Annotated in this window: 49 protein-coding genes (1 of these 49 running past the window's edge); 30 read left to right on the forward strand and 19 right to left on the reverse strand. The window is 42.8% G+C overall.

Translation table 11 applies throughout. The annotated features are described in order from the left end of the window. Window positions 1-1116: histidine--tRNA ligase (gene hisS / locus JWQ54_RS23065; RefSeq protein ID WP_299589891.1), on the forward strand; the 1116-nt coding region annotated here is incomplete at its 5' end. Between the two features lie 166 nt (window positions 1117-1282). Continuing rightward, window positions 1283-2080 carry a DJ-1/PfpI family protein gene (locus JWQ54_RS23070; protein WP_299589893.1) on the forward strand — a complete coding sequence of 266 codons (798 nt, stop codon included), beginning with the start codon at window positions 1283-1285 and terminating at the stop codon, window positions 2078-2080. A gap of 115 nt (window positions 2081-2195) precedes the next feature. On the opposite strand, the gene JWQ54_RS23075 is transcribed toward JWQ54_RS23070, so the two are convergent. Next, window positions 2196-2912 carry a hypothetical protein gene (locus tag JWQ54_RS23075; protein ID WP_299589894.1) on the reverse strand — a complete coding sequence of 239 codons (717 nt, stop codon included), beginning with the start codon at window positions 2910-2912 and terminating at the stop codon, window positions 2196-2198. Between the two features lie 207 nt (window positions 2913-3119). On the opposite strand from JWQ54_RS23075, the gene JWQ54_RS23080 reads away from it, so the two are divergent. Together JWQ54_RS23080 and JWQ54_RS23085 are read left to right on the forward strand one after the other, a co-directional pair. Beyond that, window positions 3120-3833: an SAM-dependent methyltransferase gene (locus JWQ54_RS23080; protein WP_299589896.1), complete on the forward strand. Its 714-nt coding sequence runs from the start codon at window positions 3120-3122 to the stop codon at window positions 3831-3833. After that, on the forward strand, window positions 3834-5441 hold the full coding sequence (locus tag JWQ54_RS23085; protein ID WP_299589897.1) for an FAD-dependent monooxygenase: 1608 nt from the start codon (window positions 3834-3836) through the stop codon (window positions 5439-5441). A 42-nt stretch (window positions 5442-5483) separates the two neighbouring features. On the opposite strand, the gene JWQ54_RS23090 is transcribed toward JWQ54_RS23085, so the two are convergent. Then, window positions 5484-6083: a tRNA-(ms[2]io[6]A)-hydroxylase gene (locus JWQ54_RS23090; RefSeq protein WP_299589899.1), complete on the reverse strand. Its 600-nt coding sequence runs from the start codon at window positions 6081-6083 to the stop codon at window positions 5484-5486. Window positions 6084-6187: 104 nt separating this feature from the next. Here JWQ54_RS23090 and JWQ54_RS23095 point away from each other — a divergent pair, with 104 nt between their 5' ends. After that, a complete protein-coding gene (locus tag JWQ54_RS23095; protein ID WP_299589901.1) occupies window positions 6188-6661 on the forward strand; it encodes a DUF6252 family protein in 474 nt (157 codons plus the stop codon). Between the two features lie 116 nt (window positions 6662-6777). Here the strand turns inward: JWQ54_RS23095 and JWQ54_RS23100 are convergent, their stop codons facing one another. Further along, window positions 6778-7653, reverse strand: a complete 876-nt coding sequence (locus tag JWQ54_RS23100; RefSeq protein WP_299589903.1) for a DMT family transporter — start codon at window positions 7651-7653, stop codon at window positions 6778-6780. Between the two features lie 178 nt (window positions 7654-7831). On the opposite strand from JWQ54_RS23100, the gene asnS reads away from it, so the two are divergent. Then, window positions 7832-9280: an asparagine--tRNA ligase gene (asnS, locus tag JWQ54_RS23105; RefSeq protein ID WP_299589905.1), complete on the forward strand. Its 1449-nt coding sequence runs from the start codon at window positions 7832-7834 to the stop codon at window positions 9278-9280. Window positions 9281-9419: 139 nt separating this feature from the next. Further along, on the forward strand, window positions 9420-9965 hold the full coding sequence (locus JWQ54_RS23110) for an SRPBCC family protein (RefSeq protein ID WP_299589907.1): 546 nt from the start codon (window positions 9420-9422) through the stop codon (window positions 9963-9965). A 55-nt stretch (window positions 9966-10020) separates the two neighbouring features. On the opposite strand, the gene JWQ54_RS23115 is transcribed toward JWQ54_RS23110, so the two are convergent. The 6 genes from JWQ54_RS23115 to secA all read right to left on the reverse strand — a co-directional run bounded on the left by JWQ54_RS23115 (window position 10021) and on the right by secA (window position 17189). After that, on the reverse strand, window positions 10021-10512 hold the full coding sequence (locus tag JWQ54_RS23115) for an SRPBCC domain-containing protein (protein WP_299589909.1): 492 nt from the start codon (window positions 10510-10512) through the stop codon (window positions 10021-10023). A gap of 11 nt (window positions 10513-10523) precedes the next feature. Then, entirely contained in the window at window positions 10524-10829 is a 306-nt protein-coding gene (locus JWQ54_RS23120) for a helix-turn-helix transcriptional regulator (protein WP_299589911.1), read from the reverse strand. A 130-nt stretch (window positions 10830-10959) separates the two neighbouring features. After that, window positions 10960-11883 (reverse strand): hypothetical protein, encoded by a 924-nt coding sequence (locus tag JWQ54_RS23125; protein ID WP_299589913.1) that lies wholly within the window; start codon window positions 11881-11883, stop codon window positions 10960-10962. A 180-nt stretch (window positions 11884-12063) separates the two neighbouring features. Then, on the reverse strand, window positions 12064-13248 hold the full coding sequence (locus JWQ54_RS23130) for a M20 family metallopeptidase (RefSeq protein WP_299589915.1): 1185 nt from the start codon (window positions 13246-13248) through the stop codon (window positions 12064-12066). After that, window positions 13241-13705 carry an SPOR domain-containing protein gene (locus JWQ54_RS23135; protein WP_299589916.1) on the reverse strand — a complete coding sequence of 155 codons (465 nt, stop codon included), beginning with the start codon at window positions 13703-13705 and terminating at the stop codon, window positions 13241-13243. Before JWQ54_RS23135 ends, JWQ54_RS23130 begins: the two co-directional genes overlap by 8 nt. Before the next feature lie 175 nt (window positions 13706-13880). Further along, the gene (gene secA / locus JWQ54_RS23140) at window positions 13881-17189 is read right to left on the reverse strand and encodes a preprotein translocase subunit SecA (protein WP_299589918.1); all 3309 of its coding nucleotides are present in this window, start codon (window positions 17187-17189) and stop codon (window positions 13881-13883) included. A gap of 841 nt (window positions 17190-18030) precedes the next feature. Between secA and ilvD the strand changes: the two genes are divergently transcribed. The 14 genes from ilvD (at window position 18031) to JWQ54_RS23210 (ending at window position 35884) form a co-directional block, all read left to right on the forward strand. Continuing rightward, window positions 18031-19731 (forward strand): dihydroxy-acid dehydratase, encoded by a 1701-nt coding sequence (gene ilvD / locus JWQ54_RS23145; RefSeq protein WP_299589920.1) that lies wholly within the window; start codon window positions 18031-18033, stop codon window positions 19729-19731. Between the two features lie 126 nt (window positions 19732-19857). Next, a complete protein-coding gene (gene ilvB, locus JWQ54_RS23150; RefSeq protein WP_299589921.1) occupies window positions 19858-21594 on the forward strand; it encodes a biosynthetic-type acetolactate synthase large subunit in 1737 nt (578 codons plus the stop codon). Between the two features lie 39 nt (window positions 21595-21633). After that, on the forward strand, window positions 21634-22236 hold the full coding sequence (ilvN, locus tag JWQ54_RS23155; RefSeq protein ID WP_299589923.1) for an acetolactate synthase small subunit: 603 nt from the start codon (window positions 21634-21636) through the stop codon (window positions 22234-22236). A gap of 129 nt (window positions 22237-22365) precedes the next feature. Then, window positions 22366-22944, forward strand: coding sequence for an O-methyltransferase (locus JWQ54_RS23160; protein ID WP_299589925.1), 579 nt, complete (start codon window positions 22366-22368; stop codon window positions 22942-22944). 116 nt (window positions 22945-23060) lie between these two features. Continuing rightward, on the forward strand, window positions 23061-24119 hold the full coding sequence (ilvC, locus tag JWQ54_RS23165) for a ketol-acid reductoisomerase (protein WP_299589926.1): 1059 nt from the start codon (window positions 23061-23063) through the stop codon (window positions 24117-24119). A 119-nt stretch (window positions 24120-24238) separates the two neighbouring features. Further along, complete coding sequence (locus tag JWQ54_RS23170; protein ID WP_299589927.1) at window positions 24239-24994, forward strand: class I SAM-dependent methyltransferase; 756 nt, start codon at window positions 24239-24241, stop codon at window positions 24992-24994. A gap of 19 nt (window positions 24995-25013) precedes the next feature. Next, the gene (locus tag JWQ54_RS23175) at window positions 25014-25403 is read left to right on the forward strand and encodes a hypothetical protein (protein ID WP_299589929.1); all 390 of its coding nucleotides are present in this window, start codon (window positions 25014-25016) and stop codon (window positions 25401-25403) included. 85 nt (window positions 25404-25488) lie between these two features. Continuing rightward, entirely contained in the window at window positions 25489-26649 is a 1161-nt protein-coding gene (locus JWQ54_RS23180) for a 2-isopropylmalate synthase (RefSeq protein ID WP_299589931.1), read from the forward strand. Between the two features lie 43 nt (window positions 26650-26692). Beyond that, window positions 26693-28099 (forward strand): 3-isopropylmalate dehydratase large subunit, encoded by a 1407-nt coding sequence (gene leuC / locus JWQ54_RS23185; protein ID WP_299589933.1) that lies wholly within the window; start codon window positions 26693-26695, stop codon window positions 28097-28099. A gap of 75 nt (window positions 28100-28174) precedes the next feature. After that, window positions 28175-28771 (forward strand): 3-isopropylmalate dehydratase small subunit, encoded by a 597-nt coding sequence (gene leuD, locus JWQ54_RS23190; RefSeq protein ID WP_299589935.1) that lies wholly within the window; start codon window positions 28175-28177, stop codon window positions 28769-28771. 258 nt (window positions 28772-29029) lie between these two features. After that, the gene (locus JWQ54_RS23195; protein WP_299589937.1) at window positions 29030-30547 is read left to right on the forward strand and encodes an alpha-isopropylmalate synthase regulatory domain-containing protein; all 1518 of its coding nucleotides are present in this window, start codon (window positions 29030-29032) and stop codon (window positions 30545-30547) included. 171 nt (window positions 30548-30718) lie between these two features. Beyond that, complete coding sequence (gene leuB / locus JWQ54_RS23200; protein WP_299589938.1) at window positions 30719-31777, forward strand: 3-isopropylmalate dehydrogenase; 1059 nt, start codon at window positions 30719-30721, stop codon at window positions 31775-31777. A gap of 128 nt (window positions 31778-31905) precedes the next feature. Then, complete coding sequence (gene ilvA, locus JWQ54_RS23205; RefSeq protein WP_299589940.1) at window positions 31906-33147, forward strand: threonine ammonia-lyase IlvA; 1242 nt, start codon at window positions 31906-31908, stop codon at window positions 33145-33147. A 772-nt stretch (window positions 33148-33919) separates the two neighbouring features. After that, window positions 33920-35884: a glycoside hydrolase family 97 protein gene (locus JWQ54_RS23210; protein ID WP_299589942.1), complete on the forward strand. Its 1965-nt coding sequence runs from the start codon at window positions 33920-33922 to the stop codon at window positions 35882-35884. 466 nt (window positions 35885-36350) lie between these two features. On the opposite strand, the gene JWQ54_RS23215 is transcribed toward JWQ54_RS23210, so the two are convergent. Continuing rightward, on the reverse strand, window positions 36351-37865 hold the full coding sequence (locus tag JWQ54_RS23215; protein WP_299589943.1) for a Gfo/Idh/MocA family oxidoreductase: 1515 nt from the start codon (window positions 37863-37865) through the stop codon (window positions 36351-36353). A 6-nt stretch (window positions 37866-37871) separates the two neighbouring features. Continuing rightward, window positions 37872-38561 carry a DUF1080 domain-containing protein gene (locus tag JWQ54_RS23220; protein ID WP_299589944.1) on the reverse strand — a complete coding sequence of 230 codons (690 nt, stop codon included), beginning with the start codon at window positions 38559-38561 and terminating at the stop codon, window positions 37872-37874. A 343-nt stretch (window positions 38562-38904) separates the two neighbouring features. Here JWQ54_RS23220 and ffh point away from each other — a divergent pair, with 343 nt between their 5' ends. From ffh to JWQ54_RS23255, 7 genes are all read left to right on the forward strand, one after another. After that, on the forward strand, window positions 38905-40230 hold the full coding sequence (ffh, locus tag JWQ54_RS23225; protein ID WP_299589945.1) for a signal recognition particle protein: 1326 nt from the start codon (window positions 38905-38907) through the stop codon (window positions 40228-40230). Between the two features lie 212 nt (window positions 40231-40442). Beyond that, window positions 40443-42374, forward strand: a complete 1932-nt coding sequence (locus JWQ54_RS23230) for a DUF3857 domain-containing protein (protein ID WP_299589946.1) — start codon at window positions 40443-40445, stop codon at window positions 42372-42374. Between the two features lie 85 nt (window positions 42375-42459). Continuing rightward, window positions 42460-44445, forward strand: a complete 1986-nt coding sequence (locus JWQ54_RS23235) for a DUF3857 domain-containing protein (protein ID WP_299589947.1) — start codon at window positions 42460-42462, stop codon at window positions 44443-44445. A gap of 2 nt (window positions 44446-44447) precedes the next feature. Beyond that, the gene (locus JWQ54_RS23240) at window positions 44448-46388 is read left to right on the forward strand and encodes a DUF3857 domain-containing protein (RefSeq protein WP_299589948.1); all 1941 of its coding nucleotides are present in this window, start codon (window positions 44448-44450) and stop codon (window positions 46386-46388) included. Window positions 46389-46398: 10 nt separating this feature from the next. Next, on the forward strand, window positions 46399-47037 hold the full coding sequence (aat, locus tag JWQ54_RS23245) for a leucyl/phenylalanyl-tRNA--protein transferase (RefSeq protein ID WP_299589949.1): 639 nt from the start codon (window positions 46399-46401) through the stop codon (window positions 47035-47037). A 134-nt stretch (window positions 47038-47171) separates the two neighbouring features. Further along, entirely contained in the window at window positions 47172-47762 is a 591-nt protein-coding gene (gene ruvC / locus JWQ54_RS23250; protein ID WP_299589950.1) for a crossover junction endodeoxyribonuclease RuvC, read from the forward strand. Between the two features lie 200 nt (window positions 47763-47962). Beyond that, entirely contained in the window at window positions 47963-48499 is a 537-nt protein-coding gene (locus JWQ54_RS23255) for a hypothetical protein (RefSeq protein WP_299589952.1), read from the forward strand. Window positions 48500-48579: 80 nt separating this feature from the next. On the opposite strand, the gene JWQ54_RS23260 is transcribed toward JWQ54_RS23255, so the two are convergent. The 3 genes from JWQ54_RS23260 to JWQ54_RS23270 form a co-directional block, all read right to left on the reverse strand. Further along, window positions 48580-49365, reverse strand: a complete 786-nt coding sequence (locus tag JWQ54_RS23260; protein ID WP_299589953.1) for a GDSL-type esterase/lipase family protein — start codon at window positions 49363-49365, stop codon at window positions 48580-48582. 534 nt (window positions 49366-49899) lie between these two features. Beyond that, window positions 49900-51951, reverse strand: coding sequence for a prolyl oligopeptidase family serine peptidase (locus tag JWQ54_RS23265; protein ID WP_299590011.1), 2052 nt, complete (start codon window positions 51949-51951; stop codon window positions 49900-49902). A 573-nt stretch (window positions 51952-52524) separates the two neighbouring features. Next, window positions 52525-52923: a hypothetical protein gene (locus JWQ54_RS23270; protein WP_299589954.1), complete on the reverse strand. Its 399-nt coding sequence runs from the start codon at window positions 52921-52923 to the stop codon at window positions 52525-52527. 165 nt (window positions 52924-53088) lie between these two features. Here JWQ54_RS23270 and JWQ54_RS23275 point away from each other — a divergent pair, with 165 nt between their 5' ends. Continuing rightward, window positions 53089-53517 (forward strand): PepSY-like domain-containing protein, encoded by a 429-nt coding sequence (locus JWQ54_RS23275; RefSeq protein ID WP_299589955.1) that lies wholly within the window; start codon window positions 53089-53091, stop codon window positions 53515-53517. A gap of 32 nt (window positions 53518-53549) precedes the next feature. Here the strand turns inward: JWQ54_RS23275 and JWQ54_RS23280 are convergent, their stop codons facing one another. Both JWQ54_RS23280 and JWQ54_RS23285 read right to left on the reverse strand, forming a co-directional pair. Next, a complete protein-coding gene (locus JWQ54_RS23280; protein ID WP_299589956.1) occupies window positions 53550-53705 on the reverse strand; it encodes a hypothetical protein in 156 nt (51 codons plus the stop codon). 139 nt (window positions 53706-53844) lie between these two features. Then, the gene (locus tag JWQ54_RS23285) at window positions 53845-54897 is read right to left on the reverse strand and encodes a DUF6515 family protein (RefSeq protein WP_299589958.1); all 1053 of its coding nucleotides are present in this window, start codon (window positions 54895-54897) and stop codon (window positions 53845-53847) included. Window positions 54898-55268: 371 nt separating this feature from the next. Between JWQ54_RS23285 and JWQ54_RS23290 the strand changes: the two genes are divergently transcribed. After that, entirely contained in the window at window positions 55269-56072 is an 804-nt protein-coding gene (locus JWQ54_RS23290; RefSeq protein ID WP_299589959.1) for an SDR family oxidoreductase, read from the forward strand. A gap of 72 nt (window positions 56073-56144) precedes the next feature. Here JWQ54_RS23290 and JWQ54_RS23295 read toward each other — a convergent pair whose 3' ends face one another. From JWQ54_RS23295 to pafA, 3 genes are all read right to left on the reverse strand, one after another. Further along, window positions 56145-56714, reverse strand: a complete 570-nt coding sequence (locus JWQ54_RS23295; RefSeq protein WP_299589961.1) for a thiamine diphosphokinase — start codon at window positions 56712-56714, stop codon at window positions 56145-56147. Window positions 56715-56850: 136 nt separating this feature from the next. Then, on the reverse strand, window positions 56851-57477 hold the full coding sequence (locus JWQ54_RS23300; protein ID WP_299589962.1) for a thiamine phosphate synthase: 627 nt from the start codon (window positions 57475-57477) through the stop codon (window positions 56851-56853). A gap of 80 nt (window positions 57478-57557) precedes the next feature. Then, window positions 57558-57671, reverse strand: the final stretch of a protein-coding gene (pafA, locus tag JWQ54_RS23305; RefSeq protein WP_299589963.1) for an alkaline phosphatase PafA. Its footprint extends 1584 nt past the window's final position; only the last 114 of its 1698 coding nucleotides appear in the window; the start codon falls outside the window, past its right edge; it ends in the stop codon at window positions 57558-57560.

Genomic DNA, 57671 nt, shown 5'->3' on the forward strand with positions numbered 1-57671 from the left:
CTTTCCAACGGGATAACACCACATATTTCTGAAAAAGCCTTGCGCTATGATCTAACTGTGCCATTTGCACGGTATGTGGTAATGCATCAAAACGAGATCACCTTCCCTTTCAAGCGATTCCAGGTGCAGCCGGTTTGGCGTGCAGACAGGCCGCAGAAGGGTCGCTACCGCGAGTTCTATCAGTGCGACGCAGATGTGGTTGGCTCCGATAGTTTGCTTAACGAGGCCGAATTTGTATTGATCTATGACGAAGCTTTAAGCAAGTTGGGATTAAAAGATTTCACCATAAAAATCAATAATAGAAAAATACTATCAGGCATTGCCGAAATTATAGATAAAGCTGATAACATCATTGATCTGACTGTAGCCATTGATAAGCTGGATAAAATAGGCCTTGATGGTGTGATAAAAGAACTCATGGATCGCGGCTTTACTGCAGATGATATTGAAAAAATAAAACCGGTTGTCTTGCTCGAAGGATCAAACAGGAAAAAGCTGGAAAGCCTGCGCAGCGCATTAGCAAGTTCAGTCACCGGCTTAAAGGGCTGCGATGAGCTTGAAACAGTTTTAAACTATGTTGACCTATGCCAACTGCAAACCGCCACCCTGGAATTGGATATAACTTTAGCAAGGGGACTGAACTACTACACCGGCGCCATCTTCGAGGTAAAAACCAACGAGGTAGCCATGGGCAGCATAGGCGGAGGCGGAAGGTATGATGACCTTACCGGAATGTTTGGTTTAAAGGGATTAACAGGGGTGGGCATCTCGTTTGGTGCCGACAGGATCTATGATGTGATGGATGAGCTTAACCTGTTCCCTGAAACAACAAGCGAATCCACCCAATTATTGATCTGTTGCTTTGATAAGGACGGCGAAAAATTTGCCATGCCGATATTGCAGCAACTGCGCAAAAAGGATATCAATGCCGAGCTATATCCCGCAGGCGCCAAACTGAAAAAGCAGCTGGATTATGCCAATAATAAAAACATACCGTTTACCATAATCATCGGCAGCGACGAAATTGAAAGCGGCTTGTTAACCATTAAAAACATGGCTACCGGCCTGCAGGAAAAATGCAGTGCAGATCAGATCCTGGAGGTTATCAATAAATAATATTCCTGGCGATCAATTTCAAACCCAACATTATTGGGGCTGACTGAGAACTTTTGTTTCAATTGTTTCACCATGTTTTACACCAAAATAATCGAGAGACTTGTAACAATTGAAACAGTTTATAATCTGATGGTTAGTACATTTACTAGTAACCCAGATCTCTCATATGAAAAGAGCCTGCCTCATTATATTCCTGGTAATATTCAGCTCAAGCCTGATAAAAGCCCAGCCGTCAGTTGCTGACGATAAAATAATTTATGTATGCGGGCCATGTAATGGCAGTTGTGATGAACTGCAGTTTGATAAGCCAGGTGTTTGTCCGCATTGTAAAATGGAGCTGATTAAAATGAAGCTGGGTGATTTTAAAAAGCAGTTAGTCTTAAAGCGTGTAACCATATGTTTTTACCTGCAGGATGGCGTTGAGGTATTGGATTTCGCCGGCCCTATGGAAGTATTTATAGCTGCCGGATTTAACGTGTTTACTGTATCAAAAAGTTATAAGCCGCTCCGTGCACAAACCGTATTGTTTATAACGCCTGATTACACTATTAATGATGCTCCTCCAGCCGATATCCTTGCTGTTTTTGGTGGAGATACCGGTCCGGGAGTTATTGATGATTCGGTGATGACATGGGTCAAGGCACAAAAAGTGAAGTCTTATTTTTCCGTTTGTACGGGTGCTTTTATATTGGGCAAAGCAGGGTTATTAGATAATCTTACTGCTACTACTTACCATTTACAAATTGATAACCTGCAAAAAGCGTATCCTAAAACAAAAGTTTTAGCCAATACCCGTTTTGTTGATAATGGCAATGTGATTACCACGGCGGGGATCTCTGCCGGGATAGACGGCGCCCTGCACCTGGTTGAAAAACTCCGAGGACGAGCCTATGCAGAAGGTGTTGCCAAAACTATTGAGTATGATAAATGGGTGCCGGAAAATGGGTTGGTGTTAGTGAAGTAGTTGATGGCTGAAAGGGGGATAGTTGGCAGTTTTGAGTTGGCAGTGTGCAGTAAATGAAAGGATTATTAATTACGTAAACCAATCCGAAATAGAACATCCGACCTCCGAAATCAAATCACGCGGCACTTGAAATATACTTCACAAGGCTTCTTTTGGCTACTGGTAATAACGTTTGCTCTAACGGAAAGGTAATATCGCTTTGCACATAATAAACTGCCGGATTGGGCAGATATTTGTTTCTGCGGATCAAATCAAGTTTTACCGTTTCGGGCGTGTTGGAGATGCTTTGCTCCCAGGTATCAATAAAGTTGATATTGATACCGCGGTATTTATCATCCTTGCTTTCAAATATAGTGATCTGGTATTCATAGATAAAGTTCATGCGTTCCCGGCCATTGCGAAGGGAGAAATAGCCATGATAAGGCAATAGCGGCACAATCCCAACGGGATCAATATTCAGCCTGCTCTCTACAAAATCATAGATCTCTTTACCGGTTTGGATGGCGGGATCCATTTTTTGAAGGGCATAGGCTATTATCTGCTCAATCTCGCGCATGGAGCTGTCATCATCCACAATTTTCTGATAGGTAAGCTTCACGGCATCCAGGTCAGCCTGGGTTAAACGTTGCGGAAAGGCCTGCTGCAGCATGCTTTTATTCTTTTTAAAATACAGCAGGTTGTTAAAATGGAATATCAGGTCGGTAAGATTTGGATATAGTTTGCTCTTATCAAAATGGCGGTTTATCTCCTGCAGGTAGTCGAGCAGGATGTATTTTTTATACTCAAAATCTATCGATCCCTCTATAAACCAGTTAATGCCTAATTCCTTCATTATTTCAAACTCCTTTCGATTAATATAAAACCTGGCAAAAAATTCACACCAAATGCATTTTTTCTGCCTCACCTAATCCTCTCCAAAGGAGAGGACTCGAACTTCGTGCTTCTTTTAGAACCTTCTCCTTTGGAGAGAGCAGGGTGAGGCGAATAATTCCAAAATCAAACTCACGTTAAATTAAACAAAAAACAGCAATTTTGCAATATGCCTTTAGGAACCCTTTATTTAATCCCGGTACCGCTTGCCGACGAAGCCGCGGCCAAATCATTCACGCCTTACCTGGTTGATACCGTTAACAGTATTAAGGAATATATTGTAGAGAACGAGAAAACCGCCCGCAGGTTTTTAAAAGAAGCGGGACTGAAAACGCCGCAAAGCGAACTGCTGATCCATGATTACGGCAAACACAACCGCAGCGATGGTACAGGCGAGTTTTTTAAAGGCCTGCAAGCCGGTAACGATGTTGGCCTGATGAGCGAAGCCGGTTGTCCCGGCATTGCAGACCCGGGAGCGGAAATTGTTGAGAAAGCGCACCGCATGGGTATAAAGGTGGTGCCGCTGGTTGGCCCAAGCTCCATTTTGCTGGCGCTGATGGCCTCGGGCTTTAGCGGACAAAGCTTTACCTTTTATGGTTATTTGCCTATTGATAAACTATTGCGCAGCAAAAAGATAAAAGAGCTGGAAAGCTTGTCGGAGCGAAACGACCAAACACAGATTTTTATCGAAACGCCTTTTCGCAATAATCCGATGCTGGAGGAGATTTTGAAAACAGCAAATCCAAAAACACGGTTATGTATAGCATGCGATATAACAGCTGCAACGGAATTAATTCAAACAAAGACCATCGCCGAATGGCAGAAAAAAGTACCCGAGCTGCATAAACGCCCAACCATATTTTTAATATTTCATAAATTATAAGTGGTAATTACTGAGGCACATACCAAAGTACTGATAGTTGGCGCCGGTCCATCCGGGCTGATGATGGCTGCCCAATTGCTTAGGAATGGTGTTCAGCCTGTAATTATTGATATTAGACAAGGGCCTACCGATGAATCAAAAGCACTGGCTGTGCAGGCACGTTCATTGGAGATCTACCGGCAAATGGGCGTTATTGACCGCGTGATTGAAAACGGCAAACAGGCTCAAGGAGTAGTATTTAATGAAGATGGAATGCAGGTTGCGGCTTTAGCATTAGATTATGTTGGCGAAGGGCAAACACCTTTTCCTTATATCCTTTTATACCAGCAAAGTAAAAACGAACGCCTGCTGCTTGATTATTTAACGCTGAACTGCTGCCCGGTTTATTGGGAAACCACCTTAATTACACTAAAACAAGCAGACGCACAGGTTGAAGTTCAACTGCAAAACGGCGATGAGCCTACCGCACTTACCTGCGATTGGGTTGTTGGGGCCGATGGCGCACATAGTGCTGTACGTAAGCAATTACAGATCCCATTTAACGGTGAAACTTACGGGCATAACTTTTATTTAGCTGATGTTGAGCTGGGTAATGCTGAACTGAATGACAGTAAGGTACACCTGTTCCTGGCTAAAAAAGGCTTTTCTGCATTTTTCCCGATGCCGGAGGCAAACCGTTTCCGCGCCCTCGGTAACCTGCCAGATGAGCTGAGCGATAAAGAAGACTTAAAGGTTGAAGATATATTGCCGGGGCTTGATAAAACAAGCGGATTGTCAATAAAAATCACAGAAACTTACTGGTTTACTACCTACCGCCTGCATCACCGTATGGCAGATAATTTTAGGGCACAACGATGTTTTTTAGTGGGTGATGCTGCACATATCCATTCGCCGGTTGGCGGACAGGGAATGAACACCGGTTTGCAGGATGCCTATAACCTGGGCTGGAAACTGGCAGGCGTGGCTAATGGCCAGTTTAACCAGAAAATCTTAAATAGCTATGCCGCAGAGCGGATACCGGTTGCCAAAAGGCTGCTAAGAACAACCGACAAGGCATTTACCATGATAATGTCTGACAGCTGGTTTACCGGTTTAGTTAAACGTTGGGTAATGCCTGCCTTATTAAAGCTGGCTTGGGGTAATAAAACCATAAGGGCAGGCTTTTTTAAACAGGTATCGCAAATCGCAATTAGTTACCGGGATAGTGCCATCAGCCTGCACATCAGCCAATCAACCCAAATAAAAGCGGGCGACAGGTTGCCCTATTTAAAAGTATTCGACGAAAAAAAGCAGGAAGAAACTGACCTGCACGAGTGGTGCAGCAAGCCAGGCTTTACCCTGATAGTTTTAGGTAGAGTGGCCGAGATAGACCTTTTCGCCCTTGCCAAATGGATTACCCAAAAATACCCGGGCATGCTCAATTTCTTCTATCTGCCGCAATCAGCAAAAAATCAGCCTGTTTTTGATGCTTTTGAAGTAAACGGAAAGCAAGGGAAATCCCTTATTGTAAGGCCCGATATGCATATCGGTTTTTTAAATGATAAGGTGGATATGGTGTTGATGGATAATTATTTACAAAATGTTGTAGGTATTAAAGATTTTAGCTAATTTCTCATCTGGACATCCGCACATCCAAAATTCGCACATCAACTACCCGTGTATGGCCTCCGACTTACCATAGTTTTTTACCACTTTAGCTTCGTAAGCCAAGAATTCGGTCCATCGCTTTTCTACATCAATGCCATCGGCATATTTTTTAGCAAGGCGGATGAACATAGCATAATGGGTTGCCTCGCTAATCATCAGCTCATGATAAAATGCAGATAACTGCTCGTCGTTTATATTTTCAGACAGTACTTTAAACCGTTCACAGCTGCGTGCCTCAATCATAGCCGAAAACAGCAAACGGTCGATCAATTGTACGGTACGGCCACCGCCTATGATGATAAATTTACGCAGCTCATTTACATAATTATCTTTACGCTCACGACCTAAAACAAAGCCGCGTTGCAAAATTATATCATGCACACGTTTAAAGTGATCCATTTCTTCCTGTACCAGCATGGTCATTTCCTGCACTAGGTCAGACAGGTTGGGGTTTTGAACAATGAGTGTGATACCATTACTGGCAGCCTTCTGTTCACAAAAAGCATGATCGGTTAAAAGCTCCTCAATATTGCTTTCAACAACGTTTTTTACCCAAAGGGGATCAGTAGGTAATTGCAGCTTAAGAATGGTTTTTTCACTCACAGCTGCAAAGATAGTTATTGATTGAGTAAATTGGATTAATTGGCTGTAGCGTTGTTTATTAATTTATCGTATTGGTATTTAAATAGCGTTTAACCAATTATATCATGAAAAAAATATTTCTGACAGGCCTTGCTTTTTTCTGTGTATTAATCACTGCCTGCAAAAAAGACAATCAAAATGTTGTTAACGATCTTTTTATAGGAGCCATGAAAAACGGCAGCAACTGGGTGGCTAAGCCCGAGGCTAACTATATTTCTGGTAAAGACTCGCTGCAGATACGCGGATTTAAGGCAGCCGGAGAAGAAAGTTTATATTTCAATTTGAAATTCAGGGGAAAAGGCGCCTATCCTATAAAGTCAGGTCAGTCCCAATATTATACCACTATTGGCCTGGATGTGTTTACAAGTCACTATAAGCTTGATACCACCTTAACAAATAAGGTTACAATAAGGGATTTTGATATTTATACAAATATTGCAAACGGCACTTTTCAGTTAAATTTTATAAAAACCAGCGGGAATGGTGCTGATAAGTTAAGCTTTGCAGGTGGCAAGTTTTATGTTTATGTGCCGGAATGATGGGCATATGCAAATTAGTATCGTTACTTACCACCTGCGATATAGGCAACCGTTGCCGCATCAATTTTATCATATTTCTTATGAGTACCAAACCAAATTACATATGCCGATTGTCTTTAACTTTGCTTAACTTTTAGACTTGTTATTTTGGAGGGCTTCAAAAACGTTATTGCAATTCCACCCAAAACAATCACGCTGCCAATAATTTCTTTTAGCTCCAGCGTTTCATTTAACAGCAATATGGCTAAGAATCCGGCTATTACTGTTTGACTTAGCAGGGCGATAGACACCTTTGTAGATTCCAAAAAACGCAGAGTATGATTAATGGTTAACCACCCGGCCAGCTGGCACAGCAGTCCCATACCTAAAAAACACAGCCAGGCCGTTGAAGAGAAATTAACAAGCTCATTGTGCCGGAACAGATTGATGACGAACAAAAAAGCACTCCCGGCAAGCATGTTATAAAACATAAAAGTGATAGTGCTTATTTTTTGGAGGATGCCGCGGGTAATAACAATATAAATAGCATAAAATAAGCTGGCTAAAAGTGCAAGCGGGATGCCGATGTTAAATTGAAGCGAAAGTATATTTTGGTAGCCAACTAATATAACCATACCAAAAATGGCAACCCAGGTACCGATCCAAAACATCTTGCCCGATTTCCTTTTAAATACCAGGTAGCTTATTAAGCCTACCCAAACCGGGGCAAGGTTGGCAATTAGCGTTGACACAGTGGCTGAGATTTTCACAAGCGATAAGTTCCAAACGGCAATATCGACACCAAAAACCACGCCGCCTATTAAGGCTATTATTAAATCTTTGCGGCTGATTTTTAAATAGCCTTTTATTATGCAATAGGGCAACAGGCAAAGCCAGGCTATAAAGATGCGGTAAAAGCCAGAAGCTAAAGGATCGGCCCCGGCAAGCTTTACAAAAATTGGCGAAAAAGAAATACAGAGGATGCCTATGATAAGACTTGCTTTGGGATTCATTATTGGCAAACTTACTAATTGTATGAACCGGAATTTGTTGAATTAAATAATTTTTCGGTTTTTTTATCTTTTCTACACCTAATATAAAGGCGCTCATTCTGTTAATTCTGAAAATTCCGCTAATTCCGGTTCAGACAAACATCAAATAATCGTATTTTTGCCCCTCAAAATATTTTATATGAGCCAGCGGATCAAGATCAAATCATTATTAGAAAGTGAACAGACAGGTATTGATGTAACAGTTAAGGGATGGGTACGTGCATTCCGTCAAAATCGTTTTATTGCTTTAAATGATGGCTCAACCAATAACAACATCCAAATTGTTGTTGATTTTGAAAATACTGATCCGGCGTTGCTTAAGCGCATCACTTTTGGTGCAGCAATCAGCGTTACCGGCGAGCTGATCCCCTCCTTAGGGCAAGGACAAAAAGTTGAAGTTATTGCAAAGGATATTGAGATATTGGGCGACTGTGACCCGGAAGAATATCCTTTACAGCCCAAAAGGCAAACTTTGGAATTTTTGCGCGAAAAGGCACACCTGCGTTTCCGCACCAATACTTTTGGGGCCATATTCCGTGTGCGCAACAGCCTTTCTTTTGCAGTGCACCAGTTTTTCCAGGAACGCGGGTTTGTTTACCTGCACACGCCTATCATCACAGCATCTGACGCGGAAGGTGCCGGTGAAACTTTCCATGTAACCAACTTCGATTTGGCAAACCCGCCTAAAACAGAGAGTGGCGAAGTTGATTTTTCGCAGGACTTTTTTGCTAAAGCTACCAACTTAACTGTTTCCGGTCAGTTGGAAGGTGAACTGGGTGCAATGGCTTTGAGCGATATTTATACTTTCGGTCCAACATTCCGGGCCGAAAACTCAAACACGACCCGCCATTTGGCCGAGTTTTGGATGATTGAGCCGGAGGTTGCTTTTAACGACCTTAACGACAACATGGACCTTGCCGAGGACATGCTGAAATACGTGATAAAATATGCGCTTGATAAAAACGCGGATGATATTGAATTTTTAACTCAGCGGTTAACCGAAGAAGAAAAGCAAAAGCCACAAAATGAACGTTCAGAAATGACACTGACCGATAAGCTGCAGTTTTGTTTGGATAATGATTTTGAGCGCCTTACTTATACCGAGGCCATCGACATCTTAAAAGAATCGACCCCGAATAAGAAAAAAAAATTCCAATATCCGGTGGAGGGCTGGGGTACCGACCTGCAATCAGAACATGAGCGCTATTTGGTTGAAAAACATTTTAAAAAGCCGGTGATCCTTACCGATTATCCCAAAGAGATAAAAGCATTTTACATGCGCCAGAACGAGCCGGATGCCAATGGCCGCGAAACTGTACGCGCCATGGACATCCTGTTCCCGGGCATCGGCGAAATTGTAGGTGGCTCGCAGCGTGAGGAGCGTTTGGATAAGCTGGAACAACGTATGGACGAAATGGGCATCCCTAAAGATGAGCTTTGGTGGTATTTGGATACGCGCAGGTTTGGCGCTTGTCCGCATGCTGGTTTTGGGCTTGGCTTTGAACGCCTGGTGCTTTTTGTTACCGGCATGGGCAACATCAGGGATGTGATCCCTTTCCCAAGGTATCCGAAGAATGCGGAATTTTAATGAATAATTACACCGATCTTTAAACGCGGATTGCACTGATTTTACTCGGATATGATCCTATATTTTAATGAATTTGGCTGATAAAACGACCAGGGGCAGGCTTGCGAAGTTTTTGAACGGGGAATCCCTTTACAGAGCAATGAAAAGGAAATTCTTTTGGATTAAGCTGCGCAGGTCTGTGCTCATTAAGGCCATTGATGTTAAAAGGATCATTTTCAATCAGCTGTCTATGACGCAAATAGAGCTCTGTACCCATATTAATGCGCCTGTTGAACGCTGTTTTGACATGGCCCGGAGCATTGACCTGCACCTGGAATCGACCAAACAAACCGGCGAAAGGGTTATTGCCGGGCGTGCAAGCGGACTGATAGAGCTGGGTGAAACCGTTACATGGCGGGCAAAACATTTCGGTATTTGGCAAAACCTTACCTCAAAGATCACCGAATTTGATTCTCCTAATTCATTTACTGACGAAATGGTGAGCGGCGCATTTAAAAGCTTCAGGCATGAGCATCTTTTTTATGCAGTGAACAATCAAACGGTAATGAAGGATATTTTCCTGTTTGAATCCCCTTTCGGCTGGTTGGGCAAGGTGGCTAATTTTCTTTTTTTAGGATGGTATATGGAAAAGCTTTTAGTAGAGCGGAATAGGGTGATAAAAGAAACGGCAGAGACCACGCAATAAAAAACAGACAGCCGCCCTTTTGGAGCGGTCATCTGCGCATTCAATGTAATATAAATTAAGATTCCAATAATACTTCGTCCAGGTTGCCAAGTGCCATGGTAAAACCTCCCTCGAAGCCCATTTCGATAATTTTTTCCAGGTCAGCTTCCTTGTCAAATGTAATGGTTACTTCAACTTTTGTTCCTGTTTCAGTTGCTTTAAATTCAATAAGCCAATACATTAGAGGCATACTGTCATCCACATTGCCGTTCTCATCGCAAAAGCAGTCCACAATTGTAAGGCTTTGCTCCGGATCTATCGTTTTAAAATCTACCCGGCACCAATGCCTTTCGCCTTCCGGCCCAACCATGCTGTAGAGCCATAAGCCGCCCTCTTTAAAGTCCATCGTTTTGGTCTCTGTGCGCCATGGCTTAGGCGCCCACCATTTATCCAATATACTGCTTTCTGTCCATGCTTTCCATATCCTGCTGACCGGCGCATTAAATTCCCGGGTAACATGGAGTTTCCTGTTAACCAGATCTTTTGAAATTACTGTGTTGTTTATCATAACTAATGGTTTTATAAGTTCTTTAATACATCATCTAACTGGGTAAAACGATCGTCCCATAGCTTGCGGAAGCTTTCAAGCCATTTGTCTATTTCTTTCATTTTCTGCGGATTAAAATGGTAATGGATTTCGCGGCCGGTGTGTTGTGAATTAACTACCCCACATTCTACCAGGATTTGAATGTGTTTGGATACGGACTGCCGGGTGTTGCCAAAGTGCCCGGCAATTGCATTGGGCGTCATGGCACTGATTGCCAGCAGGCTCAATATGGCCCGTCGGGTAGGATCGGCAATAGCCTGATAAATATCTCGTCTCATATATTTGCAACCGTTTAGTTGCAAATATATGTGCAACCCATCAATTGCGCAAATATTTTTTTATTTATTTACGTAGTTTCCTGGCTCTGTCGCTTTTTCAAATCAGCGAAAGCATAAAAATCAATATAAATCAACGGTTATACTCCTTCTGCACTATCAAAAAACTTGCCCTCTCTATTTTGTGAAAAGGCACATCCCAGTTGCCCTGGTAGGTTATTTTTGCGGGTAAAAGCTCGCCGTTAATATTATTTAGCTCAATATTCATCTGCACATCAAAGCTGAACAGCATATTGTGGTATTTAAGGTCGACGTACCTCCCAAGGATCTGGAAGTTACGCATATCAAAAATGGTGGTCAGCTCGTTTATCACCACATCATTGTCAGCAATGCTTGGCTTTCTTATCACCCTGAACCGATACACCGGGATGGTATCGAGGTATTTGCCGCGGGCAAACTGGTAAAAGTAATAGCCCCTCATATCCTTCCCGAAGATCTCGGTTTTGCTGCTTAGGAACGGCAGCCCTTTTACTTTATGACCGGGAGCAAAAATCAGGGTCTTTAGTTTGTCTTTGTACGATGCATTCTTACCTTCTGCGCCCTGCTTCATTGGGCCGGGCACAAAGTTTGATTTATAGGCATTGGTGAAAATATAATCAAACATTTCAACCGTGTAAAGCTGCGGCTTGCCATTACTTTTATAAAGAGAACCGCTATCGCTTTTTGCCAGGTATTCAGCCTTGGGTTTCCCATCAATATAGCTATGCTTTATTTTACGATAGCTTTTACCCTCTACTTTGTTTTTGCTGTTATAAGTATAAATGCGGTTCTCGGCAGTAAAGCCATAATGCTTCATGTTTTGGAATGCCTGGTAAAAGCCGGTATCAGCCAGTACGGCATCAATAAAATCCTGTGCGTTTAATCTATGTGAATGGATATTTATAGCAGAATCAATAACAATGGTACGAATGGAATCGGGGTTAAAACGTTTGATCTGCTGGGCGTGGGAGCTGAAAGCGAAAAGGAGAAAGCCGAAAGCGGGGAGTAGTTTTTTCATTCTTGTCCTCGCAGGGTCTCTCATAGAGGACCCTGCGCAATGTTTGTGGTTTACTTAATTTTTCATTTGTGCAAGCGGCCGCATTCTCCTCAGAAAGCTAATCCAGCGCAGGGTCCTCTGCGAGAGACCCTGCGGAAACGAGCTACCACGATCTATGAACCATCAACCATGAACCTTTCCCTAATTACCTAACTGCTTAACCGCCAAATAAGCCATTAATCCTGTAGAAATCTTGAACGCATCTTCTTCCACATCAAAGGTTGGCGTATGTACAGAGGATGTAATACCACGGCTTTCATTGCGGGTTCCCAAGCGGTAAAAGCAGGAATCAGCTACCTGTGAGTAATAGGCAAAATCTTCAGCTGCCATCCAGATGTCAAGGTCAAGCACGTTTTCTTTTCCTAAATAATCTTCGGCATGGCCACGGGTTGCTGCAGTTAGCTTTTCTTCATTGATCAGGAACGGGTACCCACGCATAATATTGAACTCGCAGCTGCCGCCCATGCTTTCGCAAATGCCTTCAGCCATTTTTTTCATTTTGATGTGGGCCTCATTGCGCCATTTTTCATCCATGGTGCGGAAGGTGCCTTCCAGGTAAACCTCGTTAGGGATCACATTGGTTGCACCATTTGCTATTACCTTACCAAAGGAAAGAACAGATGGGCTTTTAGGGTCGGCAAAGCGGCTTACTATCTGCTGTAATGCGGTTAGCATGTGCGCCATGATAATAACAGGGTCTACATTTTGCTGGGGTTGCGCACCATGACCGCCCTTGCCTCTTACAGTAACATAGATCTCGTCTGTTGAGGCCATATACTTGCCCGCACGGAAACCTACCTTACCTGCCTCTATTAAAGGCATTACATGCTGCCCTAAAACCGCCTGTGGCTTTGGGTTTTCCAGTACGCCTTCTTTTATCATTATGCTGGCGCCGCCGGGCAGCTTTTCTTCTGCCGGCTGAAAGATCAGCTTTACGGTTCCGCCAAACTGGCTTTTTAAATCTGTTAATATTTTTGCTGTACCTAACAGCGATGAAGTGTGTGCATCATGTCCGCAGGCATGCATTACACCAATATTTTGTGATTTATAGGAAACCTCGTTAACCTCGGTAATAGGCAGGGCATCCATATCAGCCCTTAAGGCTACTACTTTATCCGATGGTTTATCACCTTTTATCAAGGCAACAAGCCCATTGTCGGCCATTCTTTCATATTTCAATCCCAGCTCATCCAGTTTCCCGGCCACAAATGCAGAGGTTTCCACTTCCTGAAAGGAAAGTTCCGGATGCGAATGCAAATGGCGGCGGTTAGCCACAACATCATTAAAAATATTTTTCGACAGCTGTTGAATTTGCTCTTTAATCATTTGAGGGGTCTGTTTTTGGAGGATTTATCTTCTCGGGAATAATAAACAGGCTGCTAAACATCGGCCTTATTTCCTGTACTAATTTCTGCGCTTCCAGGCGCGTTCTGAAATCACCGGCGCGTACTTTAAAGTTTGGCTCATTGTAGATAATGTAAGTACGCAGCTCCGGATATTCTTCGTTAAACTTTGCCTGTGCATCATAGGCAGCCTGCCTGCTTGAGCCGAAAAAGATCTGAACACGATAGCCATTGGACGTTTCTTCTCCCCCGGTTATAGCGCCACCTTTATTAAGAGAGGGGCGCCGGGCCATCAGGGTATCTATCAGCGGATCTTTTATTACCTGAACGGTGCCTCGGGTTTGAGCGCTTGCTAATGCCGGCAAAAATATCGACATAAAAAAAATGCAGCACCTTATTTTACTAAGCTTAGCTGTGTAATAAGATAGTGCATTTTTCATAATATTTTATTCTTCATCGTCTTTGCGAGGAACGAAGCAATCTCTGCACAGGACAATCAACGGACCTTATGTATTGTGGTGACCTAAAAGCGGCTCATGGGTTACCAAAATGCATAAGGTTCATGATTTGTATAGCTCAAAGTTTGCTTCGTTCCTCGCAATGACGCCTTTATTTTTACGCCTGGCCCACGCCATGGCAGTTTTTATATTTTTTACCGCTGCCGCAAGGACAAGGGTCATTTCTGCCTATTTTGTGCTCAACCCTAACTGGTGTTGCTTTTTGAACTTCGCGCATATCCATCATTGGTACGCCGTTTGATTCACTCACCAGTTCAGGTTTTGAGGTACGCATCTTCTTCAGATCAAGCTTTGGTTGTGGCTTTGCTTCGCGAATATCTTCTGCCTCCTGTTGCACCGGGATCCCGCCCCTGAAAAGGAAGCTTACCAGGTCCTTGTTCACACTGGCCAGCATCTGGCGAAACAATTCAAAAGCCTCAAACTTATAAACCAATAATGGGTCCTTTTGTTCGTAAACGGCATTCTGAACAGATTGTTTCAGTTCATCCATTTCACGCAGGTGCTCTTTCCATGCATCATCAATAAGGTAAAGCGTAACATTCTTTTCGAACGATTTAAACACTTCCTGCCCCTTATTGGCAATTGCCTTTTTAAGCGGTACTGATACCTGGATGCCATTTATGCCATCGGTAAAAGGCACTACAATGTTTTCAACATACTCGCCACGGGTATCATATACATCTTTTAAAACCGGGTATGCCTGCTGGGCAATGGCTTCCTGTTTACGTTTGTAAAAATCATTTACCTCCTGGAAAGCCCTGTCAACTAACCCATTTATGTTTTTTGATGCAAATTCATCATGTGAGATCTCAACATCTACAGAGAACAGACGGATCATCTCCAGGGAGAACCCTTCGTAATTGTTTGTTTCTTTATATTCGGTTACCACATCCTCAACCACATCAAAAATGGTGTTGTTAATATCAACTTCCAGTCGTTCGCCAAACAGTGCATTTTTACGTTTTGAGTAAATAACCGTACGCTGTGAGTTCATCACATCATCATACTCCAGCAAGCGCTTACGAATCCCGAAGTTGTTTTCTTCAACCTTTTTCTGAGCGCGTTCAATTGAGTTGGAGATCATGGAGTGCTGGATCACTTCGCCTTCTTCTATCCCCATCCGCACCATCAGGTTACTGATCCTTTCAGAACCGAACAGGCGCATCAGGTTATCTTCAAGCGATACAAAGAACTGTGATGATCCCGGGTCACCCTGGCGTCCTGCACGACCACGCAGCTGGCGGTCAACACGGCGCGACTCATGGCGCTCAGTACCTACAATGGCCAAACCACCGGCATCTTTCACGCCTGCACCAAGTTTTATATCTGTACCACGACCAGCCATATTGGTGGCAATAGTTACAGTGCCTGCCTGACCGGCTTCGGCCACAATGTCGGCCTCCTTCTGGTGCATTTTGGCGTTCAGTACATTATGTTTAATACCGCGCAGCTTAAGCATACGGCTTAATAATTCCGAAATTTCAACCGAGGTAGTACCTACCAGTACCGGGCGGCCAGCAGTTGTCAGGGCAACAATTTCTTCGGCTACTGCATTGTATTTTTCACGTACGGTACGGTAAACCAAATCCTGCCTGTCATCACGGCTGATAGTTGTATTGGTTGGAATTTCAACCACATCCAGCTTGTAGATCTCCCAAAACTCACCTGCTTCGGTAACGGCAGTACCCGTCATACCGCAAAGCTTGTGGTACATACGGAAATAGTTTTGCAGAGTAATAGTTGCAAAGGTTTGGGTAGCATCTTCAACCTTAACATTTTCTTTAGCCTCAATTGCCTGGTGCAAGCCATCAGAGTAGCGACGGCCATCAAGCACACGGCCGGTTTGCTCATCAACTATCTTTACCTTGCCTTCATCTAAAATGTATTCTGTATCTTTTTCAAACAGGGTATATGCCTTTAACAGCTGGTTAACAGAGTGGATCCGTTCAGATTTTATAGAGAAATCGCGCATCAGCTCATCTTTACGGCCAATTTTTTCTTCTGCCGGTAATTCTGATTTTTCAATATCCGAGATCTCGGTACCTACATCAGGCATCACAAAAAAGCTGGGATCTTCGCCTGACGCTGTGATCAGCTCAATCCCTTTTTCTGCCAATTCAACCTGGTTGTTTTTTTCATCAATTACAAAAAACAGTTCGGCATCTACCTTATGCATTTCCTTGCTTTGGTCCTGCATGTAAAAGTTTTCGGTTTTTTGTAAAAGATTCCTGTTGCCGCCTTCGCTTAAGTATTTAATTAAGGCTTTACTTTTTGGCAAGCCTCTAAATGCACGCAATAATGCTAAACCACCTTCGTCGGGTCCGCTTTTGCCTTCGGCAATTAATTTTTTAGCTTCATTTAAAACACCGTTCACATAGTTTTTTTGTGCATTAACCAGGCGCTCAATGCGCGGTTTCAACTCATAAAACTCATGTTCATCACCGCGGGGAATAGGGCCTGAGATGATCAGCGGTGTACGGGCATCATCAATTAATACAGAGTCAACCTCATCCACCATGGCATAATGCAGTTTTCCCTGCACTAATTCTTCAGGACTGCGTGTCATATTGTCACGCAGGTAGTCAAAACCAAACTCATTGTTGGTGCCAAAAATAATATCCGACTGGTATGCGTGGCGTCGTTCTTCAGAATTTGGCTCATGTTTATCAATACAATCAACCGATAAACCGTGAAACTCATAAAGCGGGCCCATCCATTCAGAGTCACGGCGTGCCAGATAGTCATTCACGGTTACAATATGTACACCCTGGCCGGCAAGTGCGTTCAGATATGCGGGCAGAGTAGCTACCAGCGTTTTACCTTCACCTGTGGCCATTTCAGCAATTTTACCCTGGTGCAATACAATACCGCCTATCAGCTGTACATCGTAATGTACCATGTCCCAGGTAACTTCATTGCCTGCAGCCAACCAGGTATTATGGTGAATGGCGTTGTCGCCTTTTATAATTACGTTTTGTTTACGGGCAGCCAGGTCGCGGTCAAACTGTGTTGCTGTAACCTCAATAGTTTTATTTTCTTTAAACCTTAAGGCTGTTTCTTTCACCACGGCAAAACCTTCAGGAAGAATGCGCATTAGTATTTCTTCCAGTTCCTTGTTTCGATCTTTTTCAAGCTTATCAAGCTGGGTATATAGTTCAACCTTTTCATTTACATCAAGGTTGGGGTTCTCTTCAATCCGCTCTTTAATTGCGCCTATCTCGCCGTCAATAGCGGCAAGGCCTTCAGCAATAGTTTCCTTAAAGCTTATGGTTTTAGCTCTAAGCTCATCGTTACTTAAGCTGCCAAGTTTGGCAAATTCAGCCTTTACCTTTTCAACTATAGGCAAAATGCTTTTTACGTCCCGATCTGATTTGCTTCCGAAAAGCTTACTTATAAAATTTAACATGCTATTTTTTATCTGTTGCAACAAACTCAACAATTGCGCCACAGCAATTTATGAGCCATTATGACAGACAAAGTTACAGTTTTTGATTTGGATTACACCGATTTTACGATGATTTCACCAATTATTGGAGATGATTATATTGATTTGAAATTGATTTCACCGATTATCAAAAAGATGATTTGTCCCGATTTATCAATCATTCAACAATAAAAAAACAATTAATCTTGGTTAAATTAATGCGGCTCTGGAGTTATTTAATTTAAATCATCTCTCCCCCTGGCGCGGGTATGCAGCGCCGGCCTAAAGAGGTGGCGTACTCGTGCCCCGCGTGCCCGGCAGCAAAATATTATTGTAATATTTATCAACCCTTAATTATAAGTAGAGAAACATTTTTTTCCTACTTGTCCCACTCCCTATAAACCGGGACAAACAATACAACCGGGACCAAAAGCCTCCCTGGTAAACACACATTCCAACGCCAGAAAAGCCTGTCAATTTCTCTTCAATCCGCACATCAAAAATCCGCACATTTGCGCATCCTCAACCCCTTTTCAGGCAGAAATTTGCCCCTTTACTATGCATGCATAAAAAACGTACCAAATACCGTTTTGAACTTTGGTATATTTTGTTAAATATATTGTATCTTTATATTTTAATAATGCAAACTTTTATATCGTAAATATTGTATAACACAAAATTAAATACTAATTGCAAATTTATTTTTAATCACTTGGCATTCCTTTTAACTATCTCTACCTTACAAATATCAATTTGCAATACCAGGGCAAACCTTAACTGTAATTAAAATTTTAGTACCAAAAGCTGGCAACAGCAACAAAGTATGAGTGCACAAACTGAAACGATAGAGCTAAATAAATATAGCAAAAACTTAACGCAAGACCCTACCCAACCGGCAGCGCAGGCCATGCTTTACGGCATTGGCTTAACCGACGATGATATGAAAAAGGCGCAGGTAGGCGTAGCAAGTATGGGCTATGACGGCAATACCTGTAACATGCACCTGAATGATTTGGCTAAAATTGTTAAAAAAGGTATCTGGACTGAAGATTTGGTTGGACTAATATTTCACACCATTGGCGTTAGCGATGGCATGAGCATGGGTACCGAAGGAATGCGCTACTCGTTGGTTAGCAGGGATGTTATTGCTGATTCTATTGAAGCGGTTTGTGGTGCACAGTATTATGATGGGTTGATAACCCTGCCGGGCTGTGATAAAAACATGCCGGGTTCAGTAATTGCCATGGGCAGGCTTAACCGCCCGTCGATAATGGTATATGGCGGTACTATTAAACCGGGCCATTATAAAGGGGAAGATTTAAACATTGTATCGGCATTTGAGGCTTTGGGCCAAAAAATAGCCGGTAATATAACGCCCGAGGATTTTATGGGCGTGGTGAAAAATGCTTGTCCGAGTGCCGGTGCCTGTGGTGGCATCTATACGGCCAATACAATGGCTTCGGCTATTGAAGCATTGGGCATGAGCTTGCCTTACTCGTCATCAAACCCGGCTTTAAGCCAGGAAAAGAAGGACGAGTGTTTAGCAGCAGGCAAAGCAATAAAGATCTTGCTTGAACGCGATATAAAACCATCAGACATTATGACCCGTGCGGCATTTGAAAATGCTATTGTTACGATTATGGTGTTAGGTGGAAGTACCAATGCGGTGCTGCATCTGATAGCGATGGCTAAAAGTATTGACGTAAAATTAACGCAGGATGATTTCCAGTCGGTAAGTAACCGCATTCCGGTACTGGCTGATATGAAGCCGAGCGGTAAATACATGATGGAGGACCTGCACAAAGTTGGCGGTGTTCCGGCTGTAATGAAATACTTGTTGAAATTGGGCTGGATAGATGGCAGTTGTTTAACCGTAACCGGTAAAACCATTGCCGAAAACCTGGCTGATGTTCCTGAAATGGAGTTTGAAAACCAAAAAATAATATTCCCGGCTGAAAACCCGATAAAAGCGACCGGTCACTTACAGATCCTATATGGAAACCTTGCCGAAGGCGGCAGCGTAGCCAAAATAAGTGGAAAGGAAGGCGAGCGTTTTGAAGGCCCTGCCCGTGTTTTTGATGGTGAGTTTGAGCTGATCCACGGTATTACCAGCGGTCGCGTAAGAGCGGGTGATGTAGTGGTGATCCGCAACATCGGCCCTAAAGGCGCACCCGGTATGCCCGAAATGCTGAAACCTACAGGCGCCATATTTGGTGCAGGCTTAGGTGCTTCGGTAGCTTTAATTACCGATGGAAGATTCAGCGGTGGTACACATGGTTTTGTGGTTGGTCACATTACTCCCGAAGCGTACGACGGCGGTTTAATTGCCTTTGTACAGGACAACGACACCATTGAAATTGACGCTACCACCAATACCATGACGCTGAAGGTATCCGCGGAAGAAATCGCGGCACGCCGAGTCAACTGGGTACAGCCAGCGCTTAAAGCTAAAAAAGGACTGCTGTACAAATACGCAAAAACAGTTAGCACAGCTGCAGAAGGTTGTGTTACGGATGAAATGTAGCCCCCGGCCCCTAAAGGGGTGCAGGAGGTGTAATTAAAATAGAGAGTAAAAAATAAATAATAACAATCGCTTATCCATTAAGGATGGGCTTAAAAAAACTCCCCCTTTAGGGGGTTGGGGGGCATTATGGAAGTAGCACAAGAAACATTAACACCGCCGGAGCAAAAGCATTCGGTTGAGTTTTCAGGATCAGAGGCCTTGCTGGAGGCTTTGATGATTGAAGGTGTGGATACCATTTTTGGCTATCCGGGTGGCGCAATTATGCCCATTTATGATGCCTTGTATGATTATAAAGAGAAATTAAATCACATATTAGTTCGCCACGAGCAGGGTGGCATTCATGCCGGACAGGGTTATGCACGTACCTCAGGCAAGGTGGGTGTGGTATTTGCAACCAGCGGTCCGGGTGCTACAAATCTAGTGACCGGGTTGGCTGATGCGCAGATTGACAGTACACCATTGGTATGCATCACCGGGCAAGTGTTTGCTCACCTTTTAGGTACCGATGCTTTCCAGGAAACAGATGTGATAAACATTACAACCCCTGTTACCAAATGGAACTACCAGGTAACTGATGCTACAGAGATCCCCGAGGTTATTGCAAAGGCTTTTTACATAGCCAAAAGCGGCAGACCGGGACCTGTTTTGATCGACATAACAAAAAATGCACAGATCCAGAAGTTCGATTATAAGGGATATACCAAGTGCGATCATATCCGCAGCTACAGGCCAAAGCCAATTGTTAGGCCGCAATATATTAAGGAAGCTGCAGAATTGATCAATCAAGCTAAAAAGCCGTTCATTATTTGGGGGCAGGGTGTAATATTAGGCAGTGCTGAACAGGAGTTTAAAGCTTTTGTTGAAAAGAGCGGCATCCCATCTGCATGGACAATTTTAGGCGCTGGTGCTATCCCTACAGATCACCCGCTTAACGTGGGGATGCTGGGGATGCATGGAAACTACGGCCCGAATGTATTAACCAATGAGTGTGATGTATTAATTGCCATAGGCATGCGTTTTGACGACCGTGTAACAGGCCGCCTTGATAAATATGCAAAACAGGCAAAGGTGATCCATTTGGATATTGACCCTGCCGAGATAGATAAAAACGTAAAATCAACCGTACCTGTTTGGGGCGATTGTAAAGAAACACTGCCATTGCTTACCGCATTGGTTGAGCAAAAAGCACATACCGAATGGGTAAAGTTATTTAATGAGTACACCCAAAAGGAATATGATGCGGTAATTCATGAGGAGCTAAACCCAACGTCGCCTGAAATGACGATGGGCGAGGTTATAAAACAGCTTAATGAATTAACTAAAGGCGATGCTGTTATTGTTACCGATGTTGGCCAGCACCAAATGGTGGCTTGCCGTTATGCTACTTTAAATAAAACCCGCAGCAATGTTACCAGCGGGGGCTTAGGCACCATGGGCTTTGCCCTGCCTGCAGCAATAGGCGCCAAGTTTGGTGCGCAGGAACGCGATGTAATTGCCATAATTGGCGATGGCGGCTTCCAGATGACCTTGCAGGAGTTGGGTACTATTATGCAAACCGGTATTGATGTAAAGATCATTATCCTGAATAACAAATTCCTGGGCATGGTGCGTCAGTGGCAGGAGCTGTTTAATGAGCGCAGGTATTCGTTTGTGGATATCCAGAGCCCGGATTTTGTGGCTGTTGCAGCTGCTTACGGCATTGCAGGTAAAATGATTGACGACCGCAAGGATCTTCCGTCAGCATTAAAACAAATGATGGAGAACAAAGGCTCGTTCCTTTTAGAAGTAATGGTAACCAAAGAAAACAACGTGTTCCCCATGGTACCGCAGGGATGCAGTGTTGCCGAGATCAGGTTGAAGTAGGCCCCTAACCCCTAAAGGGGAGCTTAAAAAAAGATTAAAATGGAAACTCAAATAGACAAACAGGAATTTAACATCACGGTTTATACCGAAAACCAGATTGGTTTACTAAACCGGATAGCTATAATATTTACCCGCAGAAAGATCAATATAGATAGTTTGAATACTTCTCCATCAGAAATTGAGAGCATTCACCGTTTTAATATTGTGATCAATGAATCGGAAGATGTGGTACGTAAACTTTGCCGCCAGATAGAAAAACAGGTAGAGGTTTTAAAGGTGTATTATCATACCAACGAGGACGTGATCTGGCAGGAACTGGCGCTGTACAAAGTATCAACCGATGTTATTGCTGAAAAGGTAAGCGTTGAGCGTTTGTTGCGCGAGAATGGCGCACGTGTAGTAACGCTTCGCAAGGATTATACGGTATTTGAAACAACAGGTCACCGCGAGGAAACGGATAACCTGATCAGTATTTTGCAGCCTTACGGACTGATTGAGTTTGTACGCAGTGCGCGTGTAGCCATTATTAAGGACAGCGAAGGCTTTAACTCGAAAATAAGAGAATTTGAAAGGCTTGAACCGGGTGAGGAAGTGATAGAGAATGAATATTTAAACCAGGGAGAAAAAGTATTTACCATGTAATTTGTCTGAATCAGAATTTTCAGAATTAAAGAATTAACGAGATAAAATCGGTGATATCACAACAATCAGTGAAGTCATCAAATAAAAAATCGGTGTAATCGTCCGAAATCGGTGTAATCACCAATTAATATGTTAGAAGAAATAAGACAAAAATATCCATCGGCTTACAATGCTATAAAAGTTGCTACGGAAGCGAGTGGTTTTACCATGCCGTCGGAAGTACTGACCTGCTCATTGCTTAAAACGCTGGCGGCATCAAAACCGGGAGGAAAGTTTTTAGAGCTGGGCACAGGCACGGGTTTATCAACCACATGGATCTTAGATGGCATGGATGGTTCATCAACAATGATCTCAATTGATAATGATGAAACTGTTTTAAGCATCGCCAAAGAGAATTTGGGAGTTGATAAAAGGTTAAAGTTGATCTGTGCCGATGGTGCAGACTGGATAAAACAAAACGCCGGACAAAAGTTCAGTTTTATTTTTGCTGATGCATGGCCCGGTAAATATTTATTGCTGGATGAAGTGCTGGAGATGATTGAAAAAGGAGGCATTTATGTTATTGATGATATGCTGCCACAGGCTAACTGGCCAACAGGTCATGCTGAAAAAGCAACCAGCCTGATCAGCTATTTAGATAGTCGTGACGACCTTATTTTAACAAAAATGGGCTGGGCAACCGGCATTGTGATCATAACGAAGAAGTGAGTGGTGAAGGGTGAATAGTGAGTGGTAAAAGAATAAAAAGATTATAAACTATAATAAGTAAAACCAATCATCGGTGAAATCAAAACAAAATCGGTGATATCAAAACAAAAATAACGATGGCAAAATTAAATTTCGGCGGCACTGAAGAAAATGTAGTAACCCGCGAGGAGTTCCCTTTATCAAAGGCACAGGAAGTATTAAAAGACGAAGTTGTAGCGGTAATTGGCTATGGCGTTCAGGGTCCTGGTCAGGCGCTTAATCAAAAAGACAACGGCATTAATGTGATTGTTGGTCAGCGTAAAGGCACAAAAACATGGGATAAAGCTGTAAGTGACGGCTTTGTACCCGGCGAAACACTTTTTGAAATTGAAGAAGCTCTTGAAAAAGGAACGGTTATTTGCTACCTGCTTAGCGATGCCGCCCAGATTGCATTATGGCCAACCGTTAAAAAACACTTAACTCCGGGTAAAGCACTATACTTTTCTCACGGTTTCGGGATTACTTTTAACGAGCAAACAGGAATTATTCCTCCTGCTGATGTTGACGTATTTTTGGTTGCTCCAAAAGGATCAGGCACTTCATTACGCCGCATGTTTTTACAGGGCCGTGGCTTAAACTCAAGCTACGCTATTTTCCAGGATGCTACCGGTAACGCATTTAACCGTGTTATTGCATTAGGTATTGCTGTAGGCAGCGGTTACTTATTCGAAACCAACTTTAAGAAAGAAGTATTCAGCGATTTAACCGGCGAGCGTGGTACGCTGATGGGTTGTATCCAGGGCATCTTTGCAGCACAGTATGAAGTATTGCGCAAAAACGGTCACTCACCATCAGAATCATTTAACGAAACTGTTGAAGAGCTAACCCAATCATTAATGCCATTGGTTGCTGAAAATGGTATGGATTGGATGTACGCCAATTGCTCAACCACAGCTCAACGCGGTGCATTGGATTGGTGGAAACGTTTCCGTGATGCTACTAAACCGGTATTTGAAGAACTATACAATAGCGTAGCAACAGGCGTTGAATCACAAAAATCAATTGATTCAAACAGCAAACCTGACTACCGTGAGAAACTTGATGCTGAATTAAAAGAATTACGCGAAAGCGAAATGTGGCAGACAGGCAAAACTGTACGCAGTTTACGCCCTGAAAACCAGGTTGTAGAAGCGTAATAGCCCCCTAACCCCCTAAAGGGGGAACTAAAAAGAATAGTATGGCGATGGGTTTTATTCCCATCGCTATTGAAATGAAAATCGGTGTAATCAAAAACCATCGGTGTAATCATTACTGTATGAAATGGAACGCAGAATTATATGACGATAAGCACGCATTCGTATACCAATACGGGGAAAGCGTGCTTGAATTATTGGATATAAAACAGGGCGAGCAAATTATCGACCTGGGTTGCGGTACAGGACATCTGACAAAACAAATAAAAGATCATGGCGCTGAGGTTACAGGTATTGATGCCTCTGCCGAAATGATTGAAAAGGCTGAAAAGGAATTCCCCGGCGTTGATTTTAAGGTTGCCGACGGGGCAAATTTTCATTTCAATAAAGCCTTTGATGCCGTATTTTCAAACGCTGCCCTGCACTGGATGCACAAGGCTGATGACGTTATAAAATGCGTTTATGACAGTCTTAAACCCGGTGGCCGTTTTGTTGCCGAAATGGGCGGTAAAGACAATAATAAGCACATGATTACGGCAACGCAGCAGGTGCTTGAAAAACATGGTTACAAAAAACTGGGCGAACGCAGGCCCTGGTATTTCCCCTCATTGGGCGAATATACCGGCAAGCTGGAGGCCCGTGGTTTCAGGGTAACGTTTGCTGCACATTTTGACAGGCCTACCCTGTTACATGATGGCAAACAAGGCGTTACTAAATGGCTGAACATGTTTGGCCCCGCTTTTTTTGAGGGGATCCCGGCAGTTGAACTAAAAGAAATATTGGGAGAAATAACCGATTTGCTTGAACCAACCTATGAAAAAGACGGCAACTTGTATGCTGATTATAAGAGGTTGAGGTTTGTGGCGATTAAAGAATAAGTTAACGGCTCAGCCCAACATGAAATCAGGACATAAAAAGATATTGTGGATTATAGGGATTGTACTTATTTCATGCATAACAGGATTTATACTTTTTTTCGGTTCATTTATTTGGAGTGCCCAAAGTAGTGAAGAGGATAAATTAAAGTTTGATAAAGTGTCCTGGGTTAATTTTAAAACAAAGGACGATGATAACATTAGGCACTACATGCTTACTGACCTTAAAAATAACTATTTAAAAAAGGGTATGGACAGCACAAAAGTAATAAAGCTGCTTGGTGAACCAGAAAGGCAATTCGGATTCTCATATAATTTGGGAATTTATGATAGCCCATTTGATCCAAGTTTTCTGATAATAGAATTTAATAAAAAAGGGAAACTGGTTAAGTTCAGTGTCCAAACAATATAATATAAGCATTAACTGATGAGAGATGAACGATGGAGGACTTTGCAAAGTCTCAAATCTCAAATCTCAAATCTCAAATTTAAAAAATATGTTACACGATCCAAACCGCGTTTATGTTTTTGATACCACGCTTCGCGATGGCGAACAGGTACCGGGCTGCCAGTTAACCACCCCTGAAAAAATTGAGATCGCCAAAGAACTGGAGGCATTGGGCGTAGATATTATTGAAGCTGGTTTCCCTGTCTCAAGTCCCGGCGATTTTCAGAGTGTTGTGGAGATCTCCAAGTCGGTATCAGCGCCAATAGTTTGTGCCTTAACACGGGCAAATAAAGGCGATATTGATGTAGCTGTTGAGTCGCTTCAATATGCTAAAAGGCCACGCATCCATACGGGTATCGGGTCATCTGACATGCACATCAAGACCAAGTTTAACAGTACCCGCGAGGAGATCCTGGTACGTGCTGTTGATGCGGTAAAATATGCCAAAAAATCTGTTGAGGATATTGAGTTTTTTGCTGAAGATGCCGGGCGGGCGGATATTTATTATCTGGCGCAAATGATTGAAGCGGTTATTGCCGCTGGCGCTACAGTTGTAAATATTCCGGATACCAACGGTTATTGTTTGCCAAATCAGTATGGCGACAAGATTCGTTTTTTGAAAGAAAATGTGAAGAACATTGACAAGGCCGTAATCTCGGTACATTGCCATAACGACCTTGGCCTCGCTACCGCAAACTCTATTGCAGGCTTGCAAAACGGTGCAAGACAAATTGAAGGAACCATTAATGGCATTGGCGAACGTGCAGGCAATACGTCTATTGAGGAAGTCGTCATGATCCTGAAAACACACCAGCTTGGTTTACATACCAACATAAACGCCCGCAATTTTTACGAGATCAGTCAACTGGTACGCACACAAATGCGGATGCCGGTACAGGCTAATAAAGCTATTGTTGGCAGCAACGCCTTTGCGCACAGCAGCGGTATTCACCAGGATGGCTTTTTAAAGAACCGCGAAAATTACGAAATTATTAAACCTGAAGATGTTGGCTTCCCAAGCGCAACTATTGTGCTTACTGCCCGCAGCGGAAGACATGCCTTAAAATTCCATTTGGAGCGTTTGGGCCAGAATTTGGATAAGAACGAGCTGAACGAAGCTTATAAAAACTTCTTAACCCTGGCCGATAGCAAACTAAATATAACCGACGAAGATTTGCTAATATTGGCTAATAACAGTATCAACGCATAAGTGAACGTTTTACAAATTGAGTAATACATAAGAAACTATAAAAATGAGCAAGACATTATTTGACAAGGTTTGGGACACGCATGTGGTGCGCAAAATTGAAGGTGGACCAGACGTGCTATTCATCGACCGTCATTTGATCCATGAAGTTACCAGCCCGGTAGCCTTTTTAGGTTTAAAGAGCAGGGGAATAAGGGTTTTATATCCTGAACGTACATTTGCCACCGCAGATCATAACACGCCGACAATAAACCAGCACTTACCCGTTGCCGATCCGCTTTCTGCTAACCAGTTAGACGCGCTTGAATCAAATTCAAACGAATATGGGATCAGCTATTGGGGATTGGGCCATCAAAAGAATGGTATAGTTCACGTTGTTGGTCCTGAGTATGGAATTACGCAGCCCGGCGCAACCATTGTTTGCGGTGATTCGCACACATCTACGCACGGTGCTTTTGGTGCCATAGCTTTCGGTATCGGTACGTCTGAAGTTGAAATGGTTTTGGCTACACAGTGTATCATGCAGCCAAAGCCTAAAAAAATGCGCATTAACGTTAATGGGAAATTAGGTATTGGCGTTACGCCGAAGGATGTTGCGTTGTTCATTATTTCAAAGCTTACCACATCAGGCGCTACCGGTTATTTTGTAGAGTATGCAGGTGATGTGTTTGAAAACATGACCATGGAAGGCCGGATGACGGTTTGTAATTTAAGTATTGAGATGGGTGCCCGTGGCGGGATGATTGCCCCGGACGAAACCACCATCAATTATGTAAAAGGCCGCGAATTTAGCCCTAAAGGCGAAGCCTGGGATAGAGCATTAGCTTATTACAAAACTTTGAAAACTGACGCTGATGCCATTTTTGATAAAGAATTAACATTTGATGGTTCAACTATTGAACCGATGATCACTTACGGAACAAACCCTGGAATGGGCATGGGGATTTCACACGAGATTCCGGATGCCGCCCATGTTGAAGGTGGCGCAGCAACCTATGAGAAATCATTAAACTACATGGGCTTTCACGAAGGCGACTCGATGTTAGGCAAGCCGGTTGATTTTGTATTTGTAGGCAGTTGTACCAATGGCCGTATTGAAGATTTTCGCGCATTTACTTCGCTTGTAAAAGGCAAACACAAAGCCGAAAATGTTACCGCCTGGTTGGTTCCCGGCTCTCATATTGTTGAAGCCCAGATAAAGGAAGAAGGCTTGCTGGATATTTTAACCGAAGCAGGTTTCGCGCTGCGCCAGCCGGGTTGTTCTGCCTGTTTGGCAATGAACGATGATAAGGTTCCTGCCGGAAAATACGCCGTAAGTACATCAAACAGAAACTTTGAAGGAAGACAAGGCCCGGGTTCAAGAACCATGCTGGCCAGTCCGCTGGTTGCTGCCGCCGCTGCCATTACCGGTGTAGTTACCGACCCAAGGACGTTAATAGAGGAACTTGTTTAATTTGTAAAAAAGCGAGTAGCGGGATAAATGACGAGCGTCAATGACCTAATGACTCAATGACTAATGACTAACAAAATGGCTTACGATAAATTTAATATACTAACAAGCACTGCGGTACCGCTTCCGATAGAGAATGTGGATACCGACCAAATTATCCCTGCCCGCTTTTTGAAGGCAACGGAACGGGTTGGCTTTGGCGATAATCTTTTCCGCGACTGGAGATACAATGCTGACAATACCCCCAAAAGGGATTTTGTATTGAACAACCCAATTTACAGCGGTAAAATATTGGTTGGCGGTAAAAACTTTGGTTCAGGCTCATCAAGGGAACACGCTGCATGGGCTGTTTATGATTATGGCTTCCGATGCGTGGTATCCAGCTTTTTTGCGGACATCTTTAAAAATAACTGTTTAAATATTGGTGTATTGCCGGTACAGGTTAGTCCGGAATTTGCCGAGAAGATCTTCACTGCAATTATTGCTGATCCTAAAACAGAACTGGAAGTGAATTTACCGGATCAAACTATTACGCTTTTATCAACAGGAGAAAAAGAAACGTTCGTAATTAGTCCGTACAAAAAGGATAACATGATCAATGGCTTTGATGATATAGATTACCTGCAAAGCATCAAAGGAGAAATTGAAGAGTTTGCTTCAAATCTCCCGCTTTAATTTTATACCAATTTTATGGTTTGAAGGGCTCGCCTAAAAAGTAATGATAAAACTGTGTGGCAAATACTCTGAAATCTTAGTGTCCTCTGTGCATTCTTTGCGGCCTCTGTGTTAAAAATTAACCACCGAGATAACAAAGGAGCCACAAAGTTCACAGAGATTGGAATATATTTTGGAGCGTTTTATGTCAAATAATTTTTAAGGCACATTGTTTAAATTATCTAAGTACTGCATAACCAACAAAGACAATCCACTACAATGGAAAGAAGGAAATTAGAGATAATGGACACTACGCTTCGCGATGGAGAACAAACATCGGGGGTGTCTTTTTCCATTTCAGAGAAGCTAACCATAACCCAGTTATTATTGGAAGAACTCAATGTCGACAGGGTTGAGATTGCTTCTGCGCGCGTATCCGATGGCGAATTTAATGCCGTTAAAAGCATTTTAGTTTGGGCTGAAGAAAACGGATATGCCGACCGCATTGAAGTGCTGTCGTTTGTGGATAATGGCGTTTCAATCGACTGGATGGTAAATTCAGGGGTAAAGGTTCAGAACCTGCTAACAAAGGGCTCGTTAAACCACTTAACCCATCAGCTTAAAAAAACACCGGAACAGCATTTTGCCGAAATAAAACATGTAATTGACCTTGCACAAAGCAAAGGCATAGCAACCAATGTTTATTTAGAGGACTGGAGCAATGGCATGCGCAACTCGCCGGAGTATGTGTATCAGTATTTAGATTTTATTACCACACAGCCTGTAAAAAGGATCTTGCTGCCAGATACCCTGGGGGTTTTAACCCCTGCTGAAACTGCGAAGTTTTTAACGGAGCTAATAGGAAAATACCCGGGCGTTCATTTTGATTTTCATGCGCATAACGATTATGATTTAGGCACAGCCAATGTGCTGGAAGCAGTTAAGGCTGGGGTAAGCGGATTGCACCTAACCGTAAACGGGATGGGTGAACGTGCAGGCAATGCCGCTATGGCCAGCGCCGTTGCTGTTATAAATGATTTTGCACCCGAGGTTGAAATAGGCATAAAGGAATCGTCTATTTATACTGTAAGTAAATTGGTTGAAACATTTTCGGGGGTAAGGATCCCATCAAACAAACCAATTGTTGGTGATAACGTATTTACCCAAACAGCAGGCATCCACGCCGATGGCGATAACAAAAACAATTTATACTTTAACGACCTGCTGCCTGAGCGTTTCGGCAGAAAGCGGGAATATGCCCTGGGTAAAACATCCGGCAAGGCTAATATTGAGAAAAACCTGCAGGAACTTGGGTTAAAGCTAAATGACGCCGATCTTAAAAAGGTTACTCAGCGCGTTATTGAACTGGGCGATAAAAAGGAAACCGTAACTAAAGAAGACCTGCCTTATATTATCTCAGATGTTTTGGATAGCAGCCTGTACGAGGAGAAGGTTGTTGTAGAATCATACGTATTAACAAATGCTATGGGTTTGCGTCCGTCTGCCACTATTGCGGTAAAGATAGACGGAGAAAAGTTTGAAGAAAATGCGCAGGGCGATGGCCAGTTTGATGCGTTTATGAATGCGCTGGCCAAGGTTTACGTTAAGAAGGACAGATGCTTGCCGAAACTGATTGATTATGCTGTACGCATAGCACCGGGCAGCAGCTCTGACGCACTTTGCGAAACCATTATAACCTGGAAAACGGATAGCAAAAAATTCATAACCAGGGGATTGGATTCAGACCAGACGGTTTGTGCCATAAAGGCTACACAGAAGATGCTGAATATAATTTGAGAAGAGAGTTAAGAGGTCAAGAGTCAGGAATCAAGAAACTAAAATAGTTGAGATGAAGGACTTAGGACAGTCTGACTTTACACAATATAAAAATAGCTAATTTTACTTTTTTCCTGACTCTTAAATTCTTGATTCTTGACTCTGGATTTACTAAACACAATCATAAAATAAATGAAACTAAATATCGCACTTTTAGCAGGAGACGGAATCGGGCCTGAGGTTATTGACCAGGCAGTTAAAGTATCTGACGCAATAGCAAAAAAATTTGGTCATGAAATTGCATGGACACCCGCTTTAACCGGCGCTGCAGCAATTGACGCCGTAGGTGAGCCTTACCCGGATTCAACCCACGAGGTTTGTATGGCAGCTGATGCGGTTTTGTTTGGCGCTATCGGCCATCCTCGTTATGATAATGATCCGAAAGCTACCGTTCGCCCGGAACAGGGGCTGTTAAAAATGCGTAAAAAACTGGGCCTGTTTGCTAATGTTCGTCCTACGTTTACTTTCCCGTCGTTAATTGACAATTCACCCTTAAAAAGAGAACGAATTGAGGGCACCGATATGATCATTTTGCGGGAGCTTACCGGCGGGATCTATTTTGGCGAAAGAGGAAGACTGGATGACGGAAACACCGCGTTTGATACCTGTACCTATACAAGGGCAGAAATTCAGCGACTGGCGAAATTAGGTTTTGAAATGGCGATGACCCGCAGTAAAAGACTTTGCTGTGTTGATAAAGCCAACGTGCTTGAAACTTCGCGTTTATGGCGGGAAACCGTACAAGATATGGAAAAAGATTATCCTGAAGTTAAAGTAAGCTATGAGTTTGTTGATGCAGTTGCCATGCGTTTGGTTCAGTGGCCAAATACCTATGATGTGATGATCACAGAAAACCTTTTTGGTGATATTTTAACCGATGAGGCTTCCGTAATTTCAGGATCTATGGGCTTAATGCCATCTGCTTCTATCGGCATCCATACTTCATTATTTGAACCTATTCATGGGTCGTATCCGCAGGCTGCTGGCAAGGATATTGCTAATCCGCTGGCTACCGTACTTTCTGCTGCTATGATGTTTGAGGATGCTTTCAAATTGAAAGAAGAAGCAGAAGCAATCAGGGCGGTTGTAAACAAATCATTAGCTGAAGGGATTGTAACCGAAGACCTTGCCGGGAAAAACAAAGCCTACAAAACAAGCGAAGTTGGCGACTGGCTGGCTAAAAACGTATAGTGAGATAAGAGCCAGGAATCAAGAGATCAAGAGTCAGGAAAGCTTCAAACAGGCTGCTTCCCATTTTTATCTTGATTCCTGATTCTTGATTTCCTGACTCTCTTTATTAATGCTGCAAATCATTCTCCATGACTGATGTTATATTAGACTTTAAAGCCGCTGCACAGCGGTTAAAGCATGTTGTAAAACACACGCCGCTTGAATATCATGCCGGGTTATCTAAAACATACGGTTGCAAACTGTACCTGAAACGCGAGGATCTGCAGATAGTGCGTTCATATAAGCTGCGTGGCGCATTTAATATGATCAGCCAGCTAACGGCAGACGAGTTAAGCCGTGGCGTGGTATGTGCAAGCGCGGGCAACCATGCGCAGGGTGTGGCTTTCTCCTGCAATAAAATGGGCATTAAGGGTGTGATATTTATGCCCGAAATAACCCCCGGACAAAAGGTTAAACAAACAGAAATGTTTGGCAATGGCCACGTTGAGATAGTTTTAGTGGGCGATACCTTTGATGATTGCCTGATAGAGGCACTTGCTTATACCCAGGCGCACCAGATGACCTTTATCCCCCCGTTTGATAATTATAGTGTTATTGAAGGACAAGGCACCGTAGCTGTTGAAATACTGGAAGACCTGCCCGATACCGAAGTTGTGATTATGCCCATTGGCGGCGGCGGACTTGCAGCCGGAGCAGGAAGCTATTTAAAACAGCAGAACCCCGATATTTTACTGATAGGTGTTGAGCCGGAAGGTGCACCCAGCATGCTTAAAGCCTTTGAACATGGCGGCCCGGTTAGTCTGCCGGATATTAACCGCTTTGTTGATGGTGCTGCGGTAAAAACCGTGGGCAAGCTAACCTATGAGCTCTGCCGTGAGGTTTTGGATGATATGCTGACCGTGGCTGAAGGTAAAGTTTGTACAACCATATTAAAGCTGTATAACGAAGATGCCATTGTGGTTGAACCGGCAGGCGCATTATCAGTTGCAGTGCTTGATGACTGTAAGGATAAAATAAAAGGCAAAAAGGTAGTTTGTGTTGTTAGCGGCGGCAATAATGATATTGAGCGCATGCAGGAGATCAAAGAAAAATCACTGCTGTACGAAGGGCTTAAACATTACTTTATTATAAAATTCCCGCAACGTCCGGGTGCATTAAAGCTGTTTGTAAACAATGTGCTTGGCCCCGGTGATGATATTACCCGCTTTGAGTTCATCAAAAAAACATCAAAAGAAAGCGGCCCTGCATTGGTAGGTATCGAGCTAAAAGATGCTGCAGACTATCCCTCATTACTGAAACGCATGGAAGAAAACCGCTTTGAAGTGCTTGAACTAAACAGGGATCAAACTTTGTTTGAGTTTTTGGTGTAAGCTGTATCGCCTGTATCACTGTATTACACAATACAACGATACAGATACAACAATAAAAAACAATAGCTTATACAGTTATAGCCTTTCTCTTTCGGGATCACTGTATCACTGTATTACACAATACAACGATACAGTGATACAACAATAAAAAATAATAGCTTATACAAATTATAGGCTTTCCCTTTCGGGATTGTTGTATCGTCTGTATCACTGTGTCACACAATACAACGATACAGTGATACAACAATAAAAATAATAGCTTATACAGTTATAGACTTTCTCTTTCGGGATCACTGTATCACACAATACAACGATACAGTGATACAGTCAGTAATTTATTGCAATGCAAAAGTTTACAATATCAATTTTATTAAATGGCATTGAATTTATGGTTTAATAGATAATAGACAGGTATAATATAATAAAATATAGATTAATATATTATACTACTATTCTATTTAGATTGCCTTAACCCTTGATTGCCCGGGACTAATTAGATAGCTGTTCTGTATCACTGTATTACACGGTACAACGATACACGCGATACAGTTAGGTTGAAATAGTTGTAAACTCGCTGTACTGTATCACTGTATTACACGGTACAATGATACAAGCGATACAGCTGTTGTAAACGTTGTAAGTGTTGAAGTAGTTAAAACCCTTAAATCACTGAAACAACTAAACCTTTTTCTAAAAATTGTCAAACCTACATTAATTATTCACCTATTTTATTTAGCTTCGGATAATTATAAACCAATAAACCATTAATCCAATGAAATTTAAAGTATTACTGCTGTTGTGCTTAACATTTCCGTTATGCGCTGCGCTGGCTCAATCAGGCAAAACCTACCAGGTAAAATCGCCAGACGGAAAGATCAGTATAAACATAACTACAGGTGCTGCTGTTAGCTGGTCGGTTAAGCATGAGGATACTGAGGTGATACTGCCGTCAGCAATTTCAATGACTTTGGATAATGGCGTGGTTTTAGGCAAAAATGCCGTGGTAAAAAAAACCGCAGCTAATTCAGCCAATGCAATTATTAAAACACCTGTTTATAAAAAGACACAGGTTCAGGATAATTATAACCAGCTAACCATCAGCTTTAAAGGTGACTATAATCTTGTTTTCAGGGCGTATAATGATGGTGCCGCCTATCGTTTTATCACGCAGAAAAAAGGAGATATCACGATAGTAAACGAAGAAGCTAATTTTAATTTTAAGGGTGATTACAAGGCTTTTTTACCTTTTGTAAATGATTTCCGCAATAAGGATAAGTTCAATATTTCTTTCGAGGCGCATTACGATAATATCAGCTTATCAGCCATAAAAAAGGATACGCTTGCATTTTTACCCATCCTGGTTGATATTGGCAGCCCTAAAAAAGCGGTGATCCTGGAGGCTGATCTGCAGGACTATCCCGGCATGTACCTAACTCCCGACGAAGGCAATAACCTGCATGGCGTATTTTCACCATATCCAACTGAAGAGGCTATTAAAGGCATTAATTATGTGGTAAACAAACGTGCTGAGTATATTGCCAAAACCACCGGCACCCGCAGCTTTCCGTGGCGTGTGGTGGTGATAAGTACCGAAGACAGGCAGCTGGCTGATAATGATATGATGCAGAAGCTGGCGGAACCATCGCAAATAACAGATTACTCGTGGATAAAGCCCGGCAAAGTAGCCTGGGACTGGTGGAACGATTGGAACATAACCCATGTTGATTTTAAGGCTGGTATTAACGTGCCAACTTATAAGTATTATACCGACTTCGCGGCGGCAAATAAGCTTGAATATATTATTATAGATGAAGGATGGTCTGACGATCACGACCTTAACAAAACCAAGCTTGATGTGCAGCAGATAGTTGATTATGCCAAACAAAAAAATGTAGGTGTTATATTATGGTCAACCTGGTATGCTATAACCCGCGATACGGAAGGGCTTTTAGCAAAGTTTGAAAAGATGGGTGTTAAAGGTTTTAAGGTTGATTTTATTGACCGTGATGATCAGAAAATGGTAAGCTCGTTGTATGACATCGCCAAAAAAGCTGCTGCCCATCATTTACTGATTGATTATCATGGCATGTACAAACCCAGCGGCATGCAGCGTACCTGGCCCAATATCATCAATTGCGAAGGGGTTAAAGGTCTGGAGAATATGAAATGGGGAACAGATAATCAGCCGGGCTATGATGTAAGCATTCCTTTTATCAGGATGATGTCGGGCTCAATGGACTACACGCCTGGCGGGATGCGCAATGCGTCAAAAGATGCCTTCAGGCCGGTAAATTCAAACCCGATGACACAGGGTACCCGTTGTCACCAGTTGGCCATGTATACTATATTTGAGTCCCCGCTGCAAATGCTTAGTGATAACCCAACCATTTACCAGCGCGAGCAGGAAAGTACTAATTTTATAGCTGAAATACCAACTATATTTGATGCTACTGTTGCCCTTGACGGCAAGGTAGGCGACTTTGTAAGTATAGCTCGCAAAAAAGGTTCAACCTGGTATGCCGGCGCCATGACCAACTGGAATGCCCGCGAGATAGCCGTTGATCTTTCTTTTTTGGGCGATGGAAATTATAAGGCCACCATATTTGAAGACGGCGTAAATGCCGGTCGCGATGCAACTGATTACATCACAAAAACCATAACAGTAACCGCAAAAGACAAGCTGAACATAAAAATGGCATCAGGCGGTGGCTGGGCAGCCAGATTTGAGAAACAGTAGGTTTGACGTAAAACCCCAGGGCAAACGCATTAAAAGGAGGCTCCGATGGAGCCCAAACAGGAATATTGCGGTTTTCTACAAACAGGATACTCCTTCGGAGTGAAAAACCGGCATTAAATCATTTAACAAGCTCCAGAGGAGCAGCCTGTTTATAGAAAATTTTGCTAAAGGTTTATAAGGCTCCATCGGAGCCTCCTGCAAATTTGCTTAGCGGGCCATAAGAAAAATGATTTATTTTAATGCGTTTGCCCTGCGTAAAATCCCAATTAATACAATACACAATTTGTCATTTTGAGCGAGAGCGAAGAATCTTATCCAATTGACAGGTCGCCGTTAGATTTGTCCGGCGTTCCTGCGCTATGCATAAGATTCTTCGTGTCAGCAGCATGGCGTTTTTTATACCTGCTGCCGCCACTACCCACTGCAACTAATCTCTTGCTGCCAACTGCTAACTCAAAACTGCCAACTACAATTTCAACTCACCCCAACCCTGTCTGTACTCCCGTTTAATATACTGGTTAGCGGCATCAAAATTCGTGATCTTCATATTCTCGCCATCCCATTTAAGCGAGGTATATCGTCCGCTGAATTTGTAGCCTTCCATGTTGCCATAAACAGGGTCGTTGCGTTTTATTTTTTCGCGCAGGTTAAAGGTGCGCAACAGCAGGTTACCCATCAGTACAGTTTCAGTAAGCGGTCCCGCATAACCCACAAACGGCGAGTCGACCTCCATTTTGCCATAACCGGCAATGCTGGCATCCACCCATTGCCACCAGTGGCCATCCATCCCGCCCTGTATGCGCGGATATTTTTCGGGCACATGTACATCCTTGTTCAGCGCCAGCGGCAACAACCGTGGGTGACTGCCACCCCATCCGCAGCTAACCTTTCCCTTGGTGCCGATGAAGAGGGTACAACCCTCAAAATCCTTTTCTTCGGGAACGTCGCCCAGGGCTTCGTTCATATTTAGAGACGGATCCAGTTCTGAAAGGCGTTCGGGCGTTATGCCGCCGTCCATCCAATACAGATCCAGCGGTTTGCCGCTCTTCTGCACAAAGTTAAATTTTATAGAGCTTGATACCGGCCCGCTTTCGGGGTAAATGCCTTCCTTAAAAATGCCCTGGTACACGGTGCTTGCGCTGCCGGATACCTCAGTAGGATAACCCAGCCCCAGCAATTTAAACGGTGGACCCATGATGTGGCAGCCCATATCGCCCAGCGCGCCGGTACCAAATTCCCACCAGCCGCGCCAGTTAAAAGGCACCAGGTTATCAATATAATTGGTTTGCTTAGCCGTACCCAGCCACAGGTCCCACTTCAGCTCCTTAGGTATAGGCGGACTCGTCTTTGGCCAGGCAATGCCTTGAGGCCACACGGGGCGGTCGGTCCAGCAATAAACTTTTTCAATATCACCAATCAGGCCGGCTTCAAACCACTCGCGCATGGTACGCATGCCGTCACAGCTTGCACCCTGGTCGCCCATTTGGGTAACTACCTGGTATTTTTTGCTGGCTTCGGTTAATATGCGTGCCTCGTAAATATCGTGCGTAAGGGGTTTTTGCAGGTATAAATGTTTTTTCAGCTGCATGGCGCTAAGGCCCACTAATGCATGATTATGATCCGGGATGGCCACCGTAACGGCGTCAAAGTTTTTACTTTCCTTCTCAAACATCTCGCGCCAGTCGTGGTAAAACTTCGCTTTGGGAAATTCCTTGCGGCGCGGTGCAGCCATGCGGTCGTCAACATCGCAAAGGAAAGCCATTTCGGCATTCTTCTTAGGCGCAGTAGCATAATGGTGAATATCATTCTCAGCTTCGCCGCCGCAGCCAACGGCAGCAATGTACAGCTTATCGCTTGGGGCAGTGTAGCCCTTGCCACCCAGCACATAGCGCGGTACAATATAAAAACTGGCGGTAGCTATGGCCGCTTTTTTAATAAAGTTGCCGCGGGTAATGGCATTAGTTTTTTTAGTCTCGTCCATGGCGGTTTATTTTTTTAGCGGTTTAACAGATACTTCCTTAAAAAACACAACATCATCATTGCCATGGTTTTGCAAACCAATATAGCCTTCATTAGGGCGGATGCCGTGGTATGGCTCAAAATCAAACTTACGGGCCGGGGTTGGGTCGCCTTCTTTATAGTCGGTAACTTTTTGGCCATTTACGGTAACTATGGTGCGCGGGCCATCAAGGGTGATCTCCATGGTGTTCCACTCGGGGCCGGGCTTGCCGGGTTTAGCCAGCGGTTTGGTCAGCGAATACAAAGTGCCGGTGATGTGATGATCATCCTCCTTTGAGGTTTCCGGGTGATTATCTATCTGCACCTCGTAGCCATAAAATACGGGCATCCATTCCTCCCGTGGTTCAATAGGGATGCGGATAAAAACGCCCGAATTGCTGTTGAACTTTTCCATTTTATACACCACGCGGATGGTGCAATTACTGAATTTCTCTTTCGTCCAGTACTCCAGGCCCATGCCGCCATGGCTGCCAGTCACGCCATCCTTAACGTAACGGCTGCCGGGACCAACGTGTTTCCAGCCGTTAAGGTCCTTACCGTTAAATAGTTGTCGCCAGCCATCTTTTGTTTGGGCGTTGGCATTGGTGCATGTTAATAAAAAAATTAATGAAAAGCTTATAAATAAGCCTCCGGCAAATTGTTTTTTTGTGGTTGTCATAACAGGTATAGTAAATGGTTTAATTGGAAAAACTAATGTAGCGGTTTTTTTTTAATTGCAACAACCGTAGGGGCGTATTGCATACGCTCTGTCACATACCTTATTACAATTGTTACAAAGGCGGGGTGTATCGCAATTGGGACGATGAATTAATATTTCGGGCGTTGTCCGGCTGGCGCAAATTGTGCAAACCACTAACCCGCGGCAAAATCAATGCCCACTGCAAACCGTTAACTGCAAACTAAAAAGTGCCGGTTTCTATGGGCAAGCATAAAGGTAAAATCTCATTCAGTCAATTTGTTTCAAAATCTTACCTTTGTATCCTCAAAATTAGATAAGTATAATGTTTGAAAATCTTTCGGATAAACTCGACAGGGCCTTTAAAGTATTAAAAGGGCAGGGAACTATAACTGAAATAAACGTGGCTGAAACCATGAAGGAGATCCGCAAGGCCCTTTTGGATGCCGACGTTAACTATAAAACGGCCAAAACCTTTACCGATGAGGTAAGGCAAAAAGCCATAGGCCAGAATGTGCTGACCGCTATTTCGCCGGGCCAGTTGCTCACCAAGATCATGAACGATGAGCTTACCGAACTTATGGGCGGTAGCACGGCAGAACTTAATTTATCATCTAATCCAACCATTATATTAATTGCCGGGCTAAACGGTGCGGGTAAAACAACATTTACCGGTAAGCTGGCCCATTACTTAAAAACAAGTAAAAACAAAAAAGTATTGCTGGTTGCTGATGACGTTTACCGTCCGGCGGCTATTGAGCAGCTGCAGGTTTTAGGCAAGCAGATTGATGTGCCTGTTTATGCAAATTTGGAATCGAAAGATCCGATCGCTATTGCCCGCGAAGGTATCGCGTTAGCAAAACAAAATGGCAATAATGTAGTGATAATTGATACCGCGGGCCGCTTGTCGATAGACGAGGCCATGATGGTGGAAATTGAGCAGGTAAAAGCTGCAGTAAAACCACAGGAAATTTTGTTCGTGGTTGATTCTATGACCGGCCAGGATGCCGTAAATACCGCCAAAGTATTTAATGACCGCCTTGACTTTACCGGTGTTGTATTAACAAAACTTGATGGCGATACCCGCGGTGGTGCGGCGCTTTCTATTAAGTCTGTTGTTAATAAGCCTATAAAATTCATCGGTACCGGCGAAAAGATGGAAGCGCTTGATGTTTTCCACCCTGATCGTATGGCTTCCCGTATTTTAGGTATGGGCGATGTGATCTCGCTGGTTGAGCGTGCACAGCAACAATTCGACGAAAAGGAAGCTGCCGAGCTGCAGAAAAAGATCCGCAAAAACAAGTTCGACTTTAATGACTTTTTCAGCCAGATCCAGCAGATCAAGAAAATGGGTAACATGAAAGACCTGATGGGCATGATCCCCGGGGTGGGCAAAATGATGAAGGATGTGGAGGTTGATGATAATGCATTTAAAGCCATTGAAGCCATCATCCAATCAATGACGCCGTACGAAAAAGGCAATCCCGATAGTATTAATCAAAGCCGTCGTAATCGCATAGCCCTGGGTTCGGGCACCAACTTAACTGAGGTGAACCGCCTGATAAAGCAGTTTGAAGATATGCGCAAGGTGATGAAGCAAATGAGTAACCCCGCAGCCATGGCTAACATGATGCGGAGAATGCCGAAATAAGAGGCCCCCGGCCCCTAAAGGGGAGTTTTACAAACAGATTTTGTAGGAGACGCGATACTTCGCGTCTTTTTTGTTTTGTAAGGAGATCACGGAACTGGTATTAGCAGCAAATCAGGCCCTAATCAGCCTTAAAAGATTTAATTATTTAACATCGGTTTAAATTATTTTAATAATTTAAAATATTATTATATTCGATGTGTAAACCCTATTAATTGAAAAGACTATTTGTGCTCTTATTGTTGCTTTGTGCGGTAATAATTCTGAAAGGGCAAACCCAACCTTATGGCATGATCGACATAGCCGACCTGAAGCTAACTTCGTGCGATTTTGAAAAGGGTGCCGGCGCTATGGTGCTGTTTGATAAAACAGAAATAAATACCGTAAATTCTATAACTACCGTTAACAGGCACCAAAGAATAAAAATTTTCTCTGAAAAGGGGCTTGAAGCCGCCAACGTTACTATTGGGTATTACAGCAGGGACCACTTTGAAAAAGTGAGCGATATTGAAGCGCAAACTATTAATCTTGATCATGAAGCAATTAAAGTTACCCCCGTTGACAAGTCTCTGATATATAAACAGGCCGCTGACAAAAACACAAAGAAGCTAACATTTAGCTTCCCTGCTGCAAAAGCAGGGTCAGTGATCGAATACACCTATAAGCTTACAATTGATTATGCCGGCGCCATCCCTGACTGGGATTTTCAGGGCGATCTGCCGGTAAGATACAGCGAACTTAGTGCAAACATATCAAATGGATTCATCTATAAAATTTTCCCAAGAGTTTATGATGGATATTACAAAAACATTAAAGAAGCCATACGCGGTTCTGTGGATGATTCAATTGGCATCCATTACTTATGGGCTGTAAAAAATATTGTGTCATTTAAAGATGAGCCCTACACCACTTGTTCTGGGGATAATATTCAAAACATACGTTTTTCGCTAATCCAAACGCCTTATAATAATATTCGCCCACGCATTCAATCATGGTCTATCCTTGCTGGTTTGAGGCTCAATTACAAGGGGTTTGATGACCAGCTTAATAAAAATTTAAAGGATGACTATAACCTGTTGGCCGAAGCAAAGTTACTGCCAACAGATGAGGAAAAAATTAGCTTTATTTTTAATAAGATTAAGAATATTGTTAAATGGACTGGTGAAAACAATTGGGGTACGGAGGATGGCGTAAAAAAAGCCTGGGAAATGAAACAGGGTAACAGTGCCGAAATAAATCTTATACTTTACAACTTTTTGAGGATGGCCGGCTTTAAATGCTGCCCAACCTATGTAAGCACCCGCGATAATGGCCGGGTTGAGCTTGAACAGCCCGACATGAACGACTTTAACACATTGGTATTAAGTTTAACAACTGCTGCAAAAAAAATCCTGGTTCTTGACGCCAGTAATAAATTCAATATTTATAATGCGGTCCCATTTAACTTGTTAAACTGTTACTCATTATTACTCGACCCGGATAAGAAAAATTATGAGCTTAAAATTTTAAAGGATGGAGTACCGGTAAAAAAAGTGGTAATTGTAAATGCACAAATAAAAGCCGATGGGAAATTAGACGGTTCCGTACATATACTTAGCTCAGGCAGCAACAAAACGCACAATTTACAGCGATATGCAAAACTTGGGGAATTGAAGTATAAAGATGAGCTTAGAAATAATGATAATAACATCAGGATACTTTCACTGCAAAGAGAAAACCTTGAAACAGATACATTGCCTCTCACCGAAAGTTTAAACTTTCAGCTTGACCTTACCGGTTCTGATGAAAGTTATATATACGTAAACCCTACATTGTTTACATCATTTACCAGTAATCCGTTTTTAAGCGAAAACAGGCAGGCGGCAATTGATTTTGGCAACTTAAACAGCTATTCAATTAAAAGCCTTTACAAAATCCCGGCAGGTTATAAGGTTGAATCGTTACCCAAAGGTGTCTCAATGTCAATGCCTGATACAAGCATAACCTTTAAACGTATAGATGCTGAAGAGGGCGGATCAATCCTTGTGCGATATCTTATCGATTTTAAAAGAGCAATTTTTACAGCAGACGAATACCCCGGTATCCACGATTTTTACAAAAAGATGTATGAAATGCTGAATGAACAAATTGTATTAAAAAAAATATAAAGCCGCTTATTAATAACCTGATCATACTAAACACAATAAAGAAATAAAACCAAACCGTTAAATTACCATACCAAAATATATCACAATGAATAAATTTTTACCCTTTTTAGTGCTGTGTGCGCTATGCTTTTCTGTTAAGGCCCAAAAGTCTGCCACAACAGCCCTTATAATGCCAGCCTTCGGCAAAATTGACAACGCCGACCTTGAGCTTAAAACCTGCGATTTTGAAAAGGACGCCAATGCCGAGGTGCTTTTTGAAAAAGGCAATGTTTATTTCGGTGCTGACCTTATGTCTATTACCGAAGAGATCCATAAACGGGTTAAGATCTTTAATGACAATGGGAAAGGCGAGGCTGATGTGCATATTAAATATTATAGCGGCGACCACCTTGAATATATCACCGGCATCCAGGCCGAAACTATCAACTTTGTTGATGGCAAACCAGAGATCACCAAACTAGATAAAAAGCTTATCTATACGAAGATCATTGATAAATACCGGAGCGAAATAACATTCACACTCCCTAATATAAAGCCAGGCTGCGTGATAGAGTATAAGTATAATTTAAATGCAAACTCATATTATGATTTCCCCGATTGGGATTTCCAGGAAAAAATACCGGTGCGATACAGTGAGTTTAAAACCTCGATCCCTGATGTTTTTTATTTCAGGGCAAATTCGCGTATTACTGCGCCTTTGGTAACACATATCAATACATCTGATAGCAGGAGCTTGCTGGACGGGGGCCAGGCATATCCGTATAACCTTGAAAACGAAGTGCGCGGAATGGCTAATATCCATTCATTGCCTGATGAGCCTTATATGTCATCCTTTCGTGATAATGTGCAGGCGATTCGTTTTCAACTGGTTTCGGTGAAGCCCATTGGTGGATTTGCAAAATCACTTTCAGATACCTGGGCAAAAGTGGGTACCAGGCTGATGGAAGATGACGATTTTGGTGGACAGCTTAAAAGAAAAATAAACGGCGAGGAAGCTATTATAGCAAAAGCAAAAGCTATCAAATCAACCGATGCGCGGATAGCCTACCTGTTTGGTGAAGTAAAAACCGCGATGAAATGGAACGGCAGAGACGATTGGTACACTAACGATGGAACATACCGTGCCTGGGAAAATAAAACAGGTAATTCAACCGAGATCAATCTTATACTTTACCACCTGCTAAAACAATCGGGGGTAGAAGCCTATCCTATGGTGGTAAGCACGCGTGAGCATGGCAGGGTTCGGCCATTTTATACTTCGTTGGTCCAGTTTAACAGGGGCGTAGTTTATGTGCCTGTTGACACATCAAAAAGTTATATACTTGATGCTACCGGTAAGTATAACATGTATAATGAAACGCCTGCAGAGCTGCTTAACTCATCGGGATTGTATATTGATAAATCAAAAAACATATATGATATTGTTCTTTTGAAAAAGAATATACCTGTTCGCGAAGCGGTTTTTATAACTGCGGATATAAAAGCTGGCGGAAAGCTGGAAGGCAATGTCCAGATCAGCAGCAGCAGCTACAACAAGATTAATGCGGTTGAACGCTATAAGAGAGATGGTGAAAAAAAGTATATCGACTTTTTGCGTAATGATGATAATAACTTAAAAGTAGCAGCGCTTAAGCTCGAAAACATGGAAGTTGACTCGCTGCCGCTGATGCAAAAGCTTGATTTTAACCTGGAACTTGCTGGCTCTGACGAAACCTATATCTACCTTAATCCAAACCTGTTTACCTCACTAAAATTAAATCCGTTTTTGAGCGAAAACCGGTTGACGGATGTTGATTTTGGCTATAGCCGTAACTATTCAATAAATGGCATTTACAAAATACCGGCAGGTTATAAGACCGATGCATTGCCAAAAAGCATTAGCATGACTATGCCCGATAAAAGCTTTGGGTTTAAGCGGATGATAATTGAGCAGGATGGCTCAATAGTGGTGCGCTATAGTGTTAGCTATAATGTACCCGAATACTCCAAAGAAAGTTATGCAGATTTTTTTGCCTTTTTTAAAAAAATGCACGAAATGCTGAATGAACAAATTGTATTAAAGAAGATATAAAAATGAGTGTTTGTAAATATTTGAGAGGCTTGTTTTGCTTTACGGCCGCCTCTTTTTTAATGATGACGGTGGCTTATGGGCAGGGAAAAGATATTCCTAAAGAACTGTATGTAGCATCGGGTATTCCTGACTCATTAAAGGAAGATGCTAACTCGGTAGTGCGTTATAGCATGCAGGATGTGAACGTTAAGAGTCCGGGCCATTCTGTTATGAAAATACATACCATAGTTGCGATTTTGAATGAAAAAGCTAATTATGAAGCCAGGACAAACCTGCCCTATAATAAGAAATACAGTGCTGTAAGTTCATTTGAGATGATTATTTACGATGCTACAGGTAAGCAATTAAAAAAATATCATAAAAGTGATATGTATGAGCATGCCGCCGACGATGATGAAACGCTTGTATCTGATGAACGGTTAATGTATATCAGCCATACTGTCGTCAGTTACCCAACCACGGTTGAAATGATATATGAGTTAGATAAAAATAGTTCAATTAATATTGGAGGTTGGCAAATTCAGCAACCTGAGCAGTCTGTACAAAATTCTTATTATCGCCTTTCCATAAGTAATGATGCCGGCTTTCGCTCCCTGGCCAGGAATACATCTATAAAACCACAAAAAACTAATGCTGAAAAAACTGATACATATGCATGGCATATTTCAAATTTAAAGGCAATAAAGCCCGAAGAAGGTGCAATGTGGTGGAAAGTCTTTCCGGTGATATATTTTGCTGCGAATCAGTTTGAGTTTTATGGTGTACCGGGTGATTTTAAAACCTGGCAAAATTATGGTGCCTGGCAAAAGACATTAAACGCAGACGTTTGTTCTTTGAGCCCGCTACGTGAAGCAGAAATAAGGAAAATGACCGACAGCATTAAAACGAATAAGGAAAAAGCTGCATTCCTGTATAAATATCTGCAGCAAAACATGCGGTATGTAAGTATACAATTGGGGATAGGCGGCTTAAAGCCTTTCCCGGCTACATTTGTTGATCAAAAAAAATATGGTGATTGTAAGGCGCTTTCCAATTATATGAGTGCGCTGCTTAAAGCGGTCAATATTCCCTCTTACTATGCAATGATCAATGCAGAATCAGACAGAGAGCCGGCTGACCCTTCATTTCCCTACGATCCTTTTAACCATGTAATATTATGCATACCATTTAAGGGAGACACCACCTGGCTTGAATGTACCAGCAATAAACAACCATTTGGCAAGCTTGGCGTTGCTACAGAAAACCGGACTGCTTTACTTGTTACCGAAAACGGGGGCAAATTAGTTAATACACCGCGCAGCACTATTGAAGACAACCAATTTAACAGCGAGGTACACATTGCGCTTGATGCCGATGGCGGAGCAAAAGCAAAGGTTAAAATTTTAGGAACAGGTGCGTACCGGTCTGAGTATTTTGGCGTAGAGTCCTTTAAAATAGATGAACAAAAAGAGTTTTTTCAGCGCGTGCTTAACATGAAACAGCCTACTGCTTTTGAAATTAAACCATCAACAGATAGGGATGGCGTTAAAGAGCTGAATATGGAGCTGGAATATGATAAATTTTGTGACGTTGCTGCCGGGGATAAGCAGTTTTACCGGCCAAAAGTATTTGACCTATGGGGAGTAACAGTGCCTGTGCTTGAAAAAAGAAAATCAGATTATTACTTTGAATCACCGGTGCAAAAATCATGTGTTACCACGATCGACCTTCCCGCAGGTTTTGAAGTAGAAACCTTGCCTGCAAATCAAAGTTTAAAATTTACTTATGGCACCTACGAGATAAACTATGCGTATGATGCCGCAAAAAACCAGGTTATCAGCAAGGCAAATTTTAAGCTAACCAGGCAGGTGATCCCGGCTGCCAAATATACCGAGTTACAGCAATACATGGATGCCGTTGCAAAAGCACAAAATAAAAAGCTGGTGATCCGGCATAAGGCATAAATTTGCCTTAATGATTTTCAGGCTTGATGAACGTATGTTATTCCCTGATCCGGAGCTTGCCGAGGATGACGGATTGCTCGCCGTAGGCGGCGATCTGTCTATAGATCGTTTGCTGCTGGCTTATCAAAACGGTATCTTCCCATGGTATAGCGAGGATGAGCCTATCCTGTGGTTTTCGCCGCATGAAAGGTTTGTGCTTTACCCGGAGGAGTTGAAGATCTCGAAATCTATGCACCGGGTTTTAAATTCAGGAACGTTTACCGTTACCACCAACCAGTGTTTTGAAAAAGTAATAGCGGCCTGCTCCCAAATGGAACGCAACGGACAGGATGGTACCTGGATAACCGCCGGTATGCAGGCCGCATACATCGAACTTCATCATAAAGGTTACGCGCATTCTGTAGAAGTGTGGCAGGATGACAATTTAGTCGGGGGACTTTATGGTGTGCGGGTTGGCCATGTTTTTTGCGGCGAAAGTATGTTTAGCAAAGTAAGTAATGCCTCAAAAACGGCACTGATATATTTATGCAACAGCGGCTTATATAAGTTGATTGATTGCCAGGTGTATACCGCTCATTTAGCATCGATGGGCGCAAAGATGATAAGCAGGGGGGAGTATGTTTTTACTTTGAATAACTCATCGGTGTAAATATGAATTTTATTCCCGCCAAAAAATACCGTAGTTTGCAGTTGACAGTGTGCAGTTGGCAGGAGAAAATAACTGCAGCAAACAAAAGCTAAATAACTGCAAACTGCTCACTGCAAACCGCCAACTGAACTAAAATGAAACTCCCAAAAGAACGAATAATATTAGGCATCGACCCGGGGACAGTGGTGATGGGTTATGGCTTGGTAAAAGAGGTGGGTACAAAAGTAGAGCTGATTAGCCTGGGTGTGGTAAAGATGGAAAAGGTTGACGACCACATGCTGAAGCTGCAGCGCATATTTGAAAAAACGGTTGCGCTGATTGATAATTATAATCCGGATTGCCTGGCAATTGAGGCCCCCTTTTATGGTAAAAACATCCAGGTAATGCTGAAGCTTGGCAGGGCGCAGGGCATGGCCATTGCCGCCGCGCTGTCGCGAAACCTGGTAATTACCGAATACGCCCCCCGTAAGATAAAACAATCTATTACCGGGAACGGGAACGCCACAAAAGAACAGGTGGCAGCCATGCTGCAAACATTGCTTAAATTTACCGAGACACCTGATTTTTTAGACGCTACTGACGGACTTGCCGTAGCCGTTTGTCATTCATTTCAACGTATCCCCACAGGTAAAAGCTCCGGCAGCAAAAAATCATACTCAGGCTGGGATACTTTTGCTAAGGATAATGCAAGCAGGATTGGGGGATTGGGTAAGTTGAAAAAGTAGAAAGAACATAAGTGCAAATGCTTTCCATCGGGTTAATCACAGGGTATAATTGCAGTACAATGCACGGCCCGTAATGTGCAAATCATCCCAAAAATCTAAACAAAATACCCTTTGATACAGCTACTTATTAAAAAGTATTAAAAATAAACTAAACTATTCACTGTAATTATTGTCTATCACTCAAACAATATATATTTATTATGAAGAAGTCAATTTTTATAGCAGCAATAATACTTAGCTGTTTGTCAATAAAAGTAGCCGATGCGCAGGTTAGCGTTAGCTTGGGATTAAACATCGGGAGTCAGCCTGATTGGGGCCCTGTTGGATATGACCATGCCGATTATTACTATATGCCTGATATTAATGCCTACTATGATGTACCGGCACACCGTTATGTTTATTATGAAAATAATGTATGGGTACATCGTACTTATTTACCCGTAAGGTATCGCAGTTATGACAGATACCATGGCTACAAAGTAGTAGTAAATGAGCGTAACCCGTGGGAACGTAATAATATTTACCGTACAAGGTATGCTGAATACAGGGGCCGCAGGGACCAGGTAGTTATCAGGGACAGCCGTGATGAACGCTATCGTAACCACTGGCATGATAATGGAAACCATTATGGCCAGCGCGGTGATCATGGCAACAGAGGTGGTGACAGAGATCACGGCGACAGAGGCCACGGACGTGACAAAGATCATGGTGACAGAGGCCACGGGCATAATCACTAATATATTACTACAATTAAATAAGAGAGCCCCGTTTTACCGGGGCTTTTTGGTTGCTAACACACCCAAAACGTTATGTTTTATTATTTCCCCATCTTTTTCAGCACCTTATTTATTGCCTCGCCCCAAAAGTTACCTAAAGCTACGGCACCTTGCTTGTTGGGGTGCAGGTAAAAAGTGCCCTGGTGCCCCGCCTCGGCCTGGAAATCAGTAAGGGAATGTTTCTTAAAATAATCAAAAGCTTTAGTATCGCCCACAAAAACACGTTTAGGATAGGTTGCAGCATAATCCTCCACCAGCTGATCTATTTGTTGCAGGTAGTTTTGCAGACGTTCCAAGCCCTCAGCAAGGTATTTGGAGCCGTTATAGGTATTGGGACTATACCAAACAGGGTGCTGGAAAATGACTATACTGTTAGGGAATTCTTTCAGCAGGCTATCGGCAATTGTTTTTAAATTTTGATAATATACCTCAGGGAAAACCGGTGCACCCCTCGGGCCTTCAATAGCGCTGTCATTTGTGCCCAGCTTAACGGAGAAAATCAGCAGCGCCTGTTTATCTGTAAAAGTTTTTGCCGCCTTTTCAACATCCTTAAATACGCCGTTTGTTGACGGTAAAAAATCAACTGTGGTATAACCGCTATGTCCCTGGTTTACAAATTCAACCTTGCCAATGTTGCTTTGCTGCTTTAAATAATTTACAGCTATAACCGGCGGCGCTTCCGTTGCCGGGTCGCTTAGTCCTGCACCATACGTAATACTGTTGCCAATAAATACAATGCTGAGATCTTTTTTTGCCTGCGCAGATGCGCCGGCAATATAAAGCAGCATCGCGATTGCTGTTAAAAGTGATATTTTAAGTTTTATCATAACTTATCATTGGTTTGGTCGAAATTGGCTGTCAATGTTTTTCTTAAAATATATCCTCCCCGGGATCAAAATATAATAAATTAACCCCTTTGTCATCCTGAACGCAGTGAAGGATCTTATCCAACTGATAAGCCGCCGCTATACTTGTCCTGCGTTCCCATCCCGCGTAGAAGATCCTTCGCTGTCGCTCAGAATGACAAATTATATTTTGAACATCCTATGGGCTTGTCACCCTGAGCCTGTCGAACCACGACGTGTGTAGAGGCCTATCCGCATGTTAAGCATGGTGCTGAGGCCTCTACACACGTCGTGGTTCGACAAGCTCACCATGACAGTCCCACTCTTGTCATTTTTCCTTCTTCCAGTGGATTTTATCTCGTTGGATGACAAATTAATAGCTTCCGAACATCTACGCTGGCAACCCCAACGCGGCAGCTAATGTATTTCTCCTGGTCTCTTCTATATAACTTAAGTTATTTTTAACGAAACATAAGGCCGTTATTCATAAACTAATCTCCAGCCTCTAATCATTAACTAAAACCGCACCCCCATATTCCAAAACATGAATGCCCACTTGTCCACTTGCCCGCTTATTACCTGCTCGGTGCTTTGGCCTGCGCCGTGACCAGCTTTAGTTTCTATGCGGATTAGCGTTGGGGCCGGGCCTTTCTGGAATTCCTGTAACCGGGCAGCAAATTTAAATGAATGGGCAGGTACCACGCGGTCGTCATGATCTGCTGTTGTGACCATTGTTGCAGGATAATCAGCCGGTTTTAAAGCATGGTAAGGCGAATAATTATACAGGTATTCAAACATTTCCTTGCTGTCTTCGGCAGTGCCATAATCATAGCTCCAGCCTGCACCTGCGGTAAACTGATTGTAGCGCAGCATATCCATAACACCTACTGCCGGGAAAGCAACCTTACACAGGTCGGGCCGCTGGGCCATAACAGCACCTATCAGCAAGCCACCGTTTGATCCGCCTGCAATAGCCAGGTAATCTTTTGAAGTATATTTATTTTTGATGAGGTATTCTGCTGCTGCAATAAAATCGTCAAACACATTTTGCTTTTTCATTTTTATACCTGCTTTGTGCCACTTTTCGCCATACTCGCCGCCACCACGCAGGTTAGGCACAGCGTAAATGCCGCCATGTTCCATCAGTATAATGTTGGATGTGCTGAAGGCCGGCGTAAGGTTAACGCCAAAACCGCCATAGGCATACAGCAGCAACGGGTTTTTACCATTCATAACCGTGCCTTTTTTGTAGGTAATCAGCATCGGGATCTTAGTGCCATCCTTCGACTTATAGAAAACTTGCTTGCTCTCATACTGCTCCGGATCAAATTGAACCCCCGATTTTTTGTAAACCGTTGATACGCCACTGGCAATGTCAAGCTTAAAAATGGTGCCTGGGTAAACATAATTAGTAAAGGTGTAATACGTTTCTTTCTCCTCCAGCTTGGTGCCAAATCCGCTTGCCGTACCTATAGATGGCAGGGCGATGGTTCTCTCCAGCTTGCCATCCATGTTATACTGCTGCACAAACGAGGTCGCATCCTTAAGGTATTCGGCAAAGATCTTTCCGCCGCCTGTTGTTGCACTCAGCACATTGCTGGTGGCAGGAATAAGATCTTTCCAGTTTATGGGTTTTGGATCTGCCGCGTCAACCGTTACTACTTTAAAATTGGGTTCGTACAGGTTGGTTAATATGTATAGCTTGCTGCCAACGTTGCCCAGTATGTTGTGCTGATTATCAAAATTATCAACAACGTTAATAATAAGGCCGTTGGGGTTACTTAGGTCCTGTATGTAAAGCTCATTGCCGGTGGTTTCTTTGGCGGCGGAGATCACCAAAAAACGCTCATCTTCTGTCAATGACGCACCTATGTACCGCCGCGGTGTTTTATCACCTCCAAATATCAAAACATCGCTGCTTTGTGGGGTGCCCAGCTTGTGATAAAACAGCTTATGGTATTGCGTTATGCCGGCCAGCTGGCTTCCGGCTTTTGGCTTATCGTAGCTGCTGTAATAAAAGCCTTCGTTTCCCTTCCAGGCTATGCCGCTAAACTTTATATCAATAAGTGTATCGCCCACAATGCTTTTATCGGTTGTTTTTATGACTATGACTTTGCGCCAGTCGCTGCCGCCTTCTGAAAGCTGGTAGGCAGCCATGCTGCCGTCTTTTGTAAAGTCTATTCCCTGCATGGAAGTAGTGCCATCGGCAGAGAATTTGTTAGGATCAAGGAAAATCTCCGGTGTACCATCGCCCACCTGCCGCCATAAAACCGCCTGGCTTTGCAAGCCATCGTTCTTATAAAAATAGGTGTATTTGCCTTCCTTAAAAGGGGCGCTGTATTTTTCGTAGTTCCATAATTGCTTAAGGCGTGCATGCATGGCATCACGGTAAGGGATCTGGTCCAGGTACGCCTGTGTAACCTTGTTTTCGGCCTGCACCCAGGCTTTGGTATCTGTAGCGCGGTCGTCCTCCAGCCAGCGGTAAGGGTCAGGTACATTGGTGCCAAAATAATTATTAGAGGTATCAACCTTTTTGGTTTCGGGATAAGTTATAGCTTTTGTATTCATTGGTTGGGCAAGGGCAAAGCTGCAAAATAAAACAGCTGCGGATAAACAGGTAATAGTTTTCATGCAAAATTGTGGGTTGGCATGCTAAGATAGTATTTTTTTGTGGGAAAGGTAAAAGGTTAAGGTCGAAAGCAGGGAAATCGCTTTTAGAATTTCAACCGCCATTTATTACGCAGGCCTTTGACCTGCGCTAATGTATTACGACCTTTCAGGCCTTTAACATTGTAGTAGAACCAAAAACATCAAGCCCTGAAAGGGCGACATATAATAGCGCAGGTCGAAGGCCTGCGGGAGTGGTCATATCAAACATGCTAATAAAATCAGACGTTTAGTTATCGCCGTTTTCTACCGATTATTGGTACTGCTATTTTTTTAAAGCGATTTCCCTGAGGTCGAAAGCACTTGCTGAATTACGCTCTCTAAGCATAGTTACTAATTTTTTGAACCATGATTGTAGGATTGCCATGATTAAAATCCTTTAATAAGGGAATCATGTTCAAACCCGTATAACCATTGCCAAAGGAATGATACCCGCGTTTAACAATGAATTAATGATACCAATAAACGATCTTCCTAAAACTTCAAATTATCCTTTAACCATTGCTGCACTTCTTCCTGTTTGGTGATAGTTTCAGGCAGTTTATCATGGATGAGCTTTTCCATTTTGTTGCCGGTATTGGCAAAGCGGTAATCCCAAAATATCATCAGCTTATTTATCAGGTAAACAACTTCATTACCCTCTTCCTTATTAAAAAGCGTATCATCCGGCTTGCCATTAACACGGGGATCGTTCTGTACGTAGGCAGTCCATTTATAATCGGAATAATGTAGGTTTCTTCTTGAAAACAAGATCATGAGCGCTGTGATTTCTATAAAGATACTTATAATAACCGGGCTTTGGTTGTGATGTGCTTTAATTGTTATAGAAGTTGTAAAGGTTGTAAAAGTTGTAAAGTTTGTAATAAGTTGCAAGAGTTGCAGAAGTTGTAAAGTTTATGGTATCTGAAAAGGCTTAAATAATATCTTTAGCCCTTACAGTATCTGCAGTTTCAATTGATCAAACAGATTTTCTACAAAATATCATCAACCTTTCTACAGAATGAATTTTTATAATTGATTAAACAAATAAAAACCAATATGAAAAAAAGATTAATATTAGCCGCTGCTATTGCATTGGCAGGCAGCGGCCTTAAAGCGCAGGATCTAAAAGCATCGGCGGTACCTGCTGTGGTAAAAGAATCATTATCAAAAAAATATCCCGAAGCCACTAAAGTTAGCTGGGAAAAAGAAAAAGGTAATTATGAGGCCAATTGGGGTGGAAAATCCGGCGAGGATAACTCTGTTATGTTTACACCTACAGGTACATTTATTGAAATTGTTAAAGCCATTCCAATAGCTGGCCTGCCTAAAAGCGTTGCACCATACATTAAGGCACACTATAAAGGCGCTAAGATAAAAGAGGCAGGTAAAGTAACGGACGCTGCCGGCAAAACCATGTATGAGGCTGAAATAAAAGGAATGGACCTTATTTTTGATGAGAACGGTAATTTTATTAAAAAGGATTAATTGAAGCTCTGATATTTCTCGTAGTAACCAGATCATATCGGCATGTTTGAAAAGCCCATCCTGCCAACGTAACGGATCTTGCTGTTATCGGCCCTGAAAAACTTTAGCCCACTTTTTTTATGGAATGCAAAAGCAAACGTGGTGTTTATTAAGATAAAAAGGAAAAGACAGATAAGGCGCTTCGCCATGGTTTAAAGGTAAGCAGTAAAATGCTAATTTAATTAATGTGGCTTCAACCAGGTAATCCTATTATATCAATTAATTAAGTAAACAAAAAAAGGTGACCCGCATTAGCAGATCACCTTTTTAATAATTTATATAACTCCCTTAGTTTTGTTCTGGCTGATCGTCAGATGGCAGGCCTACAACTTTATAGGTTTTATTGCCTTTGCTGTCAGTTTGCTCCTGGTAGTAAACACCATCCGGAGACACATATAGCTTTTCGCCGTTAACTTTTATCTTCCTGCAATCAGGAGGCAGATCACCAACTATGTCACCCATTTGCGGGCCCTGGTACTGGTCATCCTGTACATCGGTACCAGTGTTCAGCTGGCCATCTTTACCGGCAACCTGGTAAACAACTGTGCCATCATCCTTGGTAACAGGCTGATAGTATACACCATTCAGCTCATAATACTGTTGTCCGTTTATTACAATAGACTGGGCTTTTTCGGGCAGTTCTTTTACTTCTGCTCCAACAGGTGGTTCAACAACGGTGTATTGATTGTTATCATATTGATAAAACAACCCATCGCTATAATAATATTGGAAATCGCCATAGTAAAAAGGATAGTAACCATATGGCAGTATACCAATTGAAAATCCAAGGCGCGGATAATAATATGAATTATAATATCCATGGTTGTAATGGTAATAGTTATGATTTCCCCAGTAACCGCCATGGCCGTATCCAACGCGTGGAGAGCTGCGGTAGCCGCCGGTAGCCGGTCTGTGGTTAGCATCAAAAGTACGCGGGGCATAACCGTAGTTACCTCTTGCACTTGTAGAAGGACGCTGATTAAAGCCATAATTGTTACGCTGCGAAACTCCTACACGTGGTGAGTAGCCGCCACGTTGAGAAAAGCTGGGGCGTACGCCACTTTGCTGGCCCTGGCCTCCTGCTGGCCTTTGAGAAACTGATGGCCTTGAAATCCCAACATTACCGCTTGAACGCGGCTGACTGAAAGAGGGTGCCGGACTGCTGCTCGGAGCCGGTCTTGAAGGCGCGGGGCTGCTATTGCTGCTGCTACCGCCGCCACCACCACCTCCTCCACCTCCACTTGTGGATGGTCTGTGCTGTGCACTTACAGAAGTTGCTAAAAACGCACATACCAGTACGCCTAACGTGGTGTTTAATAAATTTTTATATGCAGTTTTCATGATGAAATATTGTTATTTGCGAATTATGTAAATCGGTTTTCAGTCGGTTTATATTTTATAGACTAAAATCTTGATAAACGGTTTAATGCGCAATAAATTATTTTGTAAGTATAACCAAAAAACAAGCTTGGTTTTAAAATGAAGCGGAATTATTACAAACAGCTTTTAACCAGGTGAGTTAATAATGGTCTACTATTGTAAATATACGAAATTTAGAGGTACAACGTTACATGGGAATTGACAGGGGGGTGTAAAATGTTACCTTCTTTTTTAATGAGGCTTCTTTCTGGTTTTTGTTAAGGCCATGTTCCGGATTTTTAATTAAATTAGGACAAAAGTACCGGGTTCATAATTGAGAAGAAATAAGTTAAATGGACAATTATTTTAATAATAAGGTCATCTGGATCACGGGTGCTTCTTCGGGGATTGGCGAAGCCCTTGCTTATGCAATGTCAGCCAGCGGCGCAAAGCTCATATTGTCAAGCAGAAGGCTGCCGGAACTGGAACGGGTTAAACAAGGTTGTAAGGTCCCTGAACAAGTTCAATTGCTCCCATTGGATCTTTCTTATGCAGATTTGTTGGAAGGCATGGTAGCAGAAGCAATTAAATGCTTTGGCGGGATAGATATCATGGTACATAACGGAGGTGTAACCCAGCGCTCCCTGGTCATCGAAACAGAAATAGAGGTGCATCGCCGGTTAATGGAGCTGGATTATTTTAGTTATGTGGTGCTCACCCGGGCGCTGCTGCCTCATTTTATAGCGCGTAAAGCAGGACATTTTGTAATTACCAGCAGCGTTATGGGTAAAATAGGTACACCCATGCGGTCGGCCTATGCGGCTGCTAAACATGCCCTTCACGGTTTTTTTGACTGCCTGCGGGCGGAGGTAGCGGCTAATAATATTAAAGTAACTATACTTACGCCGGGTTATATCCGTACCAATATTTCCTTATATGCCGTCACCAACAATGCATACGGTTTAGGTAAGCCTTCTGAAAATATAGAAAACGGCCTTCCGGCAGACCGCGCCGCCAAACAGATCATGAAAGCCATTAAAAGAGGTTCCTTCGAGCCTTATATCGGGAAATTTAGCGGTGAGCGGATCGCACTTTGGCTAACAAGACTTGCGCCGGGCGTGTTTACCAGGATTGCCCCGAAACTTATCCCGAAATGATGGGCCGGTTTCATTAAAGAGAGTGACAATACGCTACTTAAATTGATTATTCACATAAAGTTTGGTGAATAGTTATAGATGCTCGGCAATAAACAAAAACGGGTTATCAAAATGCAGGCTAAAAAGGCCGTCGCTTACGGTTTTATACCGGTTGCTGCTGATCTTTTCCAGGCCTTTAAAGTGAAATCCTTTAGCCTCTGTCAATAGTTCAATGGTTTCCCCTGCCGGTTTCCATTTACTAAATCCTGGATTTATAGGATATATTTTTTTGCCGTCATTAAAAATTACCAGGTTTATTTGGGCGGCATAGGGCTCATAATCTGCCAGGTTTAATTCATCGGTCACAATATTCACAGCAGGGAAGCCATTGCCGGTAAGGTGTTTTAAAGCGGCGCTTATTAAACTATCATTATTGACGGGCATCAGCTTAACATCCGATTGTAAAACCTCATCGGCATTATTGGTAATTATCCAATCTATTTTTATACCGTAAGCATTCAGTCTTTCGGCAGTGTGCGGTGTGGTAATAACGGTAGGGCTCCATTCCAGCAGCTGGCCCAGCAATTCATCAGTAAAATTATCAAGCCCAAGCACCAGCAATGCAGGCTCCTGTTTTTCGCGAACTACATGGTGTGATGACATGAGATCAGAATTTTCAGAATTAAAGAATTTTCAAGATGTTAATTCGCGAATTTAAGGCATCAATAACGCCATTTACATATTTACCCAAAAGAATTCTGTTAATTCTTTAATTCTGTAAATCCTGATTCAGACAATATTAATAGATCTTTTTATAAAAATCCCTCAATGCCCGGGCTGTATCAACTGCCAGGTTAACTGCCGCCGATACGGCTATGCCGTAAATTCCGGTTTTTATTAGCGGATCAACGTCTTCAATGTGGATGCCACCGACTGCTATTACCGGGATGGTTATTTCAGGATGCTTTTCCAGCTCCCGGTAGCCTTCAAAACCCAGCAATGGAAAGTCATTTGCTTTGGTGTTGGTGAGCGCAAAAGGTCCATATCCGCAATAATCAACAACGCCGGTATTTTGTACGGCCAGTAAACGGGTGATGTTTGTGGCTGATGCACCAAGCGTTTTATCATTGCCAATAATTTTCCTTATTGCTTTAAAATCAGCATCAAAATCTTCAATATGTACGCCCTGTGCATCAACTTTATCCAGCAGGTGGTAATGGTTGGTGAGGATCAGCGTAGTACCCCAATCGTCACAAAGTGCCGCAATTTCATTTATCTCCTCAACCAGTTCATCGTCCGGCTTGGTTAAACAGCGGTACTGGATCCAGTTAGCCCCAGCCTCGCAGGCAATAGTGGCCTGCTTTAAATGGCTGCGCGTATGCAGATCCTGTGTTAAGTAATGAAATTTAGAGATATACTTTTTCATGGTTAAACTAGGATTTATAGGATGTAAGGATTCGTAGGATCAGAAAATCCTGAAATCTTCTAATCCTACAAATCTTAGTTTTACTTCAGCACTTCGCTTATCGGATGCCCTATACTGCCGTTTGGCGCCTGTATGTGCAATAAAGCCGCCACGGTGGCTGCAATATCCGTCATGTGTGTTTCGCGGGTAAGGCT

The sequence above is a fragment of the Mucilaginibacter sp. genome, assembly GCF_028288225.1.
Taxonomy (GTDB): domain Bacteria; phylum Bacteroidota; class Bacteroidia; order Sphingobacteriales; family Sphingobacteriaceae; genus Mucilaginibacter.

What these genes read in the sequence shown, in the direction of transcription:
- JWQ54_RS23070 (WP_299589893.1), top strand. Translation starts at nt 1,283, where the DNA reads ATGAAAAGAGCCTGCCTCATTATATTCCTGGTAATATTCAGCTCAAGC.
- JWQ54_RS23075 (WP_299589894.1), bottom strand. Translation starts at nt 2,912, where the DNA reads ATGAAGGAATTAGGCATTAACTGGTTTATAGAGGGATCGATAGATTTT.
- JWQ54_RS23080 (WP_299589896.1), top strand. Translation starts at nt 3,120, where the DNA reads ATGCCTTTAGGAACCCTTTATTTAATCCCGGTACCGCTTGCCGACGAA.
- JWQ54_RS23095 (WP_299589901.1), top strand. Translation starts at nt 6,188, where the DNA reads ATGAAAAAAATATTTCTGACAGGCCTTGCTTTTTTCTGTGTATTAATC.
- JWQ54_RS23100 (WP_299589903.1), bottom strand. Translation starts at nt 7,653, where the DNA reads ATGAATCCCAAAGCAAGTCTTATCATAGGCATCCTCTGTATTTCTTTT.
- asnS (WP_299589905.1), top strand. Translation starts at nt 7,832, where the DNA reads ATGAGCCAGCGGATCAAGATCAAATCATTATTAGAAAGTGAACAGACA.
- JWQ54_RS23110 (WP_299589907.1), top strand. Translation starts at nt 9,420, where the DNA reads ATGAAAAGGAAATTCTTTTGGATTAAGCTGCGCAGGTCTGTGCTCATT.
- JWQ54_RS23115 (WP_299589909.1), bottom strand. Translation starts at nt 10,512, where the DNA reads ATGATAAACAACACAGTAATTTCAAAAGATCTGGTTAACAGGAAACTC.
- JWQ54_RS23120 (WP_299589911.1), bottom strand. Translation starts at nt 10,829, where the DNA reads ATGAGACGAGATATTTATCAGGCTATTGCCGATCCTACCCGACGGGCC.
- JWQ54_RS23125 (WP_299589913.1), bottom strand. Translation starts at nt 11,883, where the DNA reads ATGAAAAAACTACTCCCCGCTTTCGGCTTTCTCCTTTTCGCTTTCAGC.
- JWQ54_RS23130 (WP_299589915.1), bottom strand. Translation starts at nt 13,248, where the DNA reads ATGATTAAAGAGCAAATTCAACAGCTGTCGAAAAATATTTTTAATGAT.
- JWQ54_RS23135 (WP_299589916.1), bottom strand. Translation starts at nt 13,705, where the DNA reads ATGAAAAATGCACTATCTTATTACACAGCTAAGCTTAGTAAAATAAGG.
- secA (WP_299589918.1), bottom strand. Translation starts at nt 17,189, where the DNA reads ATGTTAAATTTTATAAGTAAGCTTTTCGGAAGCAAATCAGATCGGGAC.
- ilvD (WP_299589920.1), top strand. Translation starts at nt 18,031, where the DNA reads ATGAGTGCACAAACTGAAACGATAGAGCTAAATAAATATAGCAAAAAC.
- ilvB (WP_299589921.1), top strand. Translation starts at nt 19,858, where the DNA reads ATGGAAGTAGCACAAGAAACATTAACACCGCCGGAGCAAAAGCATTCG.
- ilvN (WP_299589923.1), top strand. Translation starts at nt 21,634, where the DNA reads ATGGAAACTCAAATAGACAAACAGGAATTTAACATCACGGTTTATACC.
- JWQ54_RS23160 (WP_299589925.1), top strand. Translation starts at nt 22,366, where the DNA reads ATGTTAGAAGAAATAAGACAAAAATATCCATCGGCTTACAATGCTATA.
- ilvC (WP_299589926.1), top strand. Translation starts at nt 23,061, where the DNA reads ATGGCAAAATTAAATTTCGGCGGCACTGAAGAAAATGTAGTAACCCGC.
- JWQ54_RS23170 (WP_299589927.1), top strand. Translation starts at nt 24,239, where the DNA reads ATGAAATGGAACGCAGAATTATATGACGATAAGCACGCATTCGTATAC.
- JWQ54_RS23175 (WP_299589929.1), top strand. Translation starts at nt 25,014, where the DNA reads ATGAAATCAGGACATAAAAAGATATTGTGGATTATAGGGATTGTACTT.
- JWQ54_RS23180 (WP_299589931.1), top strand. Translation starts at nt 25,489, where the DNA reads ATGTTACACGATCCAAACCGCGTTTATGTTTTTGATACCACGCTTCGC.
- leuC (WP_299589933.1), top strand. Translation starts at nt 26,693, where the DNA reads ATGAGCAAGACATTATTTGACAAGGTTTGGGACACGCATGTGGTGCGC.
- leuD (WP_299589935.1), top strand. Translation starts at nt 28,175, where the DNA reads ATGGCTTACGATAAATTTAATATACTAACAAGCACTGCGGTACCGCTT.
- JWQ54_RS23195 (WP_299589937.1), top strand. Translation starts at nt 29,030, where the DNA reads ATGGAAAGAAGGAAATTAGAGATAATGGACACTACGCTTCGCGATGGA.
- leuB (WP_299589938.1), top strand. Translation starts at nt 30,719, where the DNA reads ATGAAACTAAATATCGCACTTTTAGCAGGAGACGGAATCGGGCCTGAG.
- ilvA (WP_299589940.1), top strand. Translation starts at nt 31,906, where the DNA reads ATGACTGATGTTATATTAGACTTTAAAGCCGCTGCACAGCGGTTAAAG.
- JWQ54_RS23210 (WP_299589942.1), top strand. Translation starts at nt 33,920, where the DNA reads ATGAAATTTAAAGTATTACTGCTGTTGTGCTTAACATTTCCGTTATGC.
- JWQ54_RS23215 (WP_299589943.1), bottom strand. Translation starts at nt 37,865, where the DNA reads ATGGACGAGACTAAAAAAACTAATGCCATTACCCGCGGCAACTTTATT.
- JWQ54_RS23220 (WP_299589944.1), bottom strand. Translation starts at nt 38,561, where the DNA reads ATGACAACCACAAAAAAACAATTTGCCGGAGGCTTATTTATAAGCTTT.
- ffh (WP_299589945.1), top strand. Translation starts at nt 38,905, where the DNA reads ATGTTTGAAAATCTTTCGGATAAACTCGACAGGGCCTTTAAAGTATTA.
- JWQ54_RS23235 (WP_299589947.1), top strand. Translation starts at nt 42,460, where the DNA reads ATGAATAAATTTTTACCCTTTTTAGTGCTGTGTGCGCTATGCTTTTCT.
- JWQ54_RS23240 (WP_299589948.1), top strand. Translation starts at nt 44,448, where the DNA reads ATGAGTGTTTGTAAATATTTGAGAGGCTTGTTTTGCTTTACGGCCGCC.
- aat (WP_299589949.1), top strand. Translation starts at nt 46,399, where the DNA reads ATGATTTTCAGGCTTGATGAACGTATGTTATTCCCTGATCCGGAGCTT.
- ruvC (WP_299589950.1), top strand. Translation starts at nt 47,172, where the DNA reads ATGAAACTCCCAAAAGAACGAATAATATTAGGCATCGACCCGGGGACA.
- JWQ54_RS23255 (WP_299589952.1), top strand. Translation starts at nt 47,963, where the DNA reads ATGAAGAAGTCAATTTTTATAGCAGCAATAATACTTAGCTGTTTGTCA.
- JWQ54_RS23260 (WP_299589953.1), bottom strand. Translation starts at nt 49,365, where the DNA reads ATGATAAAACTTAAAATATCACTTTTAACAGCAATCGCGATGCTGCTT.
- JWQ54_RS23265 (WP_299590011.1), bottom strand. Translation starts at nt 51,951, where the DNA reads ATGAATACAAAAGCTATAACTTATCCCGAAACCAAAAAGGTTGATACC.
- JWQ54_RS23275 (WP_299589955.1), top strand. Translation starts at nt 53,089, where the DNA reads ATGAAAAAAAGATTAATATTAGCCGCTGCTATTGCATTGGCAGGCAGC.
- JWQ54_RS23280 (WP_299589956.1), bottom strand. Translation starts at nt 53,705, where the DNA reads ATGGCGAAGCGCCTTATCTGTCTTTTCCTTTTTATCTTAATAAACACC.
- JWQ54_RS23285 (WP_299589958.1), bottom strand. Translation starts at nt 54,897, where the DNA reads ATGAAAACTGCATATAAAAATTTATTAAACACCACGTTAGGCGTACTG.
- JWQ54_RS23290 (WP_299589959.1), top strand. Translation starts at nt 55,269, where the DNA reads ATGGACAATTATTTTAATAATAAGGTCATCTGGATCACGGGTGCTTCT.
- JWQ54_RS23295 (WP_299589961.1), bottom strand. Translation starts at nt 56,714, where the DNA reads ATGTCATCACACCATGTAGTTCGCGAAAAACAGGAGCCTGCATTGCTG.
- JWQ54_RS23300 (WP_299589962.1), bottom strand. Translation starts at nt 57,477, where the DNA reads ATGAAAAAGTATATCTCTAAATTTCATTACTTAACACAGGATCTGCAT.